Origin of the sequence: Skermanella sp. TT6, from assembly GCF_016653635.2 — a bacterium.
Taxonomy (GTDB): Bacteria; Pseudomonadota; Alphaproteobacteria; order Azospirillales; family Azospirillaceae; genus Skermanella; species Skermanella cutis.
This window is the reverse complement of the sequence record NZ_CP067420.1, coordinates 913892-970275: the sequence shown is the minus strand read 5'-3', so window position 1 is coordinate 970275 and position 56384 is coordinate 913892. Positions and strand designations below refer to the sequence as shown.

Here is a 56384-nt window from a genome sequence, read left to right as displayed (position 1 = left end):
TGCGGCGGCGGCGGCCATGTTCGCCCTGACCCTGGCGCTGCTGTTCCTGCCCAAGCTGCTGAGCCTGGCGGCCGTCCTGGCCGACCCGCGGGCGAGGGCCGGCTTCGGCGGCGCCCCGCGCCTGCTGGCCAGCGCACTCCTGGAACAGGTATTCTCGACGCTTCAGGCGCCGGTCCACATGGCCTATTACACGCGCTTCGTCGCCTCGACCCTGGCCGGGCGCATCGTCGCCTGGGACGCCCAGCCGCGCGGCGACCGGAGCGTCGGGCTGGGCGAGGCGTTCCAGCGCCACGCCGGGCATGTGATCCTGGGCCTCGTCCTGGCTTCCGCGGCGTTGCTGGTCGGCCCCGTGCTGTTCTGGTGGATGTCGCCGATCGTCGCCGGCCTGGTGCTCAGCCCGATCCTGACGAGCTGGTCGAGCCGCCGGGGCGCCGGCCTCGCCGCCCGCCGCCTCGGCCTGTTCCTGATCCCGGCGGAAGTCGCCCCCGAGCCCGAACTGGCCGAACTGGCGTCGCGGGCGCGCGCCCCGGTCCCGGGCGACGGCATGGCCGGAGCCGGCGCACGTCCGGCCCTGCCCCTGCGCTCGCCGATCCCCATGGTGCCGCAGTCCCTCTACCGGCCGGCCCTCGCCGGGGAGACCGCCGACGCGGACTGACGCCGGCGCCGCCGGCGATCCCCGGGTGACGGTCCTCGGGCATCCAGGCCGTCGAATACCGCTCCGATCCGTTACGGCTGGGTCCTGCTGCCGACGCTGCTGGGCAACGTCGTCGGCGGAGTGGGGCTGGTGGCGGTGCTCGCCCATGCGCAGGTGATGAAGGAGGATGGCTGAGGGCCATGCGCCTCGCGGAAGACCACGCCCCCGACGAAGGTCGGCGAACTAGAGCGGTCCCCGATCAGGTTGAACCGCTCCGGTCCTCGCAGCCGGCCGTCCCAGTCGCCGCACCGTGTTGCGCCATGGGCGCAACCTACGTCTGTATGCAGGGCGGAGGTGATGCGGACCGCCGATCGTAGGTTGCGCCCATGGCGCAACGCATCGGTTCGGCTTCCCTGGGGCGGATCGACCTGATCGGAAACCGCACTAGTGGTGCTGCACAGTGATTTTGATGAGTTCTGCGGAGCGGAGTGGCGTAGGTCGGCCTTCGCCCGTCAGGGCGAACGCCGACACCCTGCGTCAACGCTCCGGCCACGATATCGGCGTCGGCCTTCGGCCGAGGCCGACCTACGGCAAACCGATCATAATCACTGTGCCGAGCCAACAGAGGGTCGAACCGATCCTGGGGAGCAAAGCCTATGACTCGGTTGACGCAAACGTAAACGTCATCCTTGCCGGAAAGGCAACTTCAGGAACGACCTGTCTGTACCACGTATTGATTGCACCGGCGCCCCGGCTATCACCTTTCTCAGATGCAGGAGAACCTTTAGACTGTTGATCAGGGCGGCAAGGCCTTAATAATGTCGAAGAAGAGGCGATAGTGCTCTCTGGAGGAAGCTGGATGGTAATGCTTCCGGGCTCACCGCTCGTTCGGCGTCTGGTAATTCCTGTCGTCTTCATGTTCGCCGTGGGCGCCGCGACCATCTTCGGCTTGGCGAGCATCTCGGCATCCTGGCAGGACAAGAAGGCTGCGGTCGACTCCGGGCGGATGGTCGAGCATGCACTGACCGAGGAGAAGACCGCGCTCGCCGTGCTGGCCAAGGACTATACCTGGTGGGACGAGCCGATCACCCGCCTCTTCGTCGAATTCGACGCCGACTACGCCGACAGCGACTTCGGCGGCTACCTGATCGACCAGCACGGAGCGGCCGCGGTCTTCGTGTTCAACGAGGGCGGCGCGCAGATCTACGGCCGTACCGACGACCGTTTCGAAGGCGGGACGGAGGGCAGCCCGGAGATCGGCGCCGATCCGGACCTCCGCCTGATGAACCGTCAGGCCATGGCGTCCGGGCCGACGGAACCCGTCGTGGCGACGGGAGTCGTCGATCTCGGCGGCTCCCTCCATGTCGCGGCGGTCTCGCGCTTCACGCCGGAAATAGACAGCACGGACTTCGCCGAACCGCCGCCGCTCGGCACGCTGGTCATCCTGCGGCGGATGGACGACAAGTTCCTCGACCATATCGGCCAGACCGCCCATGTCCAGGAATTCGCGATCCTGTCGCCCGAAGCGGAGAAAGCGGGCTCGCTGACGGCGCCGCTGCGGTCGCCCCTGGGCGACACGCTGGCGACGCTGAGTTGGAAACCGCCCACGCCGGGGCGCGACTTCCTGAACTGGTTCCTCCCGCCTCTCCTGGCGGTCGGCCTGATCATGGGGCTGCTGCTCGCCCTCGTCCTGTCGCGGGTCCGGCAGTTCGCCGAACACCTGGCCTCCAGCGAGGAGCGGCTGGCGCTGGCGTTGGATGCGGCGCGCGACGGGCTATGGGACTGGAACATCGAGACCGGCGATGCCCATTTCAGCGCCCGCTGGGCGACGATGCTGGGCTATCGGCCGGACGAGATCGAGCCCAGGACGGGCGCGTGGGAGAGCCTGGTCCATCCCGACGACCTGCCCGAGGTGATGCGGGCCCTGGCCGACTGCCGCCAGGGCCGCAGCGCGACCTACGAGGTCGAGCACCGGATGCGGGCGAAGGACGGCAGCTGGCACTGGATCCTGGCGCGCGGCCGGGTGGTGACGCGCAACGCGGCGGGCGCCGCGCGCCGCATGGTCGGAACCCACACCGACGTGACCGCGCGGCGCCTCGCGGAACAGCGGGCGCTCGACGCCTGCGCGGAGGCGGAGGCGGCGAGCCGGGTCAAGAGCCACTTCCTGGCGAACATGAGCCACGAGCTGCGGACGCCGCTGAACGCGATCATCGGCTTCTCCGACATGCTGCTGCGCGAGTTCTTCGGGCCGCTGACGCCCAAGCAGAAGGAATACGCCGCCGCCATCAATACCTCCGGCTCGCACCTGCTGGAGGTGATCGGCGACGTGCTCGACCTGTCGAAGGTCGAGGCCGGGCGCATGGAGCTGCACCCGGAACCCGTCGATGTCTCCGCCCTGGTGAGGTCCTGCGCCGGCCTGATGGCGAGCGAGGCGGACCAGGGCCGCGTGGCGCTGGAAACCAGCCTGCCCCCGCATCCCGTCGAGATCACCGCCGACAAGGTGCGGCTGCGCCAGATCATCCTGAACCTGCTGTCCAACGCCGTGAAGTTCACCCCGACCGGGGGCCGCGTCGATGTCGCCGTCCGCCTGCCGGCGGAGGGAGGGCTGGAGATCAGCGTGCGCGACACCGGGGTCGGCATGCGGCCGGAGGATATCCGGATCGCCCTCGAACCTTTCCGCCAGCTGGACGACTCGATGTCGCGGCGGCACCAGGGCACCGGGCTCGGCTTGCCGCTGGCCAAGATGCTGGCGGAACTGCACGGCGGCGAACTCGCCCTGGCCAGCGAGCCGGGACGCGGCACGACGGTGACCGTCACTCTGCCCGCGCCGAAGCGGCGGGCGGCGCTTCGCTCGGTCAGCGGGCGATCGGCCTGAGCGGCACGGGATCGCCGGTCGCCACCCATCCGCCGACGCCCCTCGACGCCGTCCCGGTCCGCGCCTGCGATCCCGCCAGGGCGACGGGCGCGGCGACCGGAGCGGCTGACGGCGTGCCGGCCGGAGCGGTCGCCGGCGTGCCGGACGTCGCGGTCGCCGGCGTGCCGGACGTCGCGGGGACGGCGGCCGCCGCGGGCGCGGCCGGGGCGGCTTGACGGATCGGGGCCGGCGTCGCGACGACGACCCGCTGGGTCACCGGCGGGGGCTCGTCGGTCTGGTGGGTCAGCCGCGTATGGATGAAGGCCTGCGAACTCCCCTGACGCACCGCCAGCCATTCGGTCCCGGGCGCCCGGCCCAGCACGTCGAGCGGGTCGCCCGGCCGCACGCCGCCGATGATCGGGAAATCCGTGCCGGGTCCCACGCGCAGGTTGGCCGCCTTGGCCGCGACCCATTTCCCGGGGACGGCCTCGAACCGGGGTGCCGCGACGGGAGCCGGAGGGGCGGCGACCGTCGCCTCCGGCCTGGGCGGAACGGCCTGGCAGGCGCCTAGGGCGAGCAGAAGGACGGCGGCGGCGGGACGGCGCATGGAACTGTAAACCCTTGGCAGGACTGAGCGGCTTTCCGCCGCAGCCTAGCGGGAATGCATTTCCGAGCGGTTAACTAGGAGTCCGGGCCGGCCGGGTGTCCGCTCCGCCGGACCCTCAGCCGCAATACTGGTGCAGGTTCCGGCTTCGCGTGGCCTCCGCCTCCCGGATCTTCCGGTCGCTCTCGTGCCGGGCGGAGAAGGACAGGACATATTGCTGGAGTTCGCGGGCTTGGAACGGCTTGGCCAGGAAGAACAGGCGGTCGGCCGGCGGGATGTCGCGGGTGATCTCGCGCGCGTCCACCCCGGTGAAGCCGCTGACGATCACGATGCTGATCAGGCCGTCCAGTTCCCGGATGCGCTTGGCCGCCTCCAGCCCGGATATGCCGGGCGGCATCCGGACGTCCAGGAACGCCGCGCCGAACGGCCGGCCGGTCCGCAGCCCCTCCATGACCTGGGCGACCGCCGGCTCGCCCTGGCGCACGCAGACCAGCTCCACCTCCAGGTTCGCGGGGTCTTCCGACCGGCCGAAAAGCTGGTCCCCGAGTTCGGTGATGCGGTCGCGCCTCGGCGCCAGGTCGTCGATGACATAGCGGTAGCTGTCGAGCAGCATGGGCTCGTCATCAGCCACCAGGACGCGAAAGGGCTCGGTCGGGCTCATGCGGTCTCTTTCAGGCTGTCGAAACTGAAGACCTTCTTCCTGGCCGGGAGCCGGACCACCATCCGCGCGCCTCGGCCGACGCCTTCGCTGACCGCCCAGATACCCCCGCCCATTCCCGCCAGGCTGTTCGCGCACCAGTGCAGCCCGATGCCGCCGCTGTGAACCCGGCGGGTGCTGTAGCCGCGCTCGAAGATCCGGTCCAGCTTGTCCTCCGGAATACCTTGCCCATCGTCGGAAACGTGCAGTTCCACCATGTCCACGCCGTCGCGCCTCACCAGTTCGCCATCGATCGAGATCGTCCCCGTGCCGTGGCCGGACGCCAGGATCGACTCCTCGGCATTCACGATCAGGTTGCCGAACACCTGGGTCAGGACGACGTGATGGCCGCGAACCGCCGGCAGTTTCGCCACGTCGGGTGCCACCGCGATCCTGATCTTCTCGCCATTCTGCAACAGTTTCGAGGCCTCGTCGACCACACGGGAGATGTCGATTGTCTCAACCTGGCGTTTTGCCCGGCTGAAACGCTCATGGTCGTAGAAGATCTGCTCGATCTGGGTCGCCTGGTCTCCGATCACGCCGATGTCGGTCTCGATCGTCGAGTGGCTGGTGCGCAGATGCTCCATGCAGGCCTTCAGGTACGTCACCGCGAGCGCGCAGTCCTGCCGGTCGGCGGTCGCCGCCGCGACGCGCCCGACGGCGGCCTCCATCCTGTCGAGATGCGCCATGTCGAGCGCCCGCCCGATATGCCACAGCTTGATCGAGATCGGGGTCAGCGCGTTGCGGACATTGTGGGTCATGCCGCCGACGAGTTCCGCCATGCCGGTATAGAAGCTCTGCTCGACCAGCCGCTTCTGGGTCTCGTCGAGCTGCTGGATCGTGCGCTCGAACTCGTTCTCCAGGATCACGATCTCGTCTGGCGTTCTCCCGGCGGCGGCGAGCTTGGCGGACTCCGGGGCGGTGCAGCCGCGCGCCTCCAGGACGCGCCGCATCAGGCGGGCGACCGGCTTGACGACCGTCCGGTTCAGCATCAGCAGGATCGCCAGGCCGGCGAGCGCCAGCACGGCCGCCATCAGCGCGATGACGTAATCGACCATGCTGCTGCCGGCATCGCTGATGGTGCGGGCGTAACTGGTTTCCAGGACCAGGGCGGGCTTGCCCGCGATGTCGTTGAGGATCGTGCGGACCGTCAGGTGATCCTTTCCGACCGTCACCTCCCGGTCCCGCGGCACCTCCACCCTCCGGCCCCGCTCCAGCTCCCCGGTCGGTCCCTGGACCGCCGCTGCCGGGCCGGCCGGGGCATCGCCGGAAGCCTTGCCGCCGACGGCGCCGATCGGGTCCAGGGTGAAGCGGGCATGGACCTGCCGGCCGAGCCGGTCCACCAGGCCGGCATCCAGGAAGCGCCCCAGCAGCAGGAAGCCGGCCGCCGGTCCCGTGCCGTCGGCCCGCAGGATCGGCGCGCTGACGACCAGCATGGGTCCCCGGGAGGTCATCAGGATGCCGGATGGGGTGGCGGCCGTCCCGTCCCCGTCGGTGGAGAACAGGGCGAGCTGGGCCGGCGTCAGCGACTCCTTGGACAGTTCCGGCAGGTCCACCGTCTCGCCCGTCGCCAGGTCCCGGATATCGGCCCAGACCACCGTGCCGTCGAACCTGACGAAATACATCAGGTTGACGCTGATGCCCTGGAAGCTCTGCGGCACCAGGTTCTGCTCGACGAAGTCCCGGACATTCTCTCCCTGCATGAACCTGTAGCTGCCGTCCCAGGTGGCCCAGTCCAGGGCAGAGCCGCGCAGGTGGGCCAGGTTGTCCGAAACGGCGTCGACCGCGCGGTCGGCATTGCGCTCCGCCAGGGAGCTTTCGATCGACCTGAACTCCTTGCCCACGATCAGGTGGACGATCAGGGCGTTGCCCACCAGCATCGCGAGCGCCGCTGCCGACAGGATAAGGATGACACGGTGGATCAGGCGCATTCGTCGGGGCTCCCCTGCCTGGCGGCGGCATGGACATCGGTGGCGGTAGCGGTAGCGGCGGCTTGGATATCGGTCCTGTGGATCAGCTGGAGCTTGGCGCCGTTCCGGGCCGGGGCGGGCGCGGCCTGCTCGGCCAGCCGCCCGTAGAGGCGGGCGAGCCGGCGCTGCCAGTCGGCAAGGAGCGGCGGCAGCGCCATGGGGTGTTCGGCGACCAAGTCGGCGATCAGCGCGCGGTGGAACCGCAGCACGACCATGTCCGTCGCGGCGACGCCGCTCAAGGGGTGGCTTGCGCCCTCCAGGAAGGCGGTCTCGCCGAACGCGGCTCCGGCGCCGATGCGGTCCACCGGCACCCCGTCGATCCGCAGTTCGGCGGTGCCGGCGCGGATCACCGAGAGATGGCGGATCGGCTCGCCGGCCTCGAACAGGGAGGTCCCCGCGGAGGGGGTCTCGGTTTCCGCCCGCTCCGCCAGGAAGCCCACCTCCTCCAGGGTCAGCGCCTGGAACAGGGGAAGCGTCTTGAGGAACAGGATCAGGTCGAGCATGGCGTTTTCTCCGGCATCGGGAACCGCGGCCTCGTCGAGCAGGCGGGCGGCCAGCAGGCGGGTCCAGCGGTCGGCCGACGCCGCCTTCATCACGGCGCCGACCGCCTGGGTCGGCGACCGCGCCGCCTGCGGGGCGCCCGAGGCGAGTGGCGCATCGTCCGCTCCCGCCTCCAGCAGGGCCAGCACCGGGCGGATGAACCGGCCGGTCGGCAGGCTGGAAAGCGCCTCGATGGCATCCGCCCGGACCCGGGCGTCCGAGGAATGGGCCAGGCTGTAGAGCAGCCTGATGTCCCGCTTGTTGCCCAGCGCCGCCTTGACCATCAGGACCCGCCAGATGATGCGCCGGTTGCTCGCGCGGATGGCGGCGGCCATCACGTCGACCATCGATTGGGACGGGTCGAACAGCCCGGCCACCGCGGCCAGACCATGGAGATTGTGGTGGGCCTGCCGGTAGAGCGGCGCCAGGTGGTCCCGCAGGATGCGCCGGGCGCGGCGCGTCCCGATGGCGCCCAGCGCCAGCACGGCGGCGTTGGCGACTTCGGGACGGCGGGAGACCAGCCGCGGCAGGATTTCCGGGATGGCGGCGTCGCCGCACCGGCCCAGCGCCTCCGCCGCGTTCTGCCGGGCCTCGGCCGATCCCTGTTCCAGCATGCGCGCCAGCCCCTGGATGTTGCGCAGGGAGTCTATCGCGACGACGGCGCCCCACGACGCCGGCGCCTGGGCGGGCCGCCCGGCCCCGCCGCCGAGAACCAGGTCGGGAGCGAACTTCCTGGCCAGTTCCTCGGCGTGGCGCCGAACCTGGGGATCGGGATGGGCATGCAGCGCCAGGATGTCGGACCGGGAGAAGCGGTGCATCCCCGCGCGCCGCCTGGAGTCGAGCGGGCCGGCCGCACGCCGGCGCAGGCTCTTCAGCAGGCTGGGCAGGAAACCCAGGCCGATGGAGGCGCAGACGCCGGCGAACACCACCGCGATGACGATGGTCGCCAGCAGGATGGTGCGCGGGTCCGCCCAGCCCTGCAGCCACAGCAGGCCGATGCCGGACAGCGCGATGCCGGCGGGATAGACGGCCCCCTCCACCAGGATGCGGACCTGCCCCAGCACCCGATAGGGAATCGCGGCATAGTTCAGCGTCTTGACCGGCTCGAAGATCGCGTTCGACATCGCATTGGCGTTCATGTGCATGACGACGGCGGCGGGCAGGCCCCAGGCCAGGAAGAGACCCGCCAGGCTCAGCAGGGTGGTCGCCGGGAAAATCAGGTTGCGCAGCAGCGGGCTTCCCCTCTCCAGGACGAGCCGCCCGAACAGCGCCAGGATGATCAGCTCCGCCGCCTGCTGCGCGGAATAGACCAGGGCCAGGAAACCGGCCAGGGCGTCCTCGTCCTGGTAGGCTTCGGCGTAGACCACCATCGCCAGGTAGTCCTGGAGGCAGAACAAGGTCGACATCAGCAGGATGCCGACGGCGATCGCGGGGATCAGCGGGAAGCTGACGACCGTGCCGGCCAGGGACCGCAGGGCGTCCAGCATCCCGCCCTCGTCCTCGTCATCCTCCCCGTCGCCCAGCCGTTCGAGCCGCCGCCCGATGCGCAGGCATTGCAGGAGGGCCAGCCCGAACAGGACCGCCGACACCAGCAGCAGCGTCTGGGTCGCGACGAACTGGGACAGCGCCGAGGCGATCAGCCCGCCGCCGACGCCGCCGGCGCCGAAGGCCATGGCAAGCTGCGCCGCGTGCCGCTTCATGTCGAGCGTCGTCAGGTACTCCGACGCGAGCAGCCAGAACAGCGTGTCGTAGAGGATCTCCAGGCTGTAGGCCGCGATGTAGGCGGCATGGGTGGCGCCCGGGACCTCCGCCGCGACCGTCGCCCAGAGCGCCACGCCCGTGAGGGCGGAGGCAAGGCACAGCGCGGCGGAAACCTGGAGCGTCAGCCAGCGCGACAGCACCGCCGAGACGGTCGAGGCGAGCGGGATCGAGACCACGGCGAGCAGGATGTAGAAGACCGGCATGGCGTCGCTGCCCTCCTTGGTCAGGAAGAGCGCGGCGCTGCTGGTGGTCAGGACCAGGATGCCGCCGGACGCCAGGGCCCCCAGGACGGCCAGTTCGACGACGCTGGCAGGAACGCCGATGTACCGCCTCAGGAGGGACGACACCGGCGTCGGCGGCTTGGACATTCCCGTTCCCGCTGTTCCGGCCTAGAACGGCAGGGCCAGCGCCGCGTCATGGCGGACCGCGGCGGCGGCGAAGTCCGCGACGATGCCGAGATCCAGATAGCGTTTCCGCAGGGCGGCCGGCAGCGTCGAGAAGCTGCGGACCATGCCGCGGCAGGTCCGCGACCCGCAGGCGCAGGCCATGTCCTCGTCCGGATGCTCCTGATGGGTGGAGTAGTCGTAGGTCAGTTCCTCGTTGGCCTCGATGTCGTACAGGGCGATCATGGAGAAGCCGTCGGGCCGGACCCTCAGGCCGCAATTGGGCTCGCAGCTGTGGTTGGTGAAATCGTCGGGTCCGCCATAGGGCGGGATGAACAGGTCTTTCCCGACCTGGAAGATGTCGGCGTGGCTGTAACCGGCCCTGGTGATTTCGCGGCGGCTCATCGCCCGCGCCAGATAGTCGGGGTCGGTGACCGTCAGGACGCTGGAGCCGGCGCGGATCGGCCGCGACGTGAACAGCCCCAGCCCCGCGGCGGCCGAGGGCGCCACGAAGAGGTAAAGGTATTGGGCAAGCTTCTGCTGTGGTTTCGGAGCCGCGGCGGAATGCCAAGCCCTCAGATCGATCGCATCCATCTCCCACCCGAAATCAAGCGCCAGGAGGGCCCAGGGTGGCGAGCTATAGTTAATTATGAGTTAACTAACTGATTCGATCGCTCAGGGGCGGCGCGCGCCGAGGGCCATGCGCAGGGGCCATCCCAGTCCATGGAGCAGGGCGACGGCGCATATGGCGAAAGAGGCGCCGCGGCCGGGGCGGCTCGTCGCGAAGCCGGTTTCCATCACAGAAACGGCAGCGATGATCAGGTATAGGCAGACGAGCATCCAGAGGGTGGAGGACATGATGCGGGCCTTCGAACCGGTTACGGCAACGGAAGCCCGCATCATGGCGCAAAAGGGTTAACGCAAAGAAACCGGCCGGACGAGGCCGGCCGGTTCCCCTGCCCCGACCCGGAACCGTTACGCCGCGGTCAGGTCGTCGCGGCGGCGGGTACCCGAAGCACCGCCGATGGCGGCGGCGATCGCCCCCAGCAGCAGGGCCCCGAAGCCCCAGAGCGAAGCCTGGCTGAGCGCGTTGGCGGTGGTGTCCGCCGCCTGTCGGGCGGTCTGCTCGGCCTGCTGGGCGGTCTGCTCGGCCTGCTGGCGAAGCTGGTCGACGCGGGCACGCGCCTCGTCCTCGCTGATGCCGGCCTGCTGGCTGACGATCTGGATCGCCCGCTGCTGGGCCTGCTCGGCGTCCTGGCCGCCGGCGACGATGCGCGGCACCAGCGAGACCAGTTCGTTCTGCGCCGCCTCGGGGCTCTGCCCGGTCTGGTCGGCCGGCCGCATCAGGTTCTGGACCCGCTGCTGGATCTGCTCGGCGGACAGGCCGCTGGCGTCGGCCACCTGCGGAACCGCGTCGGCCACCGTGCTGGAGATGCCCGAGACGGCGTTGCCGACCGCGTTGAAGGCGCCGCCGATGACGCTGCCGATCGCGGAGGTCAGGAGCCAGAAGCTGACCACCAGGGCCAGCGCCCAGGTCAGCAGGCCGTGAAGCACGCCGTCGGTCTTCTCGAACGCGCCTGCCAGCCGTGCGGCCACGTAGCCGCCGACGATCAGCGCCACCAGATAGCTGACGGCCCACCAGACCGCCGCGGTGGTGCCCATGGTGGTCGCTTCCGGGGTTCCCGCCGCTCCCTGCGCCGGATCGATCGTGGTCAGGCCCAGTCCCAGGCCCAGCATGCTGAGCAGCAACTGGACCGCCACCACCATCAGCGTGCCGCCGAGCACTGCGCCCCATGAAATCCTGCGATAGAGGCCGGGCTGGACCGCGACCGTATCGGAGAAGGTCCCCCTGCCGGCAGCGGTTCCATTGGATGTGTCGTACACACCCTCTCGCAGCGGACGATGTCCTGTCATCTGATGTTTTCCTGGTGCTTCGGATGAATGTTCCGGATCTGCAGTCGCGACCCCTAGACCTGACAGAACATCCGGCGAGACGGAACGTCACGCGTGCACGGTAGAGATGCAAAAAAGATTGGCGAGAAGGCATACCACTGTCGCGCGCGCCATTCGTGACATTTGCGGCTTGCAACAGGCCGTAAGGCGAGACAGGGTTGGGAGGGTTGATAATACGGTCAGGGAGACCAAGAAAATGCCGACTGGTACCGTCAAATGGTTCAATGCCACGAAAGGGTATGGCTTCATCCAGCCCGATCAGGGTGGGCCCGACGTCTTCGTCCACATCTCCGCCGTCGAGCGCTCTGGCATGAGCGGCCTCAACGACGGTGACACCGTCAGCTTCGATCTCGAGAACGACCCCCGCAAAGGGAAGACCTCGGCCGTCAACCTGAAGCGGGTCTGACCAGGACCCGCGACCGGAAAAGCGGATCGATCAAGTAAGCGGAAGCGGCCCCGGGGGTCCGGCGTTATCGCCGGGCTCCCGGGGCCGCTTTCATTTCCAGGCCGGTCCGGACCTTCACATCGGCCAGAAGACGCTGATCAGGAACGTGCCGAGCACGACCACCAGGACCGACAGCGGCAGGCCGAGCCGCCAGTAATCCCCGAAGCGATACCCCCCGGGCCCCATCACCAGCGTGTTGCATTGATGGCCGATCGGGGTGAGGAAATCGCACGCCGCGCCCACCGCAACCGCCATCAGGAACGGATCGGGGCTGAGCCCCAGCCGCTGCGCCAGGCCCGCCCCGATCGGCGCCATGACCAGGACCGTCGCGGCATTGTTGAGGAACGGCGTCACCGCCATCGCGACCGTCAGGATCAGCCCGAGCGCGCCGACGGGCGGCAGCGCCGCGGCGGCGCCCGACAGCCATCCCGCGATCAGGTCGGTGCCGCCGGTGGTGCGCAGCGCGTCGCTGACCGGGATCAGCGCGCCGAGCAGGATCAGGATCGGCCAGTCGACCACTTCGTACGCTTCCTGCGGGGTCAGGACCCGGGCGAGGAGCAGCACGACCGCCGCCCCGAAGAAGGCGATGGTGACGCTCACCGCCTGGATCGCCACCAGCACCATGGCGACCGCCAGCACCGAGATCGGCAGGTAGACGTGGCGCTTGCGGCCGAGCTGGAGGTTGCGCTCGGCGAGCGGCAGGCAGCCCAGCGCCGCCAGCCTTTCCGGCATCGCGTCCCTGACGCCCTGGAGCACCAGCAGGTCGCCCTGCTGGAAGCGGACCCGGCGCAGGCGCTGGCTGATCTGCCGGCCGCGCCGGCTGACCGCGACCAGGTTGACGCCGAACCGCTCGCGCAGGCTCAGCTGCTCGGCCGACCGGCCGATCATCTGGGAACCCTGGGTGACCACCGCCTCGACCATGCCGACCTCGCCGCGCCGGGCCGACGCGACCTTGCCGTCCTTCTTCATGCCGATCAGTTCCAGCTTGGCGTCCTTCACGAGCTTCTCCAGCGCGTGGGTCTCGCCTTCCAGGACCAGGATGTCGTCGGCGAACAGGGTCCAGGTGCCGGACGGCACGTAGCGCCGGTACTGCTCGCGGATGATGCCGGAGACCGTGATGTCGGCCTCCGCCATGCTCTCCAGGTCGAAGACGGTCTTGCCGACCAGCGGCGAGCCGGGCGTGAGGCGGACCTCCGTGGTGTAGTTCTCGATCGAGAACATCTGGTCGCCGGGGCCGCGCCCGCGCTTGCGCGGCAGCAGGCGCCAGCCGAACACCAGGAAGAGCACGCCGGCCGCCGCGAGGCCGGCGCCGACCGGGGCGAAGTCGAACATGCGGAACGGCTCGCCCACGATGTCCTCGCGCATGCGCGACACGATGATGTTGGGCGATGTCCCGACCAGGGTCGCGACGCCGCCCAGCAGCGACCCGAAGGACAGCGGCATCAGCAGGCGCGACGCCGGCTTGCCGGTCCGCCGCGAGATCTGGAAGGCGATCGGCATGAAGATCGCCAGCGCGCCGATGTTCTTCATGAAGCCGGACAGCACCGTCACGATCGACACCAGGATCGCGACCTGGGAATTGGTCGTCTTCATGTGCCTGACGAAGGGCTGGAGCATCAGTTCGACGATGCCGGACCGGCCGACCGCGGCGCTGACCACCAGGGCCGACGCCACGATGATCACGATGTCGTCGCTGAATCCGCTGAACGCCTTGTCTACCGGGACGATCCCGCAGGCCACCGCGGCCAGCAAGGCGCCGAGCGCCACCACGTCGTAGCGGATCCGGTCCCAGATGAACAGGACGACCATGCCGATGACGATGGAGAAGGCGGCTGCCTGGCTGAATGACATGAAAGGTTCGTCCAAGGGAAGGTACTGATATCGAAGGTTGCCGGCGCATGTCCGCATGGCAATGCAGGATACATGTCCCGGAACCGGCCGGGCAGGAACACGCCTGTCCCCGTGCTGTTCCGCCGCGGCCCCTCCGTTCCGGCGGACGGACGACCGGCGGCGTCGCATTCCGAATGGCAATTCGCACGTCCGACGAAAAATTGTGAAAGCCGCCGGCCCGTCAAGCAATCTGAATTGCGAATCGCAAAACGGAACCCCGCTCCATCCGCGGAATCCATGCTCCTCCCGTATTAGGCCGAACGGCACGATCCGTGCAATCGGTAGCTGGCAAGCATAGCACTCACTGGGAGCACAGCGACATGAGCATAGATCTTGTCGTCTTCGGGGAAAACTGGGGTTGGCCGTCGAGCGGCACCTATCATCTGGTCCGCCATCTCGGCGCCGGACGCAAGGTGGTCTGGGTCAATTCACCGACCGTCGGCTGCTGCTCCGCCTGCCCCCGCCTGAAGGTCGCGTCTCCCGGGGACGGCTACCGGCCGGACAGGATCCTCGCGCCGCTGACGCTGCCCCTTCCGACCGACCCCGCCGCGAGGGCGGCAAACCAGCAGTTGCTGGGCCACCAGATCCGCACCGCCATGGCGGCGCTGGGCCTGCGCCGGCCGATCCTGCTGACGTCGCGGCCGACGGCGATCGACGCGGTCGGCGAACTGGACGAACATGCCGTGGTCTATCATTGCGACACGGATTTCGCGCGGCACGACGGGGTCGCCCATTGCCCGCTGGAACAGCTGGAAATCGAGCTGGCCCGGCGGGCCGACCTGATCATCACGGCCTCGCCAGCCCTGGCCGCCCGGTTTCCGGCGTGCAAGACCGTCGTCATGGCGCAGGCCGGTTCGGCCCGCGACGAGATGGAGACCGGCTCGACGCTGTGGCGGACCCGCGCCGCGGAGGTCGCCCGCCTGATCGGAGCGCTGCGCTGAGCCCGGCTCAGGCCCGCGGCAGTATCTCCACGGTCTCGGCCAGCAGCCTGCCGTCACGGCCGAGAAGCCTGGCCTTCCGACCGAACAGGACGGTGCCCTCCTCCACCCGTCCGGCCTCGGCCAGGGATCCGGCCGCGGTCACCTTGAAGAAGGCGACGGGCTCGGTGGCGAAGGCGATCCCCTCCCGCTGAAGCGATCTGCCGAAAGGGACCGACGTCCCGGCGAGCCGCCGCAGGAGCGCGCCGTCGAACGCCCCGGGCTCCACCCGGATCTCCGCGATCTCGACCGGCAGGCGGGCCGGCTCCGTCATCAGGACGACCCGGCGGACGAGGGCCGCCGTCCCTCCGGCCAGGGTGTGGCAGGCGACTTCGGCGACGATCTCGGCCCGCCAATGGTCGGTCAGCACCGCGGTCATGGATTTCCCATGGTCCAGCAACGCGCGGAACGCGTCCGGAAGCGCCGAGGCCGGCACCAGATCGTGGGCGAAGGCGCCGTAGTCGGCGAGGACCGCAAGCATGTGATCGGGCGCCCCCCTGCGCTGGCCTGCGGACCGTCAGCCCGTCAGCGCGCCCTTGAGCAGGCCGGCGGCGCCGCCCCCGCCGCTGGAGTTGAGGTAGTCCAGGACCACCGGCAGGAACTTGGAGGCCATGTCCGGCGACAGGCCGAGGGACGAGAAGGAGCCTGCCAGCGGGGCGAGGGCTCCGAGACCGCCGCCGCTTCCGCCCGCCATCCCGCCGAGCGCGTCGGACGCCATGCCGGACAGCCCCCCGCCGCCGGATGCGCCGGCCCGGCCCGACGACGCGCCGGGAGCGGCGCTCATCAGTCCGCCGATGCCGGGCACCTGGTTCTCGACCTGCCCGAACTGATCCGGGCTCATCCGCTGCTTGGCGAGGTTGAACAGAGCGCCGGCGCCTCCCTCCGCCTGAGGCTTGGTGACGCCGAGCTGCGACGTCAGCGCGTTGACCAGCCCTCCGGCGTCGGCCGCGTCGGCGGCGCAGGGCATGCCGGCCGCCACGGCCAGCATCAGGGCGGAAGCGAGCACCAGGACCCGCGAGGAAAGGAATTGCCGCATGGTCTCTCGTCTCCGTACGTGATTTCGAGCTTCGCAGCCCCGGGATCGGGATCCCGGGGAGCTGCGGCGGTGGCGATGATGTGGGGCAGCAGTTCCGGACTTGCAACGCCGGCCTCCCGCGCCGGCAGCTATAGACCCCGGCCCGCCCGCGCCGCAACTCCCGCCGCAACCCGCGGAACGGCAGCCATGCCGACGGCATTTTTGACTCTGGCGTTGATGCGGTGCACAAACACGTTTGGCCTGACTATATACGAGGCATGCGCTCCGGCGGCGTGCCGGACGGGTTGGCATGAATACGAACGAAATACAGGAGGATGGGGTTTTGAGTGAATGGATCCAGATCGGCGGACTGCGGGTCGCCGCCGAGCTTCACGAGTTCATCGAGACGGAAGCGCTGCCCGGAACCGGTGTGGAGCCCAGCCAGCTGTGGACCGCGCTGGATTCCATCCTGCACGACCTGACTCCCCGGAATCGCGCGCTCCTGGCCAAGCGCGACGAGCTGCAGGCCAGGATCGACGCCTGGTACGGCGAGCACCGCGGCCGTCCGATCGACCTGGAGGAATACAAGGCCTTCCTGCGCGAGATCGGCTACCTGCTGCCGGAGGGCGAGGACTTCTCCGCCGCGACCGCCGACGTCGATCCCGAGATCTCGACGATCGCCGGCCCGCAGCTGGTCGTACCGGTCATGAACGCCCGCTACGCGCTGAACGCGGCGAACGCCCGCTGGGGCAGCCTGTACGACGCGCTCTACGGCACCGACGCCATCCCTTCCGACGACGAGAAGACGCCGGTCGGCGGCTATGATCCGCATCGCGGCGCCAAGGTGATCGCCTTCGCGCGCCAGGTGCTGGACGAGGCGGCCCCGCTCGCCGAAGGCTCCCACGCCGATGCCGCCGGCTATGCCGTCGAGGGCGGCAAGCTGGCCGTCACGCTCAAGGGCGGCAGCACCACCGGCCTGAAGGACCCGGCGCGGTTCGCGGGATACCAGGGCGACGCGGAGTCCCCGTCCGCCGTGCTGCTGGCCAACCACGGCCTGCACTTGGAGATCCGGTTCGACCGCCAGCACTTCATCGGCAAGGACGACCCGGCCGGCATCGCCGATGTCGTCGCGGAATCCGCGCTGACCACCATCATGGACTGCGAGGACTCGGTCGCCGCGGTCGATGCGGAGGACAAGGTCACCGTCTACCGCAACTGGCTCGGCCTGATGACCGGCAAGCTCACCGCCACCCTGGAGAAGGGCGGCAAGCGGATCGAGCGCCGGCTGAACCCGGACCGCACCTATGCCAAGCCCGATGGCGGCACCCTGACCCTGCCCGGCCGCAGCCTGATGCTGGTGCGCAACGTCGGCCACCTGATGACGATCGACGCGGTCAAGCTCAGCGACGGCGGCGAGGCGCCGGAAGGCATCCTGGACGCCGTGTTCACGACGCTGATCGCGATGCACGATCTGAAGAAGGGCGAAGGGGACCTCCGCAACAGCCGCGCCGGCTCGCTCTACATCGTGAAGCCCAAGATGCACGGGCCGGAGGAAGTGGCCTTCGCCGACGAGCTGTTCGGCCGGGTCGAGGAAGCCCTGGGCCTGCCGCAATACACGATCAAGATGGGCATCATGGACGAGGAGCGCCGCACCACGGTGAACCTCAAGGAGTGCATCCGCGCCGCCAGGCACCGCGTCGCCTTCATCAACACCGGGTTCCTGGACCGCACCGGCGACGAGATCCACACCTGCATGGAAGCCGGCGCCGTGCTGCGCAAGGGCGACATGAAGGGCGCCAACTGGATCAAGGCCTACGAGGACTGGAACGTCGATACCGGCCTTGCCGTCGGGCTGAAGGGCAAGGCGCAGATCGGCAAGGGCATGTGGGCGATGCCCGATCGCATGGCCGAGATGCTGGCCACCAAGATCGGCCACCCGCAGGCCGGCGCCAACACCGCCTGGGTCCCCTCGCCCACCGCCGCGACGCTCCATGCGCTGCACTACCACAAGGTCGACGTGGCCGCCCGCCAGGCCGAGCTTGCCGGGAAGAAGCGGGCCAAGGTGGACGAGATCCTGACCATCCCGCTGGTCGAGCGGCCGAACTGGACGGCGGAAGCGATCCAGCAGGAACTGGACAACAACGCGCAGGGTATCCTGGGCTACGTGGTCCGCTGGATCGACCAGGGCGTCGGCTGCTCCAAGGTGCCCGACATCAACAATGTCGGCCTGATGGAGGACCGCGCGACGCTCCGCATCTCCAGCCAGCACATCGCCAACTGGCTGCGCCACGGCATCTGCTCGGAAGAACAGGTGATCGAGACGATGAGGCGGATGGCCGCGGTCGTCGACCGGCAGAACGCCGGCGATCCGGATTACCGCCCGATGGCCGACGACTTCGACGGCAGCATCGCGTTCCAGGCCGCCCTCGACCTCGTCCTGAAGGGCCGCGAGCAGCCCAACGGCTACACCGAGCCGGTCCTGCACCGGCGCCGGCGCGAGCTGAAGGCCAGGCTGGCCGGCTGATAGAAGCTTGCGGGCACGGCGCGCGGAACCGGGATCCGCGCGTCACGCCTGCCCGAAGTAGCGGGGGAACGGCCGGCATCGAGTCCCGTTGATGGCTTCAGCCATAGCGTTGGAGTCCAGGAAACCATGTCCGGCATGCTCGATTGCCTGATCGTCGGCGGCGGCCCCGGCGGATTGACGGCCGCCATCTATCTCGTGCGCTACAGGCGCGACATCCTGGTGGTGGACGAGGATAAGAGCCGATGCGCCTGGATCCCGAACTCCCATAACCACGCGGGCTTCATGGAGGGCATCAACGGCATCGAGCTGCTGGAGCGGATGCGGTGCCAGGCCCGACAATACGGCGCCCGCATCGATACGGGCTCGATCGCCTCGCTGCGCCGCCTGGGCGACCGCGGTTTCCGCGCCACCACCGCCGACGGCGTCGAGCTGGACGCCGAGACCGTCATCCTGGCGACCGGCGTGATCGACGACCAGCCCCGCCTGCCCAACCTGTTCGACACGGTGCAGCGCGGCCTGATCCGGGTTTGCCCGATCTGCGACGCCTACGAGGTGATCGACCGCAAGGTGGCGGTGATCGGCCACGGTCGCGACGCCCTGGGCGAGGTGCTGTTCATCCGCGGCTACACGTCGGACCTGACCCTGCTGACGCTCGGCACGCCGATGAACCTGACGGCCGACGACCGTGCCAAGCTGTCGGACCTGGGCATCGCGATCGTCGAGGAACAGGTGGAGCGGGTGACCGAGGAGGCCGGCCGGATCACCAAGGTGATCCTGAAGAGCGGCGCCGAGCTGGCCTTCGACACGCTCTATTCCGCCCTCGGCACGCTGGCCCGCTCGACGCTGGCCGGCCAGCTCGGCGCCGACATGAACAACCAGGGCCGCCTGGCCGTGGACAGCCACTGCCAAACCTCCGTCCCCGGCTTCTACGCCGTGGGCGACGTGGTGGAGGGGCTGAACCAGATCTCCGTCTCCATGGGTCAGGCGGCGGTCGCGGCGACCGCGATCCACAACCTGCTGCGCCAGCGCGACGGCCTGATCCCGCCCGGCCGGACGCCTGCCGACCCGAAGCCGAAGCTGACGGAGGAGACGGTGCTGGCGAGCGACGCGCAAGACGCCGGGTGAAGTGGGTCACTGGCCAGCCGACATCGATCGGCGCCGGGGCATGCCATACGATTTTCAACGACTCTGACTGGGCCGGGCCACTATAAATGGGCAACTGGACGGGATGGCGGCGGAAGACGGAGCAGCCATCCTCAACAAGCCTGTCGGCGAAGACATGTGATGTGAGAACAGCCGCCTGAAATGCCGATACCTGATCGTCCAAAGATCTACCATATCGTTCACGTGGATAATCTCGCGTCGATAGTCGCGGACGGGTGCTTGTGGCCGGACTCCGTCATGGTAAAGCGGCAGAGGGCGGCAGTTATTGGAAACAGCGAGATCAAGGCTGATCGACTGCATCTGCCCGTTGATTGCCATGCGGGTACCTACGTCGGCGACTACGTTCCTTTCTATCTTTGCCCGCGCTCGGTGATGCTCTATGTCATTTCTAAGCGCAACCATCCCAATGTAACGTACAAGGATGGTCAGGAACCGGTCGTGCATCTCGTAGCGGACATGCAGGAGGTTGTAGCCTGGGCAGCCGTCAAAGAGCGTCGCTGGGCATTCACGGACATCAATGCGGCCAGTCGGGCGGCTGATTTCTACAATGATCTTGCTGATCTCGATAGGCTGAATTGGGCAGCGATTGCTGCAAGAAACTGGGCTTCCTGCCGAGATCACAAGATGGCAGAATTTCTTATGCACGAGAACTTCCCATGGGAGCTAGTCAGGGGAGTCGCCGTATACTCGGAACGAACTGGCACCCGTGCGATCGCAGCCCTAGGAAAAACTGAGCACAGACCAAAAGTGAAAGTAAAAAAAGATTGGTACTATTGATGGAGAACACCCGTGATTAATTTCAGGACAGGAGATATTTTGGCGGCAGACGTCGAAGCAATCGTCAATACAGTCAACTGTGTCGGAATCATGGGCCGGGGGATTGCCCTTCAGTTCAAGAATGCGTTTCCTGAAAATTTCAAAGCTTATGAAGCGGCTTGCGCACGCGACGAAGTGCAGCCCGGCAATATGTTCGTCTTCGAAACCCGCTCCCTCACGAATCCGAGATTCATCATCAACTTTCCTACCAAGCGGCATTGGCGTGGCAATAGCCGAATGGAAGACATCGACTCCGGTTTGAAGGCGCTTGTCGAAGAAATCCATGCACGCGGCATTCGCTCGATCGCGATCCCGCCGCTCGGCAGCGGCCTTGGAGGACTCGATTGGGCAGATGTGCGCCCACGGATCGTGGAAGCTTTGTCCAGCTTCGATGATCTGCGGGTGATCGTCTTTGAACCTAACAATACACTCGTCACCACTAAGTCGCGCGAGATTCCGGCCATGACGCCTGGGCGTGCTGCGCTCGTGGCGTTGATGCATCGCTATCTCGGCGGACTGATGGATCCGTTCGTGACACTGATCGAACTGCATAAGCTGATGTACTTCATGCAGGAAGCGGGTGAACCGTTGCGGCTTCAGTACACGAAAGGGCCGTATGGCCCATATGCTGAAAATCTCCGGCATGTTCTGCGCGCGGTCGAAGGACACCTTGTATCAGGTTACGCCGATGGCGGCGACTCACCGGACAAGCAGCTCGAACTGGTTCCAGGCGCGGTCAAGGACGCCGGATCCTTCTTGTCGGACAAGCAAGAAACGAGAGTGCGCTTCGATCGCGTCGCCCGGCTTGTGGAAGGATTCGAGACACCATTCGGGTTGGAACTTCTCGCCACGGTGCACTGGGTAGCGACCAAGGAGAATGCCGTCAGCCGAGAAGCCGCGGTTTCCAGGGCCTATGCCTGGAACGAGCGCAAGAAGCGGTTTTCTCCACGCCAGATCGGCATCGCCTTCCAGACCCTGCAGAGCAAGGGTTGGATTCCAAACACCTGACGTTACGTCCAAGAGCACCCTGAAGAACCCAGTTCGCCTGAAACCGTGATGTCCTCCGTCAGGACAGTGCCCAGGCAATCGATGGCTTCAAGGACCGATCCTCAAAGCGCGACTCACCGCGCCGCCAGCCGCCGCCGTTCCAGCCCCCCGTACCCTCCCGCGATCTCCTCGACCAGCTTGCGCAGGATGGCCTCGGCGAAGCTGTCGCGGTTCTCGGCGGTGCGGACGAAGGAGAAGGGGCCGCCGATGACGCTCTCCGCGTAATAATCCTCCAGCCAGTCGTATTCGTCCAGGATCGCCAGGGCGTTGATGGTGATGCCCCGGGCCACGGCGCGGTCGCGGGCACCCTCGACGTCCACGCCGCTGTTGCTGAAGCCGTTGCTGCAGATGTCGATGATCCGGCGGGGCGCCTCGAAGCCGTTGCCGTCGAACAGGTCGGCCGCCCGGTCGATGGCGCTGCCCATGGCGGTGCTGCCGTCCAGGGGCGGCCGTGTCATCGCGCCGATCCGTTCGGCGAAGGCCTTGGCGTCGGCGGCGTCCGCGACCCGCGCCCAGGGCACCACGATCTCCAGGGTGTTGGGGCCCGCCCATTGGACCAGCGTGACGGCGACCGACCGGGTGCCGCCGACGGTCAGGGACTCCGCCACCTCGGCGCTGCGGAAGGCGGCCGCGTGGCCGCGCAGCTGGAATTCCAGCGCGCCCGTCGTGATGCTGCCCGACGCGTCCACGGCCATCACCAACTCAAGGTCGACCGGCTGGTCGGCCCGTGCGGCGGCGCCGGCCAGCAGGAGGAGGACGGCCGCGGCCAGGCTTCGGATGAGGATCATTCGGGAACTCCAATGCTGCCCAGCGCATGCCGTACCACCTTGCGCATCACCGTGGGAACGGCGTGTTCCGACAGCCGGTCGACCGGCACCCAGATGCCGTCGGCCCGCATCCAGCCGTCGCCATCCCCGGCGCCGAGTCGGGCGGCCGCGACCTGAAGTTCCAGGTGAAAATGGGTGAAGGTATGGCGGACCAGCCCGGGCAGCAGCCGCCAGGACGCAGCGAACGGCGCCTGGACCGAGGCCGCGGCCAGGCTCTGGGCCGGCCGCTCCAGCCAGTCGCCCGACGGCACCTCGATCATGCCGCCCAGCAGCCCGCTCTCGGGGCGGCGGCGCAGCAGCACCGCGCCTTCGGGGTTGAGCAGCCAGAACGCCGTGCCGCGGCGGGTCGGCTTCTCCGCCTTGGGCGTCTTGCGCGGCAGCGATTCGGCGATGCCGGCGGCCCGGGCGGCGCAGCCGTCGTGCCAGGGGCATCGCGGGCATTTCGGCTTGCGCGGCGTGCAGACAGTGGCGCCCAGGTCCATCACGGCCTGGGCATAGTCCCCGGGGCGCCGGTCCGGCGTGATGGTGTCGGCCAGCGCGCGGAGCTTCTCCTTGGAGGCCGGCAGCGGCTCCTCGACCGCGAAAAGCCGCGCCATCACGCGTTCCACGTTGCCGTCCAGCACGGTGGCGCGGCGGTCGAAGGCGATGGCGGCGACGGCCGCGGCGGTATAGGCGCCGATGCCCGGAAGTTGCCGCAATTCCTGTTCATTATCGGGAAACCGGCCGCCGTGCCCGTCGGCCACCACCCGGGCGCACTTGTGCAGGTTGCGCGCCCGGGCGTAGTAGCCGAGCCCCGCCCAGGCGTGGAGGACGGCGTCGAGGTCGGCCGCCGCCAGGTCGGCGACGGTCGGCCAGCGCCGCAGGAGTTCCTGGAAATAGGGTCCGACGGTGACGACCGTGGTCTGCTGGAGCATGATCTCCGACAGCCAGACATGGTAGGGGTCGGCGGTCCTGCCGGCCGGCGCGCGCCAGGGCAGCACGCGCCGGTGCCGGTCGTACCAGCCCAGCATCGACCGGGCCAGTTCGTCCGGTTCCATGATCCGGGCTGGGGTCCGGGCCGGCGGCGCGGGGAAAAGGCTTGGTTCCGAGTGCAATGTCATGGTGTGTTGTCGCCCCGCAACAGGTGCTTTAACAATAGCTTCGATGAGAATAGTCTCTGCGCTCCGTTTACCCACCCGCTTCAGTCCCTCACGTTTCGGAGATCCCCCAATGGCAGCCCCCCGCCCACTCGCCAGAATCGTGCCCAAGGTGGCCGGCAAGGCGCTGGGCAAGCGCGGCATGGCGTTCGGCACCCTGATCACGGACTGGCCGACCATCATGGGGCCGGACTTGGCCCGAAGCACCCTGCCCCAGAAGCTGGCCTTCCCGCCCGGCCAGCGCGAGGGGGCCACGCTGCACCTCAAGGTTTCAGGCGCCGCCGCTCTCGACGTGCAGCACTCCGAACCCCAGGTGATCGAACGGATCAACGCCTTCTTCGGCTACCGGGCCGTCGACCGGATCAAGCTGATCCAGGGTCCCCTGCCCGGCGCGCCGCGGCGCCCCAAGGTCCAGCGCCCCATGACGCCGGAGGAGGAGGCCGGCATCCAGCGGGCCGCCGGTCCGGTCGAGGATCCGACCCTGCGCGACGCGCTGGTGCGGCTCGGAAGGGCGATCCACGCCAAGACGAGTTCCTGATTCGCCCCCTTACCCCGTCCAGCGCTTGCCCGATCGGGTAGGCCGACCTTATACTCACTAGCTCTTGTATGCAGGAGGGCATCTTGCGCCGCTATATGCTGGGATTGGCCATGGTCGCCGTGGTCGCTGTTGGGGCCGGCGTCGGCCTCGTGAACACCGGCGTCATCGCCAAGGAGAAACCGGCACCCGAAGTCATCGCGCCCGCGCAGGCCGGGACCGTCCCGGACGACGACTCCACGCCGAAGCCGACCCAGGTGGTCCAGGCCCAGCTCGCCCAGGGCCAGGCGGCCCAGGCCCAGGTGGCGCAGGCCGCCGAGAAGAACGACCCGCTGAGCGAGCGCGTGCTGGGCGACCCCAACGCGCCGATCACGATCCTGGAATATTCCTCGCTGACCTGCCCGCACTGCGCCAGCTTCCACGCCAACACGCTGCCGCAGCTGAAGAAGGACTACATCGACACCGGCAAGGCCAAGCTGGTGTTCCGGGACTTTCCGTTCGACCGGGCGGCGCTCCAGGCGAGCATGCTGGCCCGCTGCTCCAACCCGGAGCGGTACTTCGGCTTCCTCGACGTGCTGTTCAAGAGCCAGAACAAGTGGGCCGGCGCCAGCGATCCGGCCCAGGCGCTGGCCCAGACCGGCAAGCTGGCGGGCGTCGGCGAGCAGCAGTTCCAGGCCTGCATGGGCAACGAGGCGCTGGCCAACAAGCTGATCGAGCGCCGGCTGGAAGCCGAGCAGAAGTACCAGGTCCAGTCCACGCCGACCTTCGTGATCCTGCGCGGCGACGCCACGGAGAAGATCGTGGGCGCCCAGCCGATCGCCGAGTTCGCCCGCGTGCTCGACAAGCTGGGTTCCTGAGCGGCGCTCGGGCGGGCAATCGCAGCAGGTACCGGACAGGATTGGGGTCGGCCGCGCCGTGCAGTTCGTCAAGCTCCGCATCTCCGGCTTCAAGTCGTTCGTCGACCCCACCGAACTGGTGATCGAGCCGGGCATGACCGGCATCGTCGGTCCCAACGGCTGCGGCAAGTCCAACCTGGTCGAGGCGCTCCGCTGGGTCATGGGCGAGACCTCGGCCAAGAAGATGCGCGGCGACGACATGGACGACGTCATCTTCGGCGGGACCGACAGGCGGCCGGCCCGCAACATCGCCGAGGTGACGCTGGGGGTGGACAACTCGCGGCGCACCGCCCCCGCCGGCTTCAACGAGTTCGACGACCTGGAGATCCAGCGCAGGATCGAGCGCGGCTCCGGGTCCGACTACCGGATCAACGGCAAGCTGGTGCGCGCCCGCGACGTCCAGTTGCTGTTCGCCGACAATGCCAGCGGCGCCAATTCCCCGGCATTGGTCAGCCAGGGCCGCATCGGCACCCTCATCAACGCCAAGCCGACCGAGCGCCGCGTCCTGCTGGAGGAGGCGGCCGGCATCACCGGGCTGCATTCCCGGCGCCATGAGGCGGAGCTGCGCCTGAAGGCGGCCGAGGCCAACCTGATGCGCCTGGACGACGTGATCGTCACCATGGACGCCCAGCTCGGCACGCTGCGCAAGCAGGCGCGGCAGGCCTCGCGCTACCGGAACCTCAGCGAACAGGTCCGCCGGACCGAGGCGGTGCTGCTCCACATCAGATGGATCGCGGCCCAGGCGGCGCTAGCGGCGGCGCGGCTCGCCTTCAACGATGCCGAGGTGCTGGTGCGCGACCGCATGGGCGAGGTCGCGGCCGAGACCACCCGGCGCGCCGCCGACGCCGAGGGGCTGCCCCGCCTCCGCCAGGCCGAGGCCCAGGCGGCTCAGGCGCTCCAGCGGCTGGTGATCGCCCGCGAGGCGCTGGACGCGGAGGAGAAGCGGGTCGCCGAGGCCCGGACCGCCAACCAGCGCCGGCTGGCCCAGGTCGCGACCGACCTGGCGCGCGAGCGGGCGCTGGCGGAGGACGCCGGGACGGCGCTGGCCCGCCTCGCCGACGAGCGGGACGGCCTGGTCGAGGAACAGGGCGACGAGGCCGCCGTCGAGGAGGCCGCCCGCGAGTCCCTGGCGGAGGCCCGCGAGCGTGTCGAGGCGCTGGACCGGGAGCTGACGGCGCTGACCGAGCGGACCGCGGCCGACGATGCCCGGCGCACCGCCCTTCAGCGGCAGTCCGCCGACCTGGACCAGCGGCTGGCGACCGCGACCCGCCGGCTCGACGAGCAGCAGCGCCAGCGCGCCGCCCTGGAGGCCGAGCTGGCGTCCCGCCCCGACATCGAGGCGGCGGAGCAAGCCGTCGCCGCCGCGGAGGAGGCGCTGGACCTCGCCCGCGACCGGGCCGAGGCGGCGGAACACGCCAAGGCGGCGGCCGAAGCGGCGCAGGCCCGGAGCCGCGATGCCCTGCAGGCGGCGGATGGCGCCCGCGCCCGGCTGAAGGCGGAGGAGACGGCGCTGTCGGAGCTTCTGGAGTCCGGCTCCGGCGACCTGTTCCCGCCGCTGATCGATGCCGTCGCCGTGGCGCCGGACTACGAGGTCGCGATCGCCGCGGCGCTGGGCGACGGCCTGACGGCACCGCTGGACGAGGCGGCGGCGGTCCACTGGCGGGCGCACCCGGCGCTCGACCGGACCGCGCCGCTGCCCGCCGGGGCGGAGCCGCTGGCCTCCCGGGTCAAGGCGCCCCCCGCCCTGGCCCGCTGCCTCGACCATATCGGCGTCGTCGCGGGTGCCGAGGAGGGCAACGCCCTGGCCCCGACCCTGCTGCCCGGCCAGATCCTGGTCACGCGCGACGGCGCGTCCTGGCGCTGGGACGGGCTGTCGGTCGCGGCGGGAGCGCCGACGGCGGCCGCGATCCGGCTGAAGCAGCGCAACCGCCTCGCCGAGCTTCGCCTGGAGCTGGAAAGCGCCGAGGATACCTCCGTCCACGCGCGGGAGGAGTTCGAGGCCGCCCGCACCGCCGCGTCGGAGGCGGCGGCCCAGGAACGGCGCTGCCGGGACGCCGTGCGGGACGCCTTCGGCGCGGTCGGCCGGACCCGCGACCAGCACGCCAAGCTGGCCCAGGCCGCTGCCGCCGCGGCCTCCCGCCTGACCGCCCTGGCCGAGGCGGTGGACCGCCTGGACGCCGACCGCCGCGAGGCCGAGCGCCAGGTCGCCGAGGCGCGGGCCGCCCTGGACGCGCTGCCCGAATCAGGCCGGGCGCGGGAGCGGGTCGCCGAGCTGCGCGCCACCCTGGCGGAGACCCGCGCCGATCTGGCCGGCCGGCAGAACGCGCTGGACCGCACCCTGCGCGAGGCCCAGGGCCGGCGCCAGCGCCTCGCCGCGATCGAGGCGGAACGGCGCGGCTGGACGAACCGGTCCGACGGGGCGGACGAGCGCCTGGCCGAACTGATGGAGCGCGCCGAGACCGCGAAGGCCGAGCTTGAGGAGCTGGCCGGCCGGCCCGATGAGATCGAGGCGGAGCGCGCCGACCTGGCGACCCGGATCGCCGATGCCGAACGGGTGCGCAAGCGCGCCGCCGACACCCTGAACGAGGCCGAAGCGACGCTGGCCGCCACCGAGAAGCGCCTGAAACAGGCCGAGACAGGGCTGGGCGACGCCCGCGAGGCCCGCGTGCGGGCGGAAGCCGCCGTGGCCTCGGCCCGCCAGACGCTGGAGGCGGTGCGGGAGCGGATCGCCGAGAAGCTGGAATGCGCGCCGGAGCAGACGGCCGCCCTGGCCGACCTGCCGCCCGGCGAGCCGCTTCCGGACCCGGCCGGCATCGAGGCGCGGCTGGAGAAGCTGGCGCGCGAGCGCGAGAACATGGGACCCGTCAACCTGCTGGCCGAGGCCGAGGCGGCCGAGCTGGACCAGCAGATCGCCGGCATGCAGAGCGAGCGCGCCGATCTGGTCGCCGCGATCGGCCGCCTGCGCCAGGGCATCTCCAGCCTCAACAGGGAGGCGCGGGAACGGCTGCTGGCCTCGTTCGAGACGGTGGACCGGCATTTCCAGGACATGTTCGTCCGGCTGTTCGGCGGCGGCAAGGCGTACCTGAAGCTGACCGAGGCGGAGGACCCGCTGGACGCCGGGCTGGAGATCTATGCCAGCCCGCCGGGCAAGCGGCTCCAGGTGCTGTCCCTGCTGTCGGGCGGCGAGCAGGCGCTGACCGCGCTGTCGCTGCTGTTCGCCGTGTTCCTGACCAACCCGGCGCCGATCTGCGTGCTGGACGAGGTGGACGCGCCCCTGGACGAGGCCAACGTCGACCGCTTCTGCACCCTGGTCGAGGAGATGGCCCGCGTCGGCGCCACCCGCTTCCTGATCATCACTCATCACCGCCTGACCATGGCCCGGATGGACCGGCTGTTCGGCGTCACCATGGGCGAGCGCGGCGTTTCCCAGCTGGTGTCCGTCGATCTGCGCCGCGCCGAGGAACTGCGGGGCGCCGCCTGATCCCGCCAGCCTCTTCCGTGCCCATCCGCCTCCGTGGGATGTGACTAAGCGGTCCGCCGGGCATAGACTGTGGGAAATCCCTGACCATTGACGGCGGACCGGTACTGCGCACCATGACTTCCTGCGACTTCCTGATCATCGGCGGCGGCATCGCCGGAGCTTCCGCGGCCTACGAGCTCTCGTCCCGCGGCCGCGTCGTGCTGCTGGAGCGCGAGGCCCAGCCGGGCTACCACTCGACCGGCCGCTCCGCCGCCCTCTATACCGAGACCTACGGCAACGCGGCGATCCGGGCGCTGACCGTCGGCAGCCGCCCCTTCTACGACGCCGCCGTGGCTTCGGGCTTCGCCGCGCATCCGGTGCTGACCCCGCGCGGCGTGGTGCTGGTCGGGCGGGACGACCAGAGGGACGGCCTGGACGGCGCCTTCCGCACCGGCAGCGTCCTGACGCCGTCGGTGGAATTGCTGGACCGCGAGGCGACCCTGGCGCTCGCCCCGATGCTTCGGCCGGACTATGTCGCGGGCGCGGTGTGGGAGCCGGACGCCATGGACATGGACGTCCACGCGATCCACCAGGGCTATCTGCGCGGGCTGCGCGCCCGGGGCGGCGAGGTCGTGACCGACGCGGAGCTGACGGGACTGAGCCGCCGGGACGGGACCTGGCGGGCGGAGACCCGCGCCGGAGCCTTCGAGGCCCCCTGGATCGTCAACGCCGCCGGGGCCTGGGCCGACGCGGTCGCCGGGATGGCGGGGCTGGCCCCGGTCGGCCTGGTGCCGAAACGCCGGACGGCGATCACCTTCGATCCCACGCCGATCCCGGACGAGGCCGGCCTGCCCCGCTGGCCGATGGTTTGCGACGTGGACGAAACGTTCTATTTCAAACCCGAGGGCGGCCGGCTCCTGGGCTCGCCGGCCGACGAGACGCCGGTCGAGCCTTGCGACGTCCAGCCGGAGGAACTCGACGTTGCCCTGACGGTTGACCGGATCGAGCGGGCGTGCCTGTTCAAGGTCCGGCGGATCGGCCACCGCTGGGCCGGGCTTCGCACCTTCGCCCCGGACAAGAGTCCGGTGGTGGGTCCCGACCCGGAGGCGGAAGGATTCTTCTGGCTGGCCGGCCAGGGCGGCTACGGCATCCAGACGGCGCCTGGAATGGCGCGGACCGCCGCCGGGCTGCTGGCCGACGGGCGGGTGCCGGAGGATCTCGCCGCCCTCGGCGTGAAGGCCACGGATCTGGCGCCGGAGCGGTTGCGGGCGCCCTGAAGAAGGAAGCGAGCCATGATCTCCCCTGCAACGGTCTCCCTGCGCTTCGCCCTGCTGGCGCTCTGCGCCGGGGCACTGGCGTCCTGCGCCAATCCGCGCGCGGACGAGGCGCTGTTCGCCCAGACCGCCTTCGTGGGCATGCCCAAGGAGACGCTGCTGTCCTGTGCCGGCGTCCCGGAACGAATGGCCGAGGTCGGCAACCTGGAATATTTCACCTACTCCAGCAATCGCACGGTGGTCTACCAGAGCTATTCGCCGCTCCTTGGATATGGCCGCTATCCCTATCACGGCTATGGTTACGGCTTTCCCTATTACGGCTCCTTCGCGCCGACCTACGATTTCCGCAGCTTCAGCTGCAACGCGACATTCACGCTCCGCGACGGCGTCGTCGAGCGGATCGTCTATGGCGGTCCGGAGGGCGTCGGCGGCAGCCAGTTGGCCCAGTGCCAGACCATCATCGAGAACTGCCTGGCCCAGGTTGCCGCCCCGGCGACGCCGGCTGGGCGATGAGGGCCGGGTGATGAGGGCTGGCGACAATAAAGAGAGGAGCGACAACTCCGGCTTGCACGGCGCCCCGGGAATGGACGTATCATGGCCCGTCGAATGACAAGACCAACGATGGCGGCCCGCCCGCATCTTGCCCACGGGCCGCCCTGACAAGGAGGAGCAGGTTCCATGCATGTCGCAGCCGTCATCAAGCGCAAGGGCTCCAGCGTCGTCTCCATCGCGCCCGAGCGAACCATCGGAGAGGCCGCGAACCTGCTGACCGAGAACCGGATCGGTGCCGTCCTGGTGATGGACGACAACGAGGGCATCCGCGGCATCATCTCCGAACGCGACATCATACGCGCCCTGACCAGGTTCGGCGCCGACACGCTGAACCGGCGGGTCGATGAGGTCATGACCCGCAACGTGCAGCAGTGCTCCCCCTCCGATACCATCGCCGAGATCATGACCGTCATGACCACCCGGCGCTTCCGCCACCTTCCCGTGGTCGAGGACGGCAAGCTGCTGGGCATGATCAGCATCGGCGACGTGGTCAAGCAGCGGCTGGACGAGACCGAACTCGAGGTGGAGACCCTGCGCGGCTACGTGACCGGACAGGGGTGACGCCGGCCCGCCGTGTCGGGCCAGTGTAGGCGAAGCGCCACACCTGCGGGCGCTTCGTCTCCCTCCTTGCACGGGGAGCTTGACGTTTACGTAAACTGTTAGTACCCCTTTCTCCCATATCCGCGGGAAAGATCAACGATCCGCGGAAGAAAGAATCAATCGGGAGAAGACACCCAATGAACCCCATCAAGCGCTTCCCGGGACGTGCGACGGCGTCGATCCTGGCCGCCACCTCGGCGATCGCCCTGCTCGCCGGCACCCAGGCCGTCCAGGCCGCCGGCTTCTACATCAAGGAGCAGAGCGTCACCGGGCTGGGCCGCGCTTTCGCCGGCGAGTCCGCGATCAGCGAGGACGCCAGCACCATCTTCTTCAACCCCGCCGGGATGACCCGGCTGGAAGGGCCCGAGGCGACCGCCGGCGTCCACCTGCTGATCCCGCGCGCCGACCTGGAGAACCGCGGCTCGACCGCGACCGTCCAGACTCCCGCCGGGGCGCTGACCCGCCCGATCGTCGGCAACGACGGCGGCAATCCCTATGACCCGACGCCGGTGCCGAACGCTTATTTCGCCTATCCGCTGATGGACCGGGACCTGTGGGTGGGCCTGGGCGTCTCCGCCCCGTTCGGCCTCGCCAACAAGTACGATGCGAACTGGTTCGGCCGCTACGACTCGATCGAGACGGACCTGCTGACCCTCAACATCGCACCCAGCGTCGCGTACCGGGTGAACGACTGGATCTCGATCGGCGGCGGCATCGACATCCAGTATGCCGACGCCAAGCTGACCAACGCGGTGTTCACCGGGACCGGCCCGGACATCATCTCCAAGGTGGAGGGCGACGACTGGACCTTCGGCTACAATGTGGGTGTGCTGTTCGAACCGATCCCGACCACGCGGATCGGCATCCATTACCGGTCCCAGATCGAGCACACGCTTGACGGCGACGTGCAGCTGAGCCGGGCCGGCACCACGTTCAACACCTCTTCCGGCACCGCCGACCTCAACCTGCCCGACATCATCGCGGTCGGCGTCGTCCACGAACTGACCCCGAAGCTGACGCTGATGGCGGAGTACAACTGGTACGGCTGGAGCAACTTCGAGGAGATCCGCGTCAAGCGCCCAGGACTGCCCGACCAGGTCGTCGGCCAGAACTACGAGGACACCTTCTCGCTGGCCGTCGGCGCCCAGTACCAGATCAACGATGCGTGGACGGTCCGCGGCGGCTTCCAGTACGACGAGACCCCGACGGTGGACAATTTCCGCTCGACCCGGACGCCGGACGCCGACCGCTACTGGCTGAGCGCCGGCGCCTCCTACGCCCTGTCGGAGAGCTTCGTCGTGGACGTGGCCTATACCCACATCATCATCGACGACGCCGACATCAACACCACCCAGCCCGGCGCCGTCGCGGCCCTGTCCACCAACACCCGCGCCGTGAGCGAGGGCAGCGTCGACATCATCGCGGCGTCGCTGCGCTACAAGTTCTGAGGTGCTGCGGGGCGCGGCGGGGCCTGTTTAAGCGGCGCGGCGGTCCCGGTGCCCTTCGCGGCCCGGGCCGCCGCCCCGCTCGCGGTGGCGGAAGGGCTTTTGCGTGGGGTTTGCCGACGTCGGCCGCCCGGCGCCGGCGGGGGCCGGCGCAGGGTCACTATCGGAGGTCACTGTTTCGGCCGGGGCCTCTGACGCGGCCTCTTCCGGGGCCTCGGCCGGCATCTCGGCAGCGGGGGCGTCGTCATCCTCGGCCGGGTCGAAATCCAGCTGCTCCAGGTCGGCGTCGGGATGCGGGGCGTCGCTGACATAGTGGTGGGGAATCCGCTTGTCCCGGATCACGCCGCGCAGCTTGAGCCGCAATTCGACCGCGCGCAGGGCGAGCGACAGCGACTTCCTGTCCATGGCCTCGGCGATGATGGTCTTGACGGTCTCCGCCGCCTCCTCCAGGTCGGACTGGTGGCTGCCGTTGCGGGCGGCGCGGAGTTGATCGACCCGGATGCGGATCTCCGGCCGGGTCATCAGGAAGGCTCCGCGCTGCTTCGCCCCGTTCGGCGAATACCCCGCCCGCCGGGCCGCCTCCGCCCCGCCGACATTCTCGGCCATGGCTTGGCAGAACGCCTCCTGGCGGGCGGTCAGGCGGATCACCGGGGTGGATGAGGAAGGGGGGGCTGGTTGCATGGCGGCGGACCTTGAGCGGAAGCGGAGGATGTCTAAATTTATCGGGATCTTATGAACAAAACAAGAACAAATACGATCGGACGGAACGGAGTTCAGGGAACGGGGAAATCCTTGGAGTTCCTGCACGGTAGTGTTCGTCCACTCGCGGGAGTGCCGGCGTCGGCCTTTGGCCGAAACCGACCTACGGCCCCCTGCTCCGCCGAAAGCCACGAGCCGGTCACCGGCGGCACGAGACATGCGGCCCGAGTTTCCGGCTCATTCCTCCTCGACGCGCATCGGTGAAGTCCTCCGCCCGACCGGCGTTGGTCCGACCTCCAATGGGATACCAACCGGAGAAGGTGATGGATCGGACGGATCCCTGTCGCAATCCGATTTGCCTACCCGGCCGGCGCGACCTTTGCGCCCAGGGCGGCGTGTCCGGGGGTTCCTGCGCCGCGACCTCGGATTAGAACAACTTCCGGAATGATTTTCATTACCTCAGCGTGGAAGATAACGGCATCGGATCAACTGTAATTAGTATCGTTCGGAGATCGAATTGACCGTCCTCGACGTGGTTCTCGATAAGACGCTCCCATTCGACATGCGCTGGAACCTGGTGAAGCGCCAGCCCCGGGTGGCGCTCAGCAAGCATCAGATCGACACTTTCTGGAAGGAAGGGTACCTGACGATCCCCGACTTCATCGACGTGGCCCAGGTCGACGAGATCGATCGTTCCTTCCAGAGATTGTTCCGGACCCGTGCCGGTTGGAAGGAGGGCGACTTCTACGACATCGCGGGGCTTGACCAGGGCGACGAGTTCAAGCTGCCCCAACTGCTCCACCCCGCCAAGTACGCGCCGGAACTTCTGCGAACGGTGTTCTGGGCCAATGCCGAGGCGGTCGCGAAGGCCCTGCTCGGCGCCGATGCCCGCTTCTCGTTCGACCACGCGATCAGCAAGCCGCCGCACCCCGAATCCGCCACCCCCTGGCACCAGGACCAGGCGTTCCACCGGGCCGGGAGCCATGTGGAGAACATCACGATCTGGCTGCCCCTGCAGGACGTGGACGAGGAGAACGGCTGCCTGACCTTCGTCCCGCAGAGCCACACCGGGCCGATGCTGACGCACCGCAACTACCGCGACGACAAGCGGATCGAGGGCCTGGAGGCGGTCGGGGTCGATCTGGACAAGGCCGTGACGGTCCCGATGCGAAAGGGCTCCGTCTCGATCCATCACAGCCGCACGCTTCACTATGCCGGGCCGAATCTGTCGAGCCAGCCCCGCAAGGTCTATTCGCTGCTGTTCGCCGTGCAGAAGCCGGAGCCGGTGGTGGCGGTCGATTATCCCTGGAACCTGGACAAGCCGACCGCGCGGCTGGAGCGCAAGCGTGCCTATGAGCAGCGCTGGTCCAACAGGGCGCAGCGGAGGATCAAGAACGCCCTGTCGAGCACCTTGCACCGGGTCATCGGTCGAGGCGGGCGCTGAGACGGGGGATGAGGCGCGCCGCGGCTAGAGCGGTACCCGATCAGGTCCATCCGCCCCGGGGCAGCCGAACCGATGCGTTGCGCCATGGGCGCAACCTACGATCGCCGGCCCGCATCACTTCCGCCCTGCATCGAGCCGTAGGTTGCGCCCATGGCGCAACACGGTGCGGCGAGAGGAACGGAGCGGTTCAACCTGATCGGGCACATCTCTACGCGGCGCGCATGTCGTTGAGGAACTGCTTGACCTGGGCACGCAGGTAGTCGAACTGCTTCGTCACCTCCTGGCTCGCCTCCAGCAATTGGCGGGTCGTCTGGCTGGCATCGACCACCCCCAGCGTCACCACGTTGATGTTGCTGGCGACCGCCTGGGTGCCGTTGGCGGCGTGGGCGGCAGCCTGCGAGATGTCCTGGGTGGTGATGTTCTGCTCCTCCACGGCGGCGGCGATGCCCGAGGCGATCTCCCGCGCGCCGTCGGCGACGGCCGAGATCGTGCGGATTTCCTCCACGGCGCGGTTGGTGACCTGCTGGACCCCCATGATCTGGTGGGTGATCTCGTCGGTCGCCTGGGCGGTCTGGCTGGCCAGGGCCTTGACCTCCGACGCGACGACGGCGAAGCCCCGGCCGGCCTCTCCGGCGCGCGCCGCCTCGATGGTGGCGTTCAGCGCCAGCAGGTTGGTCTTGCCCGCGATGTCGTTGATGAGCTGGACGATGTCGCCGATCTTGAGCGCCTGGGCGGCGAGGTCGGCGATGGTCCGGCTGGTCTGGTCGGCGGCGGTGGCGGTCTTGCGGGCGACGTCCACGCTCTCGTTGATCCGCTGGGCGATCTCGCTGGTGGTGGCGGACAGTTCCTCCGTCGCCGCGGCGATGTTGCCGACGTTGGAGATGGTGTTGTCGGTGGCCCGGGTGATCTCCGCGGTGCCGCGCTCGGCCTCGTTCATCTTCTCCGACATGGCGCGGGCGAAGGAGGCCATCTCCTCCGCCGACCGCGACACGGTGTCGAGCACGGTGGCCATCTTGCGATCGAAGTCGTTGGCCATGCTGCCGACCAGCTCGACCCGCTTCTGCTCGGCCTCCGCCTTCAGGCGGTCCTGCTCGCGGGCGAAGTCGAGGACCTTGAGCGCGTTCTCGCGGAAGACCCCGACGGCCCGCGCCATGGTGCCGATCTCGTCGCCGCGCCGGACCAGGTCCAGCTCGAAATCCAGGTCGCCGCGGGTGATCTTCGCCATGGCTTCGGAGATGACCCCGGTCGGGCGGATCACGACGAGTCGCAGCAGCAGGTAGAGCGCGGCCACGAGCGCCGCCACGATCCCGATGGAGATCAGGGCCGACGCCATGGTGTCGTCCGCGATCGCCTTCATCACCGCGGCGCGGCTCCAGGCCACCGCCAGCGTGCCGATCCGCTCGCGCTGGGCGCCGAACGCGACGGGGATGATCATGTAGGTGTGGTCGTCGGTCGCGTCCGTGACGATGTTGCTGTCGGCCGGCAGCTTGTGGGACTCGACGAAGGCCTGGAGCAGGGCCTTGTCGAAGCCGGGCTGCGCGAACTCGTTGAGGAGCTTGCCGTCGGCGGTCTGCACCATCACCCCGTCCAGCCCGGCGCGCGGGTTCTGCGCGATCTCCTTGTAGGAGTTGGCGAGCGCCTCGGTCCGCGCATATTTCACCGCGCTGGACATGTTGTCGCCCAAGGTCGCCGTGAGGATGGCGTTGCTGTCGTCGAAGGTGCTGAGCGCCAGGACGCGCGACGTGTAGCTCTGATAGGCGACGAGCCCGCCGAGCCCGCCGATCAGCAGCAGCGCCACGGACAGGATGACTTTCTGGTTGATGCTCCTGAGCGAAAACCTGCTCCTGCCCGGCCCCGAGCCTTGCTCCTCACGCCCTCCCATCACGAACCCTCCTTAAAACCCCAAAGCCGACTTCCACGGGTTGCGCACCCAGGGAGCGCCACGATGCAGCTGGCGAACCGGCGGCGGCATCCCGACACCAGAATAGTCGGAAGTTCGGGATTGTGTCCGAACAAGATGTCGCAGAGCTCATGACAAAACTTATAAGTCTATGTAATTTTCGTAATGCCACATCAGCATAATGTTCGCATCCGACGGATACAGCCAAGGCAAGAAGAGGATCGCATCACTACATCGGATCGCCTGGAACGGCCGGACGGAAGCCGCCCCCGAGCAAAGCGAAAGGGCGGCGGAAGCCTGAACTTCCGCCGCCCCCGGGCGTCCCGTGACTGGGCCGGAGAGATTACTCCGCCGCCGCCGCCGCGGTGGCGCCGCGCACCAGGGTGTCGTAGTCGGTCATCAGCGTCTTGCACATCTGGCCCGGCGTGAACTTCAGGTCGTCGATCTGGCCGACCGGGGTCACCTCGGCGGCGGTGCCGGTCAGGAAGATCTCGTCGGCCGTCTTCAACTCGTCCGGCATGATCGCGCGCTCGACCACCTCGATGCCGCGCCGCTTGGCGAGGTCGATCACCGTGCGGCGGGTGATGCCGTCCAGGAAGCAGTCCGGGGTCGGGGTGTGCAACTTGCCGTCCACCGCCATGAAGAAGTTGGCGCCGGTCGCCTCGGCCACGCGGCCGCGGTAGTCCAGCATCAGCGCGTCGTGGAAGCCTTCGTTCTCGGCGGCGTGCTTGCTCATGGTGCAGATCATGTAGAGGCCGGCGGCCTTGCTGCTGGTCGGCGCGGTGTTGGGAGCGGGGCGCGCCCACTTGCTGGTCTGCAGCTTGATGCCGGCCATCCGCGCTTCCGGCGAGAAGTAGCTCGGCCACTCCCAGCAGGCGATCGCGACATGGATGGTGTTCTGCTGGGCGGAGACGCCCATCATCTCGCTGCCCCGCCACGCGACCGGCCGGACATAGGCGTCGGTGTAGCCCTGCGCCTGGACCACGAGCCGGGTCGCCGCGTCGATCTCCTCCACGGTGTAGGGCAGCGAAAAGCCCAGCACCTCCGCGGACTTGGCGAGCCGTTCGGAATGTTCCGTCAGCTTGAAGACGGAACCGTTGTAAACCCGCTCACCTTCGAATACACAGCTTGCATAGTGCAGGCCGTGGGTCAGCACATGGACCTTGGCGTCGCGCCACGGGATCAGTTCGCCATCGAACCAGATCTGGCCCTCGCGGTCATCGAAGGGAAGCATGGACATCACAAAGCACTTTCATTGTTAGATTATGTCTCGGCATGGCGGGTAACACGTAACATTCGGATTGCACTTGTGTCAACATGGCTGACGTAAAAACCGGGGTGAACCCCCTCTTCCTGCGCGAGGAGGAATTGCGCCAGGGCATGGAGCTGCTGTTCTACGCCTACCGCGACTTCACCGCCGAACCCGATGCAATCCTTGGCAAAATCGGCCTCGGGCGTGCCCACCACCGGGTCATCTACTTCATCGGGCGGAACCCCGCGATCACCGTTACAGAGCTGCTATCGATTCTGCGCATAACGAAGCAGAGCCTGTCCAGGGTGCTGAGCGAGCTGGTCCGGCTGGGCTTCGTGACGCAGCGCCCCGGGGTGCGCGACCGCCGCCAGCGGCTGCTGGAGCTGACCGAGAAGGGCGTCGAGCTGGAGCGCCAGCTGTCCGAGAGCCAGCGCCAGCGGATCGCCAAGGCCTACCGCAAGGCCGGCGCCGTCGCGGTGGAGGGCTTCCGCGAGGTGATGCTGGGCATCATCGACGACGAGGACCGCCCGAAATTCACCGCCAGGATGGACCGCCCGCCCCCCAAACGCTGACCGGACAACGCTGACAGGATGCCGCCATGACCGAGGAGATGCCCCATATCCTGGTGGTCGACGACGACCTGAGGCTGCGGGAGGTGCTGCGCAAGTACCTGGTGAAGAACGGCTTCATGGTCACCACCGCGCAGCACGCGGCCGACGCCCGGGCCAAGCTGGGCAGCCTCGCCTTCGACCTGATCGTGCTGGACGTCATGATGCCGGGCGAGAGCGGCCTCGACCTGACCGAGAGCCTGCGGCGGGAGAGCCAGGTGCCGATCCTGCTGCTGACCGCGCGGGGCGAGCTGGACGACCGCATCGCCGGGCTGGAAGCCGGCGCCGACGACTACATGAGCAAGCCCTTCGAGCCGCGCGAGCTCGTCCTGCGCATCACCTCGATCCTGCGCCGGGTGCCGCGCCCGGTCGAGCCCATGGCCGACCTGCGGATCGGCAGGTGGACCTTCGTGCCCGACCGGGAGGAGCTGCGGGCCGGCGACGAGACGGTGCGCCTGACCAGCGCGGAGGCGGCCCTGCTGAGGGTCCTGGCGGGCCGGCCGGGGGCCATCCTGACCCGCGAGGAACTGGCCGACCGCGCCGGCATCGTGGGCAACGCGCGCACCGTGGACGTCCAGGTCAGCCGCCTGCGCAGCAAGCTGGAGGACGATCCCCGGCTGCCGCGCTATCTCCACACCGTGCGCGGCGAGGGTTATGTTCTGAGACCGGAATGACTATACCGGCCGGGTCCCATTCCCGGGTTCACGAGGCAGGGCCATGACGGCGATACATGAACTGACCGCGCGCAGCTACGGTCCCGACCGGCGCGGGCCGCGCGGGCTGATCAAGCGGATGCTGCCCCAGACGCTGTTCGGGCGGTCGCTCCTGATCATCGTCACGCCGGTGATCCTGCTCCAGGTGGTCGCCACCTGGATCTTCTACGACAGGCACTGGGAGACCATGACCAACCGGCTCGCCTTCGCGGTGGCCGGCGAGATCGGCATGGTGATCGAGCAGCTGGAACGCGACGTCTCGATGGCCGACCGGACGGACACGCTGGCCATGGCGGCGCGCACCATGGACCTGATCATCACCTTCGAGCCGGAGGCGGTCATCCCCAACCGGCGGCAGGAGCTGAGCAGCCTGCTGGAGCGCACGCTGGGCATGGCGCTGGACGAGCGCGTGCGGAAGCCCTTCACGGTGGACACCCGGGTCGCCAGCAACTGGGTCGAGATCCGCGTGCAGATGGCCGACGGCGTGCTGTCGGTGATGGCGCCCGAGCGCCGCCTGTTCAGCTCCACGACCTATATCTTCCTGCTCTGGATGGTCGGCGCCGCCATGGTGCTGTTCGCCATCGCGATCATCTTCATGCGCAACCAGATCCGGCCGATCCGCCGGCTGGCCGCGGCGGCGGACGCCTTCGGCAAGGGCCGCGACGTGACCCGGTTCAAGCTGGAGGGAGCCGCCGAGGTCCGGCAGGCCGCCGCAGCCTTCCTGGTGATGCGCGAACGCATCCAGCGCCAGATCAGCCAGCGGACCGAGATGCTGGCCGGCGTCTCCCACGACCTGCGCACGCCGCTGACCCGCATGAAGCTCCAGCTGGAGCTGTTCGGCGACGGGCCCGACGTGGACGACCTGAAGACCGACGTGATCGAGATGGAGCAGATGATCGAGGGCTACCTGGCCTTCGCCCGCGGCGAGGGCGCCGAGACGCCGGTCCCGACCGACCTGAACCGCCTGATCAACGAGGCGGTCAGCGCCGCGCGCCGGGACGGGGCCGTCGTGGACGTCCACCTGGAGGACGAGATGAGCCTGCCGCTCCGCCCGAACTCGGTCAAGCGCTGCCTGGCCAACCTGATCGGCAACGCCCGGCGCTACGCCGACCATGTCTGGGTCCAGGCCGGGCGGCGCGACGACGCGATCGAGATCACCGTGGACGACGACGGTCCCGGCATACCGGCCGGTTCCCACGAGGACGTGTTCCGCCCCTTCTTCCGGCTGGAGGAATCGCGCAACCGGTCGACCGGCGGCGTCGGCCTGGGCCTGACCATCGCCCGCGACGTGATCAGGAGCCATGGCGGCGACATCACGCTGGCGGAAAGCCCGCGCGGCGGCCTGCGCGCGGTGGTGCGGCTGCCGGTCTGACCCCTTGGCGCCGGCGCCCTACATACCCCGGTACGCTTACCGATTCTCAACGATCTTCCAGTAATACTTTCCGAACTTTGAAGTATATTACATAGGAAGATCAAGGTGCCCAACAAATCGGCTAAGCTGATGGCCGGAGCGGTAATATCCGGTTTGGGTATATATATCCTGATCGGCGAGGGTTTCTCGATCGTGAGCAGCGACGCCGTGATCAATGCCCGGGTCGCCATGGTCAGGTCTCCGATCGACGGATATCTGGAAATGAAGCCCTTGGCGATCGGCCAGCGGGTCCATGCCCGCGAGCCGCTGGGCAGCGTCACGGACGAGCGGGCCGACGATGCGCGGGTCCAGGACCTGGAGCGCGCCGCCGACGCGCTGGCCGCGGAGACCGCCCTGCTCCAGGCCAGGCTCGCCGACCTGAAGGGCAGCAGGGCGGAACTGGCCGGTCGCACCCTGTCCTACCAGGAGGGCCGGCTCCGCCAGCTCCGCGCCCAGATCGACGAGGCGGAGGCCATGCTGGCCGGCGCCCGGGCGACCAGCCAGGAGTCCGAAGCCACCCTGGTGCGGGCCGAGGAGCTGAAGGCCAAGGGCATCCAGTCCGCGGCCGTGCTGGACAAGGCGAGCGCCAGCCACAGCGTCGCGGCCCTGGCCGCGAAGGCGGCCGCCGCCCGGGTCGAGACGCTGAGGATCCAGCACGCGGCGGCGTCCAAGGGCACCTTCCTGGGCGACAGCTACAACGACACGCCCTATTCCAGCCAGCGGACCATGGAGCTGGACCTGCTGGCCGCCGAACTGCGCGCCGACCTGGAGGAGCGCGCCGGCCGGCTCGCCAAGGTGCGCGACCACATCGCCGTGGAGCGCCAGCGGGTCGGCCGGATGCGCGAAGCGTTCCTGAACTCCCCCGTGGACGGCAGGGTCTGGGAAGCGGCGTTGGGCGCCGGCGAATATGCCCGCAAGGGCCAGGACATCCTGCGCCTGCTGGACTGCTCGACCACGGTGGTCACCGCCTCGGTCGGCGAGCGCGACTACAACCGCCTGCGGGTCGGCGACCCCGCCCGGTTCCGCCTGGCCGGTACGCGCCGGGTCTACGACGCGGTGGTCCTCCGGCTCGCCGGCTCGGGCGCCGCGACGGTCTACAACAACATGGCGATCAGCCCGGGGCCGGACCATCTCCAGCGCTACGACGTGGCCCTGTCGGTGCCCGGCCTGCTGCACGACCCTGAGGCGAACTGCGCGGTCGGCCGGACCGGCAAGGTCTCGTTCTCCGGCATCGGCGACGCGACCGGACGGCTGCGCTCCTGGCTGGGCCTGTAGGCCGATGGTCTTCTCAGCCCTGGAGGCCGGCCTGGCGCCGTCGCTGGTGATCGCCGGGCTGGCCCTGGCGGCGCTGCCGTTCTGCTCGACCTCCGACGTGCGGGTGCGCGTCCTGGTGTTCGCGGTGTCGGTCGGCATGGGCTGGCGCTACATCGCGTGGCGGGCGGCCGAGACGCTGCCGCCGCCGGCTCTCGACGCCGACTTCGTCTGCGGCGTCGCCTTCCTGGCGCTGGAAATCCTGGTGATGCTGGGGTCCACCCTGTCGTCGCTGATCCTGTCCAGGACCCTCGACCGGCGGGACGAGGCGACGGCGAACGCGCGGTGGTGGCCGGCCGACCGGCCGCCCCAGGTGGACGTCCTGATCACCACCTACAACGAGGAGGAGGCGATCCTGTCGCGGACGATCGCCGGCGCGCTGGGCATCGACCATCCCCGGCTCCGGGTGTGGGTGCTGGACGACGGCCGGCGGGACTGGCTGCGCGACCTGTGCGCCGCCCGGGGCGTCGGCTACCTGACGCGGCCCGACAACAGCCACGCCAAGGCCGGCAACATCAACAACGGCCTGGCGCACCTGGCGACCCTGGAGGCCGAGCCGGAATTCATCGTCGTGCTGGACGCCGACTTCGTCGCCCACGACGACTTCGTCAGCCGCACGCTGGCGCTGTTCCACGATCCCACGGTCGGGCTGGTCCAGACGCCGCAGCATTTCTTCAACCCCGACCCGATCCAGTCGAACCTGCGGATCGGCCGGGCCTATCCGGACGAGCAGCGCTTCTTCTTCGACCATCTGATGGCCTGCCGGGACGCCTGGGGCATCGCGTTCTGCTGCGGCACCTCGTCGATGATGCGCTGGGACGGGCTGAGGGCGATCGGCGGGTTTCCGACCGACAGCGTGACCGAGGACTTCCTGGTCACCCTGCGCCTGAAGCAGCACGGGCTGCGCACGGTCTACCTGAACGAGCGCCTGAGCGACGGGCTGGCTCCCGAGGGGATGAAGGAGTACGTGACCCAGCGCGGACGCTGGTGCCTGGGGCTGATGCAGATCATCCGCGGGCCGCTCAGCCCGTTCCGGCGCAACCGGCTGGACTGGATGGACCGGCTCGGCCTGGCGGACGCCCTGATCTACTGGAGCTCGACCTTCTGTTTCCGGCTGGCCTGCCTGGTGATCCCGGCGCTCTACTGGTGGTTCGGCATCAGCGCGGTCAACGCGTCGTTCACCGACGTGGTGGCCTATTTCGTTCCCTATTTCGTCGCCGTCATGATCGCGCTGAACTGGACCACCGGGGGCAAGATCATCCCGATCATGAACGATGTCAGCCAGGTGCTGACCATGTTCGAGATCAACCGGGCGGTGTTCGCCGGCCTGCTGCGGCCGGAGGGCCAGAAGTTCAAGGTCACGGCGAAGGGCGGCGAGCGCAGCCGGCGGATCGTTCAGTGGGTCATGATGCGGCGGTTCGGCGCGCTGATGCTGATGACGGTCGGGGGCATGGTCTATGCCATGCTGTCGGACTACGCCCCGGACGGCGGCGCCGGGGACGGCAAGCTGGTGATCCTGTTCTGGAGCTTCTACAACCTGATCGTCCTGATGCTGGCCATGACCGTGTGCATCGAACTGCCCCGCCTGCGCGGCGACGAGCGCTATCCGACCGACGAGCAGGTGGAGATGGAGCTGTCCGGCGACATGATCCCGGCGCGCCTGATCGACATCTCTCTCGGCGGAGCCCGCATCCAGGGGACCGTCCCGACGGATGCCGGCGAGGGCTTCCTGCTCCATCTGGCCGAAGTCGGGGTGATGCCGGTCACCGTCGTCAACGCGCGCGACGGGGCCTTCGTGGTGAAGTTCCTGCATGACGCCGAAACCCGCGACAGGATGATCCGGAAGATCTATTCCGACAATTACCAGCTCAACGTGTCGCGGGTGAACTGGCGGGGCCTGCTGGCCGGGCTCGGCAGCCGGGCGGCCCAGTAGGCCGCCGGCGGCGCGTTGCCCGCCGCCTCAGGCGGCGGGAGCCTTGGGCCGGTTGACGGCGCGGCGGCGCAGCCTCGCGTCGAGGTCGACCAGCGCGCTGGAGAGCCGGAAGACCTCGGCGTAGGACCGGGTATAGGGAATGCGGGCGTCGTGGTCATACTCGCGGATCCGGTCGGCAGCCTCCGCGATCTCCAGCAGCGGCCGGGTGATCCGCCTGGCCAGCACCGATCCGGCGAACGCGGCGGCGAGTGCCGCGCCCAGGCCGAGCAGCGCCAGGTTCCACTGGAACCGCCGGATCGGGGCCAGGACCTTGTCGGCGTCCTGGCGCACGACCACGGCCCAGCCGAGCCCCGGATAGTCGCGATGCCCCGTCGTCAGGGTGGTGGCGGTCAGGTAGTCGCGGCCGTCGGGCCAGGTCTCCAGGCCGTGGCGCGTGCCGCCCTGGCGCGCGGCGCCCAGGCTGAGCAGGTCCAGCTTCCCGCCGACCAGGCCGTCCGGCCCCAGCAGGACGTCGCCTTCGGCGCTGACGATCAGCGCTTCGGCGCTCTCGCTCCGCTCGCCCCGGACATCGAGGACCGAGGCGGTGATCTCCTCTCCCCAGGACCAGCTGAGATGGGCTCCCAGGACGCCGAGCGGAACGCCGTCGGCACGCCTGAGCGGCATGGCGACGTCGACGAAGCGCAGGGGATCGCCGTTGGCGTTCGGCGGCAGTTTCTTGGCGAGGAGCACCGCCTCGTGGACGTCGCCGGCGAACATGTTCCGGCTGCCGGCCCGGAACCACGGCCTGCCCGACACGTCGGCGCCCTCCAGCAGGCGCCCGGTGCTGACGAGGACCCTGCCCTCCGGGCTCGCCAGGCCGACCCAGGCATATTCGGGGGAGCTGCGCTGGAGGGTCTCGAGCTTCACCCGCAGCCGGTCGGGATCGGAGTCGGGTTCCAAGGTTTCCTGGATCCGGCCGATCATCCGGATGTCCAGCCACCGCTCGAACATGCTGCGATCCAGCTTGTCGGCGATCTGGGCGCTGAGATCCAGCGCCGCGGCGCCCGCCTGGTCGCGGAGGCGGCTGCCGATCGTCCCGTTGGCCAGCAGGCTGACCCCGGCCACCGGCGCGATGCACAGCACCGCGATGCTGGCGGACAGGAGAGTGGAAAGGCTTCTTGGATTTTTCATGAATTACCGCAAAACTGTAATAACGGCGAGCCTGATGCATCGCCATTTACAGGACGCAGTAAGTCATCACCGCTTTACATCGGATGAACGAGCGGGAATTTCCTCAAACGACTCTTATCGACCGCAGCCGGGAACGCGAGGTCAATACAGCCGACCGCCGTCCGGGACCTTGCGCTCCGGCGTGACCAGCACGACTTCGCCGTTCTCGTCGGGAAAGCCCAGGACCAGGACTTCGGACATGAACTTGCCGATCTGCTTGGGCGGGAAGTTGACGACGCCGGCGACCTGGCGGCCGACCAGCGTCTCGGGCGTGTAGTGGCGCGTGATCTGGGCGGAGGTGCGGCGCATCCCGATCTCCGGACCGAAATCCACCTGAAGCTTGTAAGCCGGCCGGCGTGCCTCGGGATAGGGCTCCACGGCGGTGATCGTCCCGACGCGGATATCGACCTTCAGGAAATCCTCGAAGCCGATATTGGTGGTGGCCGTCGCCCCGGTCTTGCCCGTCATCCGCAGTTCCCCTTCTTCTTCAGGGCGCGCAGGCTACCGGCGGGAATCCTGAAAAACAAGGCCGCCGCCGGTTGCCCGGCGGCGGCCGCGATCCGGAGGGAACCGGATCCCGTCTCGATGGGGCTTACTTAGCCGCCTTGGCCTTGGCGACGACCGACTTCAGCTCTTCCAGGCTCTCGCTGACGCGCTTGTTGATCACGTCGGCGGCCTCGGTGTTGGACTTGGTGACCAGCTCGGCCAGCTCGCGGGTGTTGGCCAGGGCCTTCTCGAAGGCGGCCTTAACGAGGTCGGCCTGCTTGGCGACCTTCTCCTCCGGCGAGCCGGCGGCGAGCAGCTCGGAGACGATGGAGGTGGTCTGCTCGATGGCCTGGCGCAGGATCTCGGACTGGCGGCGGGCGACGGCCTGGAAGCCCTCGAACGCGAGCTGGTTGGCGGCGGTCAGGGCCTGGATGTTCTTCTGCTGCGCGGCGAACGCGGACTCGACATCGACGCCGGGAAGCTTGAATTCGGACATCAGCTTCGACACGTCGGTGAACTTGGAAACGTCGACGTCGAAGAACGGATTAGTCTTTGCCATGTGCCATCCCCTTGAGAGCATTCGTCGTTGCTGCGCCGCAACAGGTGTGATGCCGCATCATGCAGATTGCGCAATTCTGCGTCAACTTCTTTTGTGCAGCGCAACAACAACGCCCCTCAGGCCGTTACGCCGGGTTGGGCCGGCGAGTCGTCCGGCCGGGGAGCGCCCCCGCGGGAGCGCAGGGTGCGGGAGAACTGCTCGGCCTGGCGCAGCCTGGCGTCGAGCGCCGCCATGGTGCGCGAGAGGTCGGCGCTGTCGTCGGTCAGCCAGACCCTCATCACCGCCAGGTAGACCGCCCCCAGCCCCTTGACCCGGAGCGCGCCGGCGAAACCGTCCGCCGAGATCCCCGCGGCTTCCAGCATCCAGGCGAGCGAGCGCCGCAGGGAGCAGGCGTGCCACGCGGCGGCGACCGGATCGGAGCGCAGGTCGCGCGAAATGCTCTCCACCGCGGCCCGGTAGGGGGTCAGTGCGTCAAAGCGGCGCATCATGACGTCGAACAGCCGGTCGCGCGGGGTCTCCCCCTCGTCGACCTCCCCGCCTCCGGACAGCACGGCCTCGTCGATCTGGCGGGTGAACCCGCGCAGGATATCGGGCTTGCCCGGAAAGATCCGGTAGATGTCGGCCAGCGACAGCTTGGCCTCGGCCGCGATGTCGGCCATGGTCGTGGCCCGCCATCCCTTGTCCGCGGCCCGCTTCATGGCGGCATCGATGATTTGACGCGACAGATCAGCCTTCTTGGCCATGGTTTCCGTGATTCCCGTGCAGTTCGTTCGTCATGCCCTTAAGATTGGGCCGCCGGCGCGGATGCCAAAGCCCCCGGGCCCGAAATGCCCTGTCCGGCGGTGACGATCCGCGCGATGAGGAGTTGACTGTGTGCAAGGGCATGCGATGCTGCCGCGCCTCCCCCGTCGGGCGCGAAACCTGCTTCGGGCATGAAAACCATGACTGCTTCGTTCGGCTGGGCCTCCGGCTGCCTCATGACGCTGGCTCACCGGCTTCCCTATCTGACTCCCGATGAGGAACGCGACCTGGCCTTGCGCTCGGCGGCCGGCGACCAGGTCGCGGCCGAGCGGCTGGTCGCGAGCCACCTGCGCGTCGTGGTCCGGATCGCCCGCAGCTACGGGCGGTTCGGCCTGCCGGTGAACGACCTGATCCAGGAGGGCACGCTGGGCCTGATCCAGGCCGTCCGCAAGTTCAACCCGGACGGCGGGGCGCGGCTCGGCACCTATGCCATGTGGTGGATCCGGGCCTCGATCCAGGATTACGTGGTCCGGTCCTGGTCGCTGGTGCGGGTGGGCAAGACCGCCGCGCACAAGGCCCTGTTCTTCGCCCTGAAGAAGGTCGCCGCGGAACGGAAGACCTCGTCCGACGGGCTCGACCACGAGGCGCTGGCCGTATTGGCGACCCGGTTCGACATGCCGCCCGCCGAGGTCTCGGGCCTTGCCCACCGCATCGCGCGGCTGGACCAATCGCTCGACCTGCCGGCCGGCGACGGCGAGGAGGCGGAAAGCCTGCTGGACCGGCTGCCCGCCGACCAGCCGAGCCCGGAGGAGATCGTCGAGCAGCGCAGCACGGGCCGGGCCTGGAGCGGCCTGATCGACCGGGCGCTGGCCATGCTGCCGGCGCGCGAGGCCGCGATCATCCGCCACCGCCACATGAGCGAGGCGGCACCGACCTTCGAGGCGATCGGGCGGGAACTGGGAATCTCCAAGGACCGGGTGCGGCAGCTCGAGAAACGCGCCCTGCTGCGGCTGCGCGAGATGCTTCAGCCGCTGGCCGCCGTCCACGGCATGCCGGGCGGCTGACCGGCCGTCCGATCCGGAGCGCCGGCGGCTCCGCACCTCGGCATCGAGGGTGGGTGGAGCGGGATCAGGCAGCCCTGGGCCGGACCCGTGCCTCGATCTCTGCCCCGACCGCATCGCGGGCCGATTCCAGATCATAGGTCGTCTGCATACCGAGCCAGAACTCGGCGGAGGTGCCGAAATACCGGGCAAGCCGCAGGGCCGTGTCGGGCGTCACGCCGCATCGGCCGTCGAGCAGATCGCCGGCCAGCGATTCGGGAACGTCGATGGCTGGAGCCGGCGCGGAACCGCTCATGCCCAACGGCTTGAGGAAGTCCTCCCCGAGGACGTCTCCGGGATGCGCTGATGGGAAATCCGCCATGATCAGCCTCACGGTCAATGGTCATCGACGATCTCGACATCATAGGCATCGCCGTCCCGCCATTCGAAGCAGACCCGCCGCTGATCATCGATCCGAATGCTGTGCTGGCCCAGCCGGTCGGCGGAAAGAGCCTCCAATCGGTTGCCGGGCGGCGCTCTAGCCCGCGAGCTGGCGCGACCGGGCGGTGGCGGCCGCGATGGCGCGGTCGAACAGCGGCTGGATCCCGTCCCCGGCCATCAGCACTTCCAGCGCGGCCTGGGTGGTCCCGTTGGGGCTGGTGACGTTCCGGCGCAGCACGGAGGCCGGCTCGGCCGACCGCATCGCCAGTTCCCCGCTGCCCGCGACCGTGGCCCGGGCGATCCGCATCGACAGGTCTTCCGGAAGGCCGGCGGCCACGCCGGCTTTCGCCAGCGTCTCGATCAGCAGGAAGACATAGGCGGGGCCGCCGCCCGATACCGCCGTGACGGCGTCCAGCAGCCCCTCGTCCTCGACCCAGGCGACCTGCCCGACCGCGCCCAGCAGCGTGTCGCACAGGCGGCGCTGTTCCTCGGTGACCGCGGCGCTGGGAACGGCGACGGTCATGCCGCGGCCGACCGCGGCCGGGGTGTTCGGCATGGCGCGGACGATGGCCGCCTCCGCGCCCAGGCGCCCGGCGAAGTAGCCGATGGGCTTGCCGGCGGCGATCGACAGGAACACCGTGCCCGGACGGGCGAAGGCGGCGTAGGCGGGAACCACCTCGTCCATCACCTGCGGCTTGACGGCGAACACCACCACGTCGGGATCGAAGCCCGGCGGGATCCGGGACGGTCCGGCGCAGCGCACGATCCGGTGCTCCCCGGGCGGCGCGTCGGCTCCGAAGGCGCCCTGCGGCTCGACCACGACCACGTCGTCGACCGTCCGCGCGCCGAACCAGCCGTCCAGCATGGCGCCGCCCATCTTGCCGCACCCGACCAGAAGCAGCGAGCAACCCATGGCTCAGGCCTCCCCCACCGTGTCCAGGATGGCCGCGGTCACGGCTTCCGACGCCGACTTGCCGCCGGAGATGACGAACTGGAAGGCGGGATAGAAGCGCTCGCACTCCATCAGGGCGATCTCGACCAGGTCCTCCATCTGCTCGACGCTCGCCCGCGGCGCGCCGCGCAGCAGCGTCGTGTGGCGGAACATGGGGGTGTGCTCGTCGGGGCAGACGTCGAAATGGCCCAGCCACATCTTGGCGTTGACCTCGGACAGCAGCTCGTTGAGCTCGTGCCGGCGGGCCTTGGTCGCCTTCATGTCGAACTGGCAGGAGAACTGCATCGCGCTCACCTCGCCCTGCCAGACGAAATAGAGGCGGTAATCGCACCAGCGCGCGGCGATCTCGACGATCAGCTCATCCTCGTTGGAACGGTCGAACGGCCACTCGTTGGCGACGACGATCTCCTCGACGATATCCAGCGGATTGAGCGTTGACGTGGGCGTTTCTTCGACGGCGACTGCCGACATGCCTGCGACTCCCTGATCGCGCGGTGAACGGCGTTCGCCCCGGCCGACACCGGAAACGGCCCGATCCCGAGGGCCCAGCCGGCTTATACCGTCTGATCTACTCTGCCCCGAGATGTCGTATCCAGGTGGTCATGGGGCTACTACCCCGAGGACCGTGACAGAACGGCCCCGCGCTCGCAACAGAATTCCATAAATTTGCACATGAAGCGGCCGGCTGCCCGCGACCGGGCGGGCCGCGGACGTATCGCCGGCCGGGTGGGGACGGTCAGGCGCCGCCGGAAGCGGAAACGGGCTTGGCGTCCCCCGCCTCGTCCGCCGCGGGCTTGGCGGCATGGCCGCCGGCCGGGCGTTTCGGGGCGGCCGTCCCGTGGGCCAGCTCGCGTTCGGCGAGCAGGGTCGCGACCAGCGCCTCCAGCGCGGTCACCCGGTCCGTCAGGTCCTCCTGCTCGGAGCGGGCCTTGGCCGCCATTTCGCGGGCCGCCTCGAACTCCTCCCGGCTGACCAGGTCCATCCGGCTGAGGATGCGCTCGAACTGCTGGCGCACCTGTGCCTCGACCTCACCGCGCAATCCGGTCAGCGCGCCGACCGCGCCGCCCGCCACCCGGGCCAGATCGTCGAGAAGCTTGTTATCGACCTGCATGGATCCGTATCCTCCAAAGAGACACTATTATGGGGACGGGCCGGGGCCGAATCAACGCCGCATCGGCCGGCGGGACGCGTCCGGGACGGCAGGGGCGCCTTGCGGCGGTGCGGCAAGGAAGCCTATAAGGTCGCCAGCCCCGGCGGGTTACCCCGTCCCCTGGCCAGTCCCGCGGGCGGATTTTCCCGGGGCCGCCGCCGCACCGAAGTCGAACCGCGCCATGCTTGCCATCCTGTTCCCCGCCATCGACCCGGTCGCGATCCAGATCGGCCCCATCGCAATCCGCTGGTACGCCCTGGCCTACCTGGTCGGCTTCGTCGCCGGGTGGCGCTACTGCATCCATCTGGCGCGCAAGGACGAACGGCCGCCGACCTCGGTCGATTTCGACGATTTCCTGACCTGGGCGGTGATCGGCGTGATCCTGGGCGGCCGGATCGGCTACGTGCTTTTCTACAATACCGGATACTACCTGGGCAATCCGCTGGAGGCGCTGGCGGTCTGGCACGGCGGCATGTCGTTCCACGGCGGCCTGCTGGGGGTCATGGCGGCGATCCTGCTGTTCTCGCGCCGGCGGGGCTTCTCGCCGCTGGCGCTGGGCGACCTGATCGCCTGCGCCGCGCCGATCGGCCTCTTCTTCGGGCGCATCGCCAACTTCGTCAATGCCGAGCTGTGGGGCCGCGTGGCCGACGTGCCGTGGGCGGTGATCTTCCCGGGGGAACGGGCCGGCGGCCTGCCCCGCCATCCCAGCCAGCTCTACGAGGCGGCGCTGGAAGGGCTGGTGCTGTTCGCCGTGCTGGCCGTGCTCGCGCGGCGCCGGTCGGTCAGGGCGCGGCCCGGGCTGCTGGCCGGGATCTTCTTCATCGGCTACGGCCTGTCGCGGATCTTCGCCGAATATTTCCGGGAGCCCGACCCGCAGCTGGGTTTCCTGCTGGGCGGCCACGCCACCATGGGCCAGATCCTGTCCGTCCCCATGGTGCTGTTCGGGCTGGCGCTGGTGGTCCATGCCCGGCGCAAGGGCCGGGTGGACTCCCATGGACCCGTCGGCCGGGCGGATGCGCGGGATGGATGACGGCGGACTGGCCGGGCACCTGAGACGGCGCATCGCCGTGGAGGGGCCGATCTCCGTGGCGGCCTTCATGGGCGACGCGCTGGGACACCCGCAGCACGGCTACTACATCACCGCCGACCGGTTCGGCGCCGCCGGCGACTTCGTGACGGCGCCGGAGATCAGCCAGATGTTCGGGGAGCTGATCGGCCTGTGGTGCGCCCATACCTGGTCGGCGATGGGCGCGCCGGACCAGGTCAGCCTGGTGGAGCTGGGACCCGGGCGCGGCACCCTGATGCGCGACGCCCTGCGGGCCGCCGCCATGGTGCCGCAGTTCCGCGACGCCGCCCGGGTCCACCTGGTCGAGACCAGCCCGGTCCTGCGCGACCGGCAGCGCGAGCTGCTGGCGCCGGCGCTGGGGGACCGCCCTCCCCGCTGGCACGACACGCTGGCCGGGGTGCCGGACGGCCCGCTGCTGGTGATCGCCAACGAGTTCTTCGACGCCCTGCCGATCCGGCAGTTCGAGAAGACCGCCCACGGCTGGACCGAGCGGATGGTGGATTTCGACGAGGAAGGCGGCTGCTTCCGCTTCGTGCTCGACCGCCGGCCGGGCCCCGTCGAGGCACTGATCCCGGCCGCCATACGGGAGGCGCCGCCGGGCAGCGTGTTCGAGGCGTGCCCCGCGGCCATGGCGGTCGCGCACGAGCTGGGCGTCCGGCTGGCGGCGTCGGGCGGGGCCGCCCTGATCGTCGATTACGGCCATCCGGTCTCCGCGGCCGGCGAGACGCTCCAGGCGGTTCGGCGCCACGCCTTCGTGCCGGTGCTGAAGGCGCCCGGGACGGCCGACCTGACGGCCCACGTGGATTTCGGGATGCTGGCCGACGCGGCCCGGTCCGGCGGCGCCCGGACCTGGGGGCCGACCACGCAGGGCGCCTTCCTGGCCGCCCTGGGCATCCGGGAGCGGGCCGCGCAGCTGCGCCGGCGGGCGACGCCGGAGCAGGCGGCGGACATCGATTCGGCCGTCCATCGCTTGATCGACGGTTCCGAGATGGGCACACTGTTCAAGGTCCTGGCCCTCACCGATCCCCGGCAGGAAGGCGCCGCGGGGATCTGACGGGCCGAGCACCCTACACCGGAGCACTACTGGAGCACTGGACCCTGACGTGATCACACTCGGCGCGCTGAACGACATTCCGGCCGTCCGGCACGGCTTCTTCACCAAGCGGGGAGGCGTCAGCACGGGCATCTACGCCTCCCTCAACTGCGGGCTCGGATCGAACGACGATCCGCGCCACGTCGCCGAGAACCGGCGCCGCTGCGCCGCGGCGTTCGACCTGGAACCCGACCGGCTGGTCACGCTCTACCAGGTCCACAGCCCCGACGTGGTCACGGTGGAACGGCCCTGGCAGCCCGGCGAGACGCCGCCCCGCGCCGACGCCATGGTCACCGCCGCGCCGGGCGTGGCGCTCGGCATCCTGACCGCCGACTGCGTCCCGGTCCTGTTCGCCGACGCCGAGGCCGGCGTGATCGGGGCCGCGCATGCCGGATGGAAGGGTGCCAGGGCCGGCGTGATCGAGGCGACGGTCGGCGCCATGGCGGCCCTGGGCGCGCGTCCCGACCGCATCGTCGCGGCCATAGGCCCCTGCATCGCCCAGCGCTCCTACGAGGTCGGGCCGGAGTTCCCGGCGCCGTTCCTCGACGAGGACGCGGCGAACGGCGATTTCTTCGCGCCGGCGCGCCGGGCCGGGCACTTCATGTTCGACGTCGGCGGCTATGTCGCGCGCCGACTCGGCCGCAGCGGGGTCGCGGCGCTCCAGCGCTGCCCGAACGACACGGTGGCCGAGGAGGACCGCTTCTTCAGCTATCGCCGGGCGACCCTGCGCGGCGAGGCGGACTACGGCCGCGGCATTTCGGTCATCGTCCGGCAGGCCTGAGGACCCGCGCCGATGCCCTATACGATCATGCTCATCGCTTTCTGTGTGCTGGGACTGATGGTGAGCTGCGTCATCTGAGGCGGATTTCCGCCCGGCGAGGAACAGGGGGCCGCCGCGGTGCGCCGACCCCATGTGCAGGGTGCATGGGGGCCGCGACGGCCGTCATCGAACATTTACATGACGGGGGCGGGCTGATATGGTCCCGGCCGATTTCGTGTTGCACCTGTTCCCGACAGTCGGGACGGCGTCAACGGCACTATTTCCAGAAGAGAGCCGCGAAGTATGAAAGTCATTGCCGGCAACAGCAACCGGCCGCTGGCCGAAGCGATCTCGGCCGCACTCAACGTGCCGTTGACCAAGGCCAGCATTCGCCGTTTCTCGGACATGGAAGTGTTCGTCGAGATCCTGGAGAACGTCCGCGGCGAGGACGTGTTCGTCATCCAGTCGACTTCGTACCCCGCCAACGACAACCTGATGGAGCTGCTGGTCACCATCGATGCGCTGCGCCGCGGATCCGCGCGCCGCATCACGGCCGTGCTGCCCTATTACGGCTATGCCCGGCAGGACCGCAAGACGGGTCCGCGGACGCCGATCTCGGCCAAGCTGGTGGCCAACCTGATCACCATGGCCGGGGCCAACCGCGTGCTGACGCTGGACCTGCACGCCGGCCAGATCCAGGGATTCTTCGACATCCCGCTGGACAACCTGGAGGGCGCGCCGGTCTTCGTCCGCCACATCCAGGAGACCACCAAGCACGGCGACCAGCTGGTCATCGTGTCGCCGGACGTCGGCGGCGTGGTGCGCGCCCGCGCCATCGCCAAGCGGCTCGACGCCGACCTGGCGATCATCGACAAGCGCCGCGAGCGGGCCGGCGTGTCCGAGGTGATGAACATCATCGGCGAGGTCGAGGGCCGGCGCTGCATCCTGGTGGACGACATCGTCGACAGCGGCGGCACCCTGTGCAACGCCGCCGCCGCCCTGATGAAGGAGGGCGCGAAGTCGGTCAGCGCCTATGTCACCCACGGCGTGCTGTCCGGCGGTGCCGTCGCCCGCGTGTCGTCGTCGCCGCTGGAGATGCTGGTGACCACCGACAGCATCCAGGCGACCGAGGCCGTGCGCGTGTCGCGCAACGTGCGCCAGCTCACCATCGCGCCGCTCATCGCGGAGGCGATCACCCGGATCAGCGAGGAACGGTCGGTCTCCAGCCTGTTCAACTGACCGGATCATTCAGGAATTCGCGGGAGCCGGGAAAGGCTCCCCGCACAGGGACCTGCGGTCGGCGCCGAGCAAGGCGGCCGCGGTACGCCAGCACCCCTGGAGGCTGGCGTTCACCCAAAGGCGGCCCGGAGCGGCCGCCTTGTCATTGGAGTAGTAGAGTATGTCCGAAGCTACAGTTCTCGCCGCCGAGGCGCGCGACCGGGCCGGCAAGGGGGTTGCCCGTCAGACGCGCCGCGCAGGCCGGATCCCCGCCGTGATCTACGGCAACAAGGAAAAGCCGGTGATGATCTCGCTGGACCGGTTGAAGTTCGACCGCATCCTGCGCACCCCGGGCTTCTTCACGCACCTGTTCGACGTCAAGGTCGGCGACGCGTCCTACCACGTGCTGCCGCGCGACGTGCAGTTCGACCCGGTCACCGACACGCCGATCCATGTCGACTTCCTGCGCGTCACCGGGGAAGCCAGGATCACCGTCGAAGTTCCGGTCGAGTTCGTCAACCAGGACAAGTCGCCGGGCCTGAAGCGGGGCGGCATGCTGAACATCGTCCGCCACGCGATCGAGGTCGAGTGCGGCGCCGAGGAGATCCCGGAGCACATCACCGTGGACCTGACCGGCTTCGACCTGGGCGACTCGATCCATATCAGCGCGGTCACGCTGCCGGCCGGCGTCAAGCCGACCATCACCGACCGCGACTTCACGGTCGCGACCATCGCCGCCCCGTCGGCGGTGAAGTCCGAAGCCGCCGGCGAGGAGCCGGAGGCGCAGGAGTAAGCCCATGCTGCTGCTGGTGGGTCTGGGCAATCCCGGGTCGGAATATGCCCGCAACCGGCACAATATCGGCTTCATGGCGGTGGACGAGATCGTCCGCCGCCATGGCTTCGGCCCCTGGCGCAGGCGCTTCCAGGGCCAGAGCTGCGACGGCTCGGTCGATGCGGAGAAGGTGCTGGCGCTGAAGCCGCACACCTTCATGAACCTTTCCGGCCAGTCCGTCGGGGAGGCGATGCGCTTCTTCAAGCTCGCCCCGCCCCAGGTGATCGTGATCCACGACGATCTCGACCTCGCCCCCGGGAAGGTCAGGGTGAAGCAGGGCGGCGGCCACGGCGGCCACAACGGCCTGCGCTCGATCGACGACCATATCGGCAAGGATTACTGGCGGATCCGGCTCGGCATCGGGCATCCCGGCCACAAGGACCAGGTCCACGGCTATGTCCTGCATGATTTCAGCAAGACCGAGCAGGCTTGGCTGGAACCGCTGCTCGACACGGTGTCGCGGGAGCTTCCGCTGATGGTCGCCGGGCAGCCGGAGAAGTTCGCCAGCCGCGTCGCGCTGGGCGCCTGAGCCCGCTGCCCTTCAGTCTTTCCCGCCGCCTTTCTTAAGCGCATCCACCAGCTTGGCCTGGAACCTGCCGCCGTCGCGCCGCGTCGCCAGGAACTGGCGAACCGCGCTCTGCGCGGTTTCCCGGTCGTAGGGCACCTTGCCTTCGCTGGCGAGATCGAGGCGCTTGATCACCTTGGGATCGAGGCTGCTCCGCAGGGCGGCCATCTGGCGCAGCAGTTCCTGGCGCGGATCGGACATGGTCGGCGAATCTCCCCTCTTCGATAGGGCTATCATAGCATGAGCCGCGCGGGGCCGTACGGGACTTTCGTTTTAGTCCCCGGTGCCGCATATAAGCTGCCAGACGGGCCGGACGCCGGCCCTCGGCAAATCTCTTGAAAGCGACGGCATCCCATGGGTTTCAACTGCGGCATCGTCGGCCTGCCGAATGTGGGCAAGTCCACTCTGTTCAACGCGCTGACCGCCACCCAGGCGGCCGAAGCGGCCAATTTCCCGTTCTGCACCAAGGAGCCGAACGTCGGCCGCGTCGGCGTGCCGGATCCCAGGCTGGACAAGATCGCCGCCATAGCGAAGTCGGCGAAGATCATCCCGACCCAGCTCGAATTCGTCGATATCGCCGGCCTGATCCGGGGTGCTAGCAAGGGCGAAGGGCTGGGCAACCAGTTCCTGGGCAACATCCGCGAGGTCGATGCCATCGTCCATGTGCTGCGCTGCTTCGAGGACGACGACATCACCCATGTCGAGGGCGGCATCGACCCGATCCGCGACGCCGAGACCGTCGAGACCGAGCTGATGCTGGCCGACATGGACGGCCTGGAGCGCCGGCTGACCGCCACCCAGAAGAAAGCCAAGGGCGGCGACAAGGAAGCCAAGGCGACCGCCGACATGATGGAGCGCGCGCTGGCCGTCCTCCAGGCCGGCAAGCCCGCCCGGACGATGGAGGTGTCCGCGGACGAGCAGCCGCTGTTCAAGTCGCTGCTGCTGCTGACCGGCAAGCCCGTCGTCTATGTCTGCAACGTCGAGGAAGCTTCGGCCGCGACC

General features: G+C 69.0%; 54 protein-coding genes (2 of these 54 running past the window's edge). 29 read left to right on the top strand and 25 right to left on the bottom strand.

The window, feature by feature from the left end; all coding sequences use genetic code 11:
* Positions 1-655 carry the 3' portion of a glucans biosynthesis glucosyltransferase MdoH gene (gene mdoH, locus IGS68_RS04525; protein ID WP_201077672.1) on the top strand. The gene continues 1262 nt to the left of window position 1, outside the view, so the window shows 655 of its 1917 coding nt (coding positions 1263-1917); its start codon lies off the left edge, out of view; its stop codon occupies positions 653-655.
* An 838-nt stretch (positions 656-1493) separates the two neighbouring features.
* Positions 1494-3509, top strand: coding sequence for a sensor histidine kinase (locus IGS68_RS04520; protein WP_206379349.1), 2016 nt, complete (start codon positions 1494-1496; stop codon positions 3507-3509).
* On the opposite strand, the gene IGS68_RS04515 is transcribed toward IGS68_RS04520, so the two are convergent.
* From IGS68_RS04515 to IGS68_RS04485, 7 genes are all read right to left on the bottom strand, one after another.
* Positions 3490-4095 carry an SH3 domain-containing protein gene (locus tag IGS68_RS04515; RefSeq protein WP_201077668.1) on the bottom strand — a complete coding sequence of 202 codons (606 nt, stop codon included), beginning with the start codon at positions 4093-4095 and terminating at the stop codon, positions 3490-3492. The two genes, IGS68_RS04520 and IGS68_RS04515, sit on opposite strands and share 20 nt — an antisense overlap.
* Positions 4096-4210: 115 nt before the next feature.
* On the bottom strand, positions 4211-4753 hold the full coding sequence (locus IGS68_RS04510; protein WP_201077666.1) for a response regulator: 543 nt from the start codon (positions 4751-4753) through the stop codon (positions 4211-4213).
* Entirely contained in the window at positions 4750-6720 is a 1971-nt protein-coding gene (locus IGS68_RS04505; RefSeq protein WP_201077665.1) for a CHASE4 domain-containing protein, read from the bottom strand. Before IGS68_RS04505 ends, IGS68_RS04510 begins: the two co-directional genes overlap by 4 nt.
* A complete protein-coding gene (locus IGS68_RS04500) occupies positions 6711-9428 on the bottom strand; it encodes a HEAT repeat domain-containing protein (RefSeq protein WP_201077663.1) in 2718 nt (905 codons plus the stop codon). Before IGS68_RS04500 ends, IGS68_RS04505 begins: the two co-directional genes overlap by 10 nt.
* A gap of 21 nt (positions 9429-9449) precedes the next feature.
* Positions 9450-10037 (bottom strand): SET domain-containing protein, encoded by a 588-nt coding sequence (locus IGS68_RS04495; RefSeq protein WP_201077661.1) that lies wholly within the window; start codon positions 10035-10037, stop codon positions 9450-9452.
* 81 nt (positions 10038-10118) lie between these two features.
* Positions 10119-10301 carry a hypothetical protein gene (locus IGS68_RS04490; protein ID WP_201077659.1) on the bottom strand — a complete coding sequence of 61 codons (183 nt, stop codon included), beginning with the start codon at positions 10299-10301 and terminating at the stop codon, positions 10119-10121.
* A gap of 117 nt (positions 10302-10418) precedes the next feature.
* Positions 10419-11357: a hypothetical protein gene (locus IGS68_RS04485; RefSeq protein WP_201077657.1), complete on the bottom strand. Its 939-nt coding sequence runs from the start codon at positions 11355-11357 to the stop codon at positions 10419-10421.
* Between the two features lie 235 nt (positions 11358-11592).
* Between IGS68_RS04485 and IGS68_RS04480 the strand changes: the two genes are divergently transcribed.
* Complete coding sequence (locus IGS68_RS04480) at positions 11593-11802, top strand: cold-shock protein (RefSeq protein ID WP_158044056.1); 210 nt, start codon at positions 11593-11595, stop codon at positions 11800-11802.
* Between the two features lie 114 nt (positions 11803-11916).
* Here IGS68_RS04480 and IGS68_RS04475 read toward each other — a convergent pair whose 3' ends face one another.
* Positions 11917-13692, bottom strand: coding sequence for an SLC13 family permease (locus IGS68_RS04475; protein ID WP_201077655.1), 1776 nt, complete (start codon positions 13690-13692; stop codon positions 11917-11919).
* Between the two features lie 359 nt (positions 13693-14051).
* Between IGS68_RS04475 and IGS68_RS04470 the strand changes: the two genes are divergently transcribed.
* Positions 14052-14672, top strand: coding sequence for a glycosyltransferase family protein (locus IGS68_RS04470; protein WP_201077653.1), 621 nt, complete (start codon positions 14052-14054; stop codon positions 14670-14672).
* A 7-nt stretch (positions 14673-14679) separates the two neighbouring features.
* Here the strand turns inward: IGS68_RS04470 and IGS68_RS04465 are convergent, their stop codons facing one another.
* Together IGS68_RS04465 and IGS68_RS04460 are read right to left on the bottom strand one after the other, a co-directional pair.
* Positions 14680-15189, bottom strand: coding sequence for a hypothetical protein (locus IGS68_RS04465; protein ID WP_201077651.1), 510 nt, complete (start codon positions 15187-15189; stop codon positions 14680-14682).
* Between the two features lie 36 nt (positions 15190-15225).
* Entirely contained in the window at positions 15226-15744 is a 519-nt protein-coding gene (locus IGS68_RS04460) for a DUF2780 domain-containing protein (RefSeq protein ID WP_201077649.1), read from the bottom strand.
* Positions 15745-16066: 322 nt separating this feature from the next.
* Between IGS68_RS04460 and IGS68_RS04455 the strand changes: the two genes are divergently transcribed.
* The 4 genes from IGS68_RS04455 (at position 16067) to darG (ending at position 21235) form a co-directional block, all read left to right on the top strand.
* Positions 16067-18247 carry a malate synthase G gene (locus tag IGS68_RS04455; protein ID WP_201077647.1) on the top strand — a complete coding sequence of 727 codons (2181 nt, stop codon included), beginning with the start codon at positions 16067-16069 and terminating at the stop codon, positions 18245-18247.
* A 126-nt stretch (positions 18248-18373) separates the two neighbouring features.
* A complete protein-coding gene (locus IGS68_RS04450; RefSeq protein WP_201077646.1) occupies positions 18374-19372 on the top strand; it encodes an NAD(P)/FAD-dependent oxidoreductase in 999 nt (332 codons plus the stop codon).
* Positions 19373-19552: 180 nt separating this feature from the next.
* Entirely contained in the window at positions 19553-20188 is a 636-nt protein-coding gene (gene darT, locus IGS68_RS04445) for a type II toxin-antitoxin system toxin DNA ADP-ribosyl transferase DarT (RefSeq protein ID WP_201077645.1), read from the top strand.
* A gap of 12 nt (positions 20189-20200) precedes the next feature.
* Positions 20201-21235 carry a type II toxin-antitoxin system antitoxin DNA ADP-ribosyl glycohydrolase DarG gene (gene darG, locus IGS68_RS04440; RefSeq protein ID WP_201077644.1) on the top strand — a complete coding sequence of 345 codons (1035 nt, stop codon included), beginning with the start codon at positions 20201-20203 and terminating at the stop codon, positions 21233-21235.
* 113 nt (positions 21236-21348) lie between these two features.
* On the opposite strand, the gene IGS68_RS04435 is transcribed toward darG, so the two are convergent.
* Both IGS68_RS04435 and mutY read right to left on the bottom strand, forming a co-directional pair.
* The gene (locus tag IGS68_RS04435; protein ID WP_201077643.1) at positions 21349-22062 is read right to left on the bottom strand and encodes a DUF1194 domain-containing protein; all 714 of its coding nucleotides are present in this window, start codon (positions 22060-22062) and stop codon (positions 21349-21351) included.
* Positions 22059-23138, bottom strand: coding sequence for an A/G-specific adenine glycosylase (gene mutY, locus IGS68_RS04430; RefSeq protein ID WP_201077642.1), 1080 nt, complete (start codon positions 23136-23138; stop codon positions 22059-22061). The genes IGS68_RS04435 and mutY overlap by 4 nt, the downstream gene beginning before the upstream one ends.
* Before the next feature lie 172 nt (positions 23139-23310).
* On the opposite strand from mutY, the gene IGS68_RS04425 reads away from it, so the two are divergent.
* From IGS68_RS04425 to IGS68_RS04395, 7 genes are all read left to right on the top strand, one after another.
* Entirely contained in the window at positions 23311-23775 is a 465-nt protein-coding gene (locus IGS68_RS04425; protein ID WP_201077641.1) for a DUF721 domain-containing protein, read from the top strand.
* 83 nt (positions 23776-23858) lie between these two features.
* A complete protein-coding gene (locus IGS68_RS04420) occupies positions 23859-24629 on the top strand; it encodes a DsbA family protein (protein ID WP_247881171.1) in 771 nt (256 codons plus the stop codon).
* 58 nt (positions 24630-24687) lie between these two features.
* Positions 24688-28149 (top strand): chromosome segregation protein SMC, encoded by a 3462-nt coding sequence (gene smc / locus IGS68_RS04415; protein ID WP_201077640.1) that lies wholly within the window; start codon positions 24688-24690, stop codon positions 28147-28149.
* A 113-nt stretch (positions 28150-28262) separates the two neighbouring features.
* Positions 28263-29405, top strand: coding sequence for an NAD(P)/FAD-dependent oxidoreductase (locus IGS68_RS04410; protein ID WP_201077637.1), 1143 nt, complete (start codon positions 28263-28265; stop codon positions 29403-29405).
* Between the two features lie 15 nt (positions 29406-29420).
* Positions 29421-29915, top strand: coding sequence for a hypothetical protein (locus IGS68_RS04405; RefSeq protein WP_201077635.1), 495 nt, complete (start codon positions 29421-29423; stop codon positions 29913-29915).
* A 165-nt stretch (positions 29916-30080) separates the two neighbouring features.
* Complete coding sequence (locus IGS68_RS04400; RefSeq protein ID WP_201077634.1) at positions 30081-30515, top strand: CBS domain-containing protein; 435 nt, start codon at positions 30081-30083, stop codon at positions 30513-30515.
* 176 nt (positions 30516-30691) lie between these two features.
* Entirely contained in the window at positions 30692-32002 is a 1311-nt protein-coding gene (locus IGS68_RS04395) for an OmpP1/FadL family transporter (RefSeq protein ID WP_201077632.1), read from the top strand.
* A 27-nt stretch (positions 32003-32029) separates the two neighbouring features.
* On the opposite strand, the gene IGS68_RS04390 is transcribed toward IGS68_RS04395, so the two are convergent.
* Positions 32030-32680: a terminase small subunit gene (locus IGS68_RS04390; RefSeq protein ID WP_201077630.1), complete on the bottom strand. Its 651-nt coding sequence runs from the start codon at positions 32678-32680 to the stop codon at positions 32030-32032.
* Between the two features lie 535 nt (positions 32681-33215).
* On the opposite strand from IGS68_RS04390, the gene IGS68_RS04385 reads away from it, so the two are divergent.
* On the top strand, positions 33216-34142 hold the full coding sequence (locus tag IGS68_RS04385; RefSeq protein WP_201077628.1) for a phytanoyl-CoA dioxygenase family protein: 927 nt from the start codon (positions 33216-33218) through the stop codon (positions 34140-34142).
* A gap of 208 nt (positions 34143-34350) precedes the next feature.
* Here IGS68_RS04385 and IGS68_RS04380 read toward each other — a convergent pair whose 3' ends face one another.
* Positions 34351-36024, bottom strand: a complete 1674-nt coding sequence (locus IGS68_RS04380) for a methyl-accepting chemotaxis protein (protein WP_201077626.1) — start codon at positions 36022-36024, stop codon at positions 34351-34353.
* A 361-nt stretch (positions 36025-36385) separates the two neighbouring features.
* Positions 36386-37282: a branched-chain amino acid aminotransferase gene (locus IGS68_RS04375; RefSeq protein WP_201077624.1), complete on the bottom strand. Its 897-nt coding sequence runs from the start codon at positions 37280-37282 to the stop codon at positions 36386-36388.
* Positions 37283-37359: 77 nt separating this feature from the next.
* On the opposite strand from IGS68_RS04375, the gene IGS68_RS04370 reads away from it, so the two are divergent.
* The 5 genes from IGS68_RS04370 to IGS68_RS04350 all read left to right on the top strand — a co-directional run bounded on the left by IGS68_RS04370 (position 37360) and on the right by IGS68_RS04350 (position 43270).
* Entirely contained in the window at positions 37360-37866 is a 507-nt protein-coding gene (locus IGS68_RS04370) for a MarR family winged helix-turn-helix transcriptional regulator (protein WP_158044038.1), read from the top strand.
* A gap of 26 nt (positions 37867-37892) precedes the next feature.
* Complete coding sequence (locus IGS68_RS04365; protein ID WP_201077622.1) at positions 37893-38576, top strand: response regulator; 684 nt, start codon at positions 37893-37895, stop codon at positions 38574-38576.
* A gap of 43 nt (positions 38577-38619) precedes the next feature.
* Entirely contained in the window at positions 38620-39987 is a 1368-nt protein-coding gene (locus IGS68_RS04360) for an ATP-binding protein (RefSeq protein ID WP_201077620.1), read from the top strand.
* Between the two features lie 153 nt (positions 39988-40140).
* The gene (locus IGS68_RS04355; RefSeq protein ID WP_247881170.1) at positions 40141-41301 is read left to right on the top strand and encodes an HlyD family secretion protein; all 1161 of its coding nucleotides are present in this window, start codon (positions 40141-40143) and stop codon (positions 41299-41301) included.
* A gap of 4 nt (positions 41302-41305) precedes the next feature.
* Positions 41306-43270 (top strand): glycosyltransferase, encoded by a 1965-nt coding sequence (locus tag IGS68_RS04350; protein ID WP_201077618.1) that lies wholly within the window; start codon positions 41306-41308, stop codon positions 43268-43270.
* A gap of 27 nt (positions 43271-43297) precedes the next feature.
* On the opposite strand, the gene IGS68_RS04345 is transcribed toward IGS68_RS04350, so the two are convergent.
* The 4 genes from IGS68_RS04345 to IGS68_RS04330 all read right to left on the bottom strand — a co-directional run bounded on the left by IGS68_RS04345 (position 43298) and on the right by IGS68_RS04330 (position 46267).
* On the bottom strand, positions 43298-44440 hold the full coding sequence (locus IGS68_RS04345; protein WP_201077616.1) for a HAMP domain-containing protein: 1143 nt from the start codon (positions 44438-44440) through the stop codon (positions 43298-43300).
* Positions 44441-44581: 141 nt separating this feature from the next.
* Positions 44582-44947: a tRNA-binding protein gene (locus IGS68_RS04340; protein ID WP_201077614.1), complete on the bottom strand. Its 366-nt coding sequence runs from the start codon at positions 44945-44947 to the stop codon at positions 44582-44584.
* A 124-nt stretch (positions 44948-45071) separates the two neighbouring features.
* Positions 45072-45524, bottom strand: a complete 453-nt coding sequence (locus tag IGS68_RS04335; RefSeq protein ID WP_201077612.1) for a phasin family protein — start codon at positions 45522-45524, stop codon at positions 45072-45074.
* Between the two features lie 116 nt (positions 45525-45640).
* Positions 45641-46267, bottom strand: a complete 627-nt coding sequence (locus IGS68_RS04330) for a TetR/AcrR family transcriptional regulator (protein ID WP_201077610.1) — start codon at positions 46265-46267, stop codon at positions 45641-45643.
* Between the two features lie 198 nt (positions 46268-46465).
* On the opposite strand from IGS68_RS04330, the gene IGS68_RS04325 reads away from it, so the two are divergent.
* Positions 46466-47329: a sigma-70 family RNA polymerase sigma factor gene (locus IGS68_RS04325; protein ID WP_201077608.1), complete on the top strand. Its 864-nt coding sequence runs from the start codon at positions 46466-46468 to the stop codon at positions 47327-47329.
* 64 nt (positions 47330-47393) lie between these two features.
* Here the strand turns inward: IGS68_RS04325 and IGS68_RS04320 are convergent, their stop codons facing one another.
* The 5 genes from IGS68_RS04320 to IGS68_RS04300 all read right to left on the bottom strand — a co-directional run bounded on the left by IGS68_RS04320 (position 47394) and on the right by IGS68_RS04300 (position 49809).
* Positions 47394-47687: a HigA family addiction module antitoxin gene (locus tag IGS68_RS04320; protein WP_201077606.1), complete on the bottom strand. Its 294-nt coding sequence runs from the start codon at positions 47685-47687 to the stop codon at positions 47394-47396.
* A gap of 14 nt (positions 47688-47701) precedes the next feature.
* Positions 47702-47824 (bottom strand): type II toxin-antitoxin system RelE/ParE family toxin, encoded by a 123-nt coding sequence (locus IGS68_RS04315; protein ID WP_201077605.1) that lies wholly within the window; start codon positions 47822-47824, stop codon positions 47702-47704.
* A gap of 19 nt (positions 47825-47843) precedes the next feature.
* Positions 47844-48659: a pyrroline-5-carboxylate reductase gene (gene proC / locus IGS68_RS04310; protein ID WP_201077603.1), complete on the bottom strand. Its 816-nt coding sequence runs from the start codon at positions 48657-48659 to the stop codon at positions 47844-47846.
* A gap of 3 nt (positions 48660-48662) precedes the next feature.
* Positions 48663-49169: a type III secretion system chaperone family protein gene (locus IGS68_RS04305; protein ID WP_201077601.1), complete on the bottom strand. Its 507-nt coding sequence runs from the start codon at positions 49167-49169 to the stop codon at positions 48663-48665.
* A gap of 265 nt (positions 49170-49434) precedes the next feature.
* Entirely contained in the window at positions 49435-49809 is a 375-nt protein-coding gene (locus IGS68_RS04300) for an accessory factor UbiK family protein (protein WP_201077599.1), read from the bottom strand.
* A gap of 220 nt (positions 49810-50029) precedes the next feature.
* On the opposite strand from IGS68_RS04300, the gene lgt reads away from it, so the two are divergent.
* The 6 genes from lgt to pth all read left to right on the top strand — a co-directional run bounded on the left by lgt (position 50030) and on the right by pth (position 55346).
* Positions 50030-50878 carry a prolipoprotein diacylglyceryl transferase gene (gene lgt, locus IGS68_RS04295; protein ID WP_201077597.1) on the top strand — a complete coding sequence of 283 codons (849 nt, stop codon included), beginning with the start codon at positions 50030-50032 and terminating at the stop codon, positions 50876-50878.
* A complete protein-coding gene (locus IGS68_RS04290) occupies positions 50871-51968 on the top strand; it encodes a class I SAM-dependent methyltransferase (protein WP_247881169.1) in 1098 nt (365 codons plus the stop codon). The genes lgt and IGS68_RS04290 overlap by 8 nt, the downstream gene beginning before the upstream one ends.
* 49 nt (positions 51969-52017) lie before the next feature.
* The gene (gene pgeF / locus IGS68_RS04285; RefSeq protein ID WP_201077595.1) at positions 52018-52788 is read left to right on the top strand and encodes a peptidoglycan editing factor PgeF; all 771 of its coding nucleotides are present in this window, start codon (positions 52018-52020) and stop codon (positions 52786-52788) included.
* A gap of 282 nt (positions 52789-53070) precedes the next feature.
* Positions 53071-54006, top strand: a complete 936-nt coding sequence (locus tag IGS68_RS04280; protein WP_201077593.1) for a ribose-phosphate pyrophosphokinase — start codon at positions 53071-53073, stop codon at positions 54004-54006.
* 160 nt (positions 54007-54166) lie between these two features.
* Complete coding sequence (locus IGS68_RS04275; RefSeq protein WP_201077591.1) at positions 54167-54778, top strand: 50S ribosomal protein L25/general stress protein Ctc; 612 nt, start codon at positions 54167-54169, stop codon at positions 54776-54778.
* Positions 54779-54782: 4 nt separating this feature from the next.
* A complete protein-coding gene (gene pth, locus IGS68_RS04270) occupies positions 54783-55346 on the top strand; it encodes an aminoacyl-tRNA hydrolase (protein ID WP_201077589.1) in 564 nt (187 codons plus the stop codon).
* A gap of 12 nt (positions 55347-55358) precedes the next feature.
* On the opposite strand, the gene IGS68_RS04265 is transcribed toward pth, so the two are convergent.
* Positions 55359-55583, bottom strand: a complete 225-nt coding sequence (locus IGS68_RS04265; protein WP_201077587.1) for a hypothetical protein — start codon at positions 55581-55583, stop codon at positions 55359-55361.
* Between the two features lie 153 nt (positions 55584-55736).
* Between IGS68_RS04265 and ychF the strand changes: the two genes are divergently transcribed.
* A protein-coding gene (gene ychF / locus IGS68_RS04260) for a redox-regulated ATPase YchF (RefSeq protein ID WP_201077585.1) crosses the window boundary here: on the top strand, positions 55737-56384 show its 5' portion. It continues 453 nt past the right edge of the window; only the first 648 of its 1101 coding nucleotides appear in the window; the start codon lies at positions 55737-55739; its stop codon lies beyond the right edge, outside the window.

Excerpts from the sequence above, each read along its gene's own strand:
- IGS68_RS04520 (WP_206379349.1), top strand. The coding sequence starts at position 1,494 with ATGGTAATGCTTCCGGGCTCACCGCTCGTTCGGCGTCTGGTAATTCCT.
- IGS68_RS04515 (WP_201077668.1), bottom strand. The coding sequence starts at position 4,095 with ATGCGCCGTCCCGCCGCCGCCGTCCTTCTGCTCGCCCTAGGCGCCTGC.
- IGS68_RS04510 (WP_201077666.1), bottom strand. The coding sequence starts at position 4,753 with ATGAGCCCGACCGAGCCCTTTCGCGTCCTGGTGGCTGATGACGAGCCC.
- IGS68_RS04505 (WP_201077665.1), bottom strand. The coding sequence starts at position 6,720 with ATGCGCCTGATCCACCGTGTCATCCTTATCCTGTCGGCAGCGGCGCTC.
- IGS68_RS04500 (WP_201077663.1), bottom strand. The coding sequence starts at position 9,428 with ATGTCCAAGCCGCCGACGCCGGTGTCGTCCCTCCTGAGGCGGTACATC.
- IGS68_RS04495 (WP_201077661.1), bottom strand. The coding sequence starts at position 10,037 with ATGGATGCGATCGATCTGAGGGCTTGGCATTCCGCCGCGGCTCCGAAA.
- IGS68_RS04490 (WP_201077659.1), bottom strand. The coding sequence starts at position 10,301 with ATGTCCTCCACCCTCTGGATGCTCGTCTGCCTATACCTGATCATCGCT.
- IGS68_RS04485 (WP_201077657.1), bottom strand. The coding sequence starts at position 11,357 with ATGACAGGACATCGTCCGCTGCGAGAGGGTGTGTACGACACATCCAAT.
- IGS68_RS04480 (WP_158044056.1), top strand. The coding sequence starts at position 11,593 with ATGCCGACTGGTACCGTCAAATGGTTCAATGCCACGAAAGGGTATGGC.
- IGS68_RS04475 (WP_201077655.1), bottom strand. The coding sequence starts at position 13,692 with ATGTCATTCAGCCAGGCAGCCGCCTTCTCCATCGTCATCGGCATGGTC.
- IGS68_RS04470 (WP_201077653.1), top strand. The coding sequence starts at position 14,052 with ATGAGCATAGATCTTGTCGTCTTCGGGGAAAACTGGGGTTGGCCGTCG.
- IGS68_RS04465 (WP_201077651.1), bottom strand. The coding sequence starts at position 15,189 with ATGCTTGCGGTCCTCGCCGACTACGGCGCCTTCGCCCACGATCTGGTG.
- IGS68_RS04460 (WP_201077649.1), bottom strand. The coding sequence starts at position 15,744 with ATGCGGCAATTCCTTTCCTCGCGGGTCCTGGTGCTCGCTTCCGCCCTG.
- IGS68_RS04450 (WP_201077646.1), top strand. The coding sequence starts at position 18,374 with ATGTCCGGCATGCTCGATTGCCTGATCGTCGGCGGCGGCCCCGGCGGA.
- darT (WP_201077645.1), top strand. The coding sequence starts at position 19,553 with ATGCCGATACCTGATCGTCCAAAGATCTACCATATCGTTCACGTGGAT.
- IGS68_RS04435 (WP_201077643.1), bottom strand. The coding sequence starts at position 22,062 with ATGATCCTCATCCGAAGCCTGGCCGCGGCCGTCCTCCTCCTGCTGGCC.
- mutY (WP_201077642.1), bottom strand. The coding sequence starts at position 23,138 with ATGGAACCGGACGAACTGGCCCGGTCGATGCTGGGCTGGTACGACCGG.
- IGS68_RS04425 (WP_201077641.1), top strand. The coding sequence starts at position 23,311 with ATGGCAGCCCCCCGCCCACTCGCCAGAATCGTGCCCAAGGTGGCCGGC.
- IGS68_RS04410 (WP_201077637.1), top strand. The coding sequence starts at position 28,263 with ATGACTTCCTGCGACTTCCTGATCATCGGCGGCGGCATCGCCGGAGCT.
- IGS68_RS04405 (WP_201077635.1), top strand. The coding sequence starts at position 29,421 with ATGATCTCCCCTGCAACGGTCTCCCTGCGCTTCGCCCTGCTGGCGCTC.
- IGS68_RS04400 (WP_201077634.1), top strand. The coding sequence starts at position 30,081 with ATGCATGTCGCAGCCGTCATCAAGCGCAAGGGCTCCAGCGTCGTCTCC.
- IGS68_RS04395 (WP_201077632.1), top strand. The coding sequence starts at position 30,692 with ATGAACCCCATCAAGCGCTTCCCGGGACGTGCGACGGCGTCGATCCTG.
- IGS68_RS04390 (WP_201077630.1), bottom strand. The coding sequence starts at position 32,680 with ATGCAACCAGCCCCCCCTTCCTCATCCACCCCGGTGATCCGCCTGACC.
- IGS68_RS04380 (WP_201077626.1), bottom strand. The coding sequence starts at position 36,024 with ATGGGAGGGCGTGAGGAGCAAGGCTCGGGGCCGGGCAGGAGCAGGTTT.
- IGS68_RS04375 (WP_201077624.1), bottom strand. The coding sequence starts at position 37,282 with ATGTCCATGCTTCCCTTCGATGACCGCGAGGGCCAGATCTGGTTCGAT.
- IGS68_RS04370 (WP_158044038.1), top strand. The coding sequence starts at position 37,360 with ATGGCTGACGTAAAAACCGGGGTGAACCCCCTCTTCCTGCGCGAGGAG.
- IGS68_RS04365 (WP_201077622.1), top strand. The coding sequence starts at position 37,893 with ATGACCGAGGAGATGCCCCATATCCTGGTGGTCGACGACGACCTGAGG.
- IGS68_RS04360 (WP_201077620.1), top strand. The coding sequence starts at position 38,620 with ATGACGGCGATACATGAACTGACCGCGCGCAGCTACGGTCCCGACCGG.
- IGS68_RS04350 (WP_201077618.1), top strand. The coding sequence starts at position 41,306 with ATGGTCTTCTCAGCCCTGGAGGCCGGCCTGGCGCCGTCGCTGGTGATC.
- IGS68_RS04345 (WP_201077616.1), bottom strand. The coding sequence starts at position 44,440 with ATGAAAAATCCAAGAAGCCTTTCCACTCTCCTGTCCGCCAGCATCGCG.
- IGS68_RS04340 (WP_201077614.1), bottom strand. The coding sequence starts at position 44,947 with ATGACGGGCAAGACCGGGGCGACGGCCACCACCAATATCGGCTTCGAG.
- IGS68_RS04335 (WP_201077612.1), bottom strand. The coding sequence starts at position 45,524 with ATGGCAAAGACTAATCCGTTCTTCGACGTCGACGTTTCCAAGTTCACC.
- IGS68_RS04330 (WP_201077610.1), bottom strand. The coding sequence starts at position 46,267 with ATGGCCAAGAAGGCTGATCTGTCGCGTCAAATCATCGATGCCGCCATG.
- IGS68_RS04325 (WP_201077608.1), top strand. The coding sequence starts at position 46,466 with ATGACTGCTTCGTTCGGCTGGGCCTCCGGCTGCCTCATGACGCTGGCT.
- IGS68_RS04320 (WP_201077606.1), bottom strand. The coding sequence starts at position 47,687 with ATGGCGGATTTCCCATCAGCGCATCCCGGAGACGTCCTCGGGGAGGAC.
- proC (WP_201077603.1), bottom strand. The coding sequence starts at position 48,659 with ATGGGTTGCTCGCTGCTTCTGGTCGGGTGCGGCAAGATGGGCGGCGCC.
- IGS68_RS04305 (WP_201077601.1), bottom strand. The coding sequence starts at position 49,169 with ATGTCGGCAGTCGCCGTCGAAGAAACGCCCACGTCAACGCTCAATCCG.
- IGS68_RS04300 (WP_201077599.1), bottom strand. The coding sequence starts at position 49,809 with ATGCAGGTCGATAACAAGCTTCTCGACGATCTGGCCCGGGTGGCGGGC.
- lgt (WP_201077597.1), top strand. The coding sequence starts at position 50,030 with ATGCTTGCCATCCTGTTCCCCGCCATCGACCCGGTCGCGATCCAGATC.
- IGS68_RS04290 (WP_247881169.1), top strand. The coding sequence starts at position 50,871 with ATGGATGACGGCGGACTGGCCGGGCACCTGAGACGGCGCATCGCCGTG.
- IGS68_RS04280 (WP_201077593.1), top strand. The coding sequence starts at position 53,071 with ATGAAAGTCATTGCCGGCAACAGCAACCGGCCGCTGGCCGAAGCGATC.
- IGS68_RS04275 (WP_201077591.1), top strand. The coding sequence starts at position 54,167 with ATGTCCGAAGCTACAGTTCTCGCCGCCGAGGCGCGCGACCGGGCCGGC.
- pth (WP_201077589.1), top strand. The coding sequence starts at position 54,783 with ATGCTGCTGCTGGTGGGTCTGGGCAATCCCGGGTCGGAATATGCCCGC.
- IGS68_RS04265 (WP_201077587.1), bottom strand. The coding sequence starts at position 55,583 with ATGTCCGATCCGCGCCAGGAACTGCTGCGCCAGATGGCCGCCCTGCGG.